Here is a 56,070-nt window from a genome sequence, read left to right as displayed (position 1 = left end):
ACCAGCGAGTCGGATGTCGATATCCAGGTCACCGGCTATCAATGGAAATGGCACTACAAGTACCTGGGCCAGGATGTCGAGTTCTTCAGCAACCTGTCCACCCCCGCCGATCAGATGCATAACCTGGCGCCCAAGGGCGAAAACTACCTGCTGGAAGTCGACCAGCCGCTGGTGTTGCCGGTGGGCGCCAAGGTGCGTTTCCTGGTGACCTCCGCCGACGTGATCCATTCCTGGTGGGTGCCGGCCTTCGCCGTCAAGCGCGATGCCATCCCGGGCTTCTTCAACGAAGCCTGGACCCGGGTCGACAAGCCCGGCATCTACCGTGGGCAATGCTCCGAACTGTGCGGCAAGGACCACGGCTTCATGCCGGTGGTGGTCGACGTCCGCGCCAAGGCCGACTACGACAGCTGGCTGGCCGATCGCAAGGCCGACGCCGCCAAGCTCAAGGAGCTGACCAGCAAGGAGTGGACCCTCGACGAACTCAAGGAGCGCGGCGACAAGATCTACCACACCACCTGCGTGGCCTGTCACCAGGCCGAGGGCCAGGGCCTGCCGCCGATGTTCCCGGCGCTCAAGGGCTCGAAGCTCGTCACCGGTCCCAAGGAGGACCACCTGCACCGGGTGTTCTTCGGCAAGCCGGGTACCGCCATGGCGGCCTTCGGCAAACAGTTGTCGGAAGTCGATATCGCCTCTGTCGTGACCTATGAACGCAATGCCTGGGGCAACGACAAGGGCGACATGGTCACACCCAAGGAAGTCCTGGCTCTGAAGCAGACGGAGGGCAAATGAACAGCTCCGAAATAGACAGCTCCATTGCAGGTTCGCCGAACCGGTCGGGGCCTGTGGCCCTGGACCCAGCTGTTCCCCCTGTCAGCAGGAGAGAGGACATGAGTGGAGTGATCGACGACCACGGCCATGTCGGCCACGATGAGCACGCCACCCATGGTCCCGCCAGGGGCCTGATGCGCTGGGTGCTGACCACCAACCACAAGGACATCGGCACGCTGTACCTGTGGTTCAGCTTCGCCATGTTCCTGCTTGGCGGCTCCTTCGCCATGGTGATCCGCGCCGAGCTGTTCCAGCCGGGGCTGCACATCGTCGAACCGGCGTTCTTCAACCAGATGACCACCATGCACGGCCTGGTGATGGTCTTCGGCGCGGTGATGCCGGCCTTCGTCGGCCTGGCCAACTGGATGATCCCGCTGATGATCGGCGCGCCGGACATGGCCTTGCCGCGGATGAACAACTTCAGTTTCTGGCTGTTGCCGGCGGCGTTCGCGCTGATGGTCTCGACCCTGTTCATGCCCGGCGGCGGGCCGAACTTCGGCTGGACCTTCTATGCGCCGCTGTCGACGACCTACGGTCCCGAGAGCGTGACCTTCTTCATCTTCGCCATCCACATGATGGGCATCAGTTCGATCATGGGCGCGATCAACGTGATCTCGACCATTCTCAACCTGCGTGCGCCGGGCATGACCCTGATGAAGATGCCGCTGTTCGTCTGGACCTGGCTGATCACCGCGTTCCTGCTGATTGCCGTGATGCCGGTGCTGGCGGGCTGCGTGACCATGATGCTGATGGACATCCATTTCGGCACCAGCTTCTTCAACGCCGCCGGTGGCGGTGATCCGGTGCTGTTCCAGCACGTGTTCTGGTTCTTCGGCCATCCCGAGGTGTACATCATGATCCTGCCGGCGTTCGGCGCGGTCAGTGCGATCATCCCGGCGTTTTCCCGCAAGCCGCTGTTCGGCTACACCTCGATGGTCTACGCCACGGCCAGTATCGCCTTCCTCTCGTTCATCGTCTGGGGGCACCACATGTTCGTGGTCGGCATTCCCCTGGTCGGTGAGCTGTTCTACATGTACGCGACCATGCTGATCGCGGTGCCGACCGGGGTGAAGGTGTTCAACTGGGTCAGCACCATGTGGCAGGGCTCGCTGACCTTCGAGACACCCATGCTGTTTGCGGTGGCCTTCGTCATCCTGTTCAGCATCGGCGGTTTCTCCGGGCTGATGCTGGCGATGGCGCCGGCGGACTTCCAGTACCACGGCACCTATTTCGTGGTGGCGCATTTCCACTACGTGCTGGTGCCGGGGGCGATCTTCGGGATCTTCGCGTCCACCTACTACTGGCTGCCGAAGTGGACCGGACACATGTACGACGAAACCCTCGGCAAGCTGCACTTCTGGCTGTCGTTCATCGGCATGAACCTGACCTTCTTCCCGATGCACTTCGTCGGCCTGGCCGGGATGCCGCGGCGGGTGCCGGACTACAACCTGCAGTTCGCCAACTTCAACATGGTCTCGTCGATCGGCGGCTTCATGTTCGGGGTGACGCAGTTGCTGTTCCTGTTCATCGTCATCAAGTGCATCCGCAGCGGCCCGCCGGCCCCGGCCAAGCCGTGGGATGGCGCGGAGGGCCTGGAGTGGAGCATTCCGTCACCGGCGCCGTATCACACCTTCACCACGCCGCCGGAAGTGAAATAGACCATGGCCGACTCGATCTCGCTCAAACGCCTGGTCACGCGCCTGTTGCTGGTGGTGGTAGCGATGTTCGCCTTCGGTTTTGCCCTGGTGCCGCTCTATGACGTGATGTGCAAGGCCTTCGGGATCAACGGCAAGACCGCCGGGCAGTATGAAGGCGAGCAGGTGGTCGACCTGTCGCGGCAGGTCGGCGTGCAGTTCCTGTCGAGCAATGCCGCCGACATGGTCTGGGAGTTCCATCCCAAGGCCGACCGGCTCGATGTTCACCCCGGTGCCGTCAACGAGATGCTCTTCGTGGCCTACAACCCCACCGACCAGGTGATGAAGGCCCAGGCGATCCCGAGCATTTCACCGGCGAACGTGGCGGTGTATTTCCACAAGACCGAATGCTTCTGCTTCACCCAGCAGACCCTGCAGCCCGGGCAGCGGATCGAGATGCCGGTACGTTTCATCGTTGACCGCGACATGCCCAGGGATGTGAAGCACCTGACGCTGGCTTACACGCTGTTCGACATCACCGCCCGCAACCCGCCCGTGGCGCGTACGGGCGGGTAGGACCTTTTGCGGGCCCGATAAGGAGAACAATAAATGGCGACTCATGAGCACTATTACGTACCGGCCCAGAGCAAGTGGCCGATCATTGCCACGACGGGCATGCTGATCACGATGTTCGGCCTGGGCACCTGGTTCAACGACCTGAAGGCGGCGCGCCCGGATTCCCATGGCCCGCTGATTTTCTTCGTCGGTGGGCTGCTGCTGGCCTATATGCTCTTCGGCTGGTTCGGCACGGTGATCAAGGAGAGTCGCTCCGGGCTCTACAGTGCGCAGATGGACCGTTCGTTCCGCTGGGGCATGAGCTGGTTCATCTTTTCCGAGGTGATGTTCTTCATCGCCTTCTTCGGCGCGCTGTTCTACGTGCGCAACCTGTCCGTGCCCTGGCTGGCCGGCGACGGTGGGGCGAAGGGGGTCATCACCCATCTGCTCTGGCCGGACTTCCAGAACGCCTGGCCATTGCTGCACAACCCCGATCCGAAAATCTTTCCGGGGCCGAAGGAAACCATCAGCCCCTGGGGGCTGCCGCTGCTCAATACCGTGCTGCTGGTCAGTTCCAGCGTCACCGTGACCATCGCCCACCATGCCCTGAAGAACGGCCATCGCGGCGCTCTCAAGCTCTGGCTGGCGTTCACCATACTGCTGGGGCTGGGGTTCCTCAGCTTCCAGGCCAAGGAATACATCCACGCCTATCACGAACTGGGGTTGACCCTGGGCTCGGGCATCTATGGGGCGACCTTCTTCATGCTCACCGGTTTCCACGGTGCCCACGTGACCATCGGCACCCTGATCCTGTTCGTGATGCTGATGCGGGTCATGCGCGGGCACTTCAATGCCGAGCATCAATTCGGCTTTGAAGCGGCCAGTTGGTATTGGCACTTCGTCGACGTGGTCTGGATCTGCCTGTTCGTTTTCGTCTACGTGCTCTGAGCCTTGCCGGGCCCTGGGTCCTACCAGGGCGCCGAGGACACCAGTTGGCCGCTGAAGAAGCCCCAACTGATCAAGGCCAGGGTGATCACGGCAAGCGTCACGCGGACGGTGAGGGCATTGACCAGGCGCTTGGAGTGGGCGTCGTCCTTCACCAGGAAGAACAGGCCGCTGAACAGGCTGGCCAGCGTGGCCAACAGCATCAGGACAATCGCCGCTTTCAGCATGGTGAGACTCCGGGGGAGATGCGCATGCAATTGAGTATAGCGAGTCGAATACCCGCCGCCGGGGCGCGGCCATGAGGCGCTTCCGCCCTGGCATCGCACCGACGTTGGTGGTGCTCGTGCTGTTGCCGTTGCTGGTCTGCCTGGGCTTCTGGCAACTGAGTCGCAGCGAGCAGAAACGCGTGCTGCTGGAGAACCATGCACAGCGGCGCACGGCCGAACCGGTGGCCGCCGACCAGCTGCAAGCCCTGCCCGATCCGGCGTTCCGGCGGGTGCTGCTGAGCGGCCGGTTCGACGCCGAACACAGCTACCTGCTGGATAACCGCATGCGTGGCGACCGGGTCGGCGTGGAGCTGTTGCAGCCGTTCCACGACGAGGCCAGCGACCTGTGGCTGCTGGTCAACCGGGGCTGGCTGCCCTGGCCGGATCGGCGCACGCCGCCGGTGTTCAGCACCCCCACGAAACAGCTGGAGATCGGTGCCTGGGTGTATGTCTCGCCCGGCGCGACCTTCCAGTTGGGCGCCGACCCGGCCAATGCGAGCTGGCCGCGGCTGGTGACCGCGATCGAGCCGGACAAGCTCTGGACGGAACTGGGGCACACGGGTTTCCACTACGAACTGCGCCAGGAGTCCGGTCCGGCGGCCTACGAGGCCGGCTGGCCGGTGGTGTCCGAAGGCATGGGGCCGGAAAAGCATGTGGCCTATGCCGTGCAGTGGTTCGCCATGGCACTGGCGCTGTTCGGCCTTTATCTCTACCTCGGATGGCATAACGCAAGGGAGCAACACCATGGGAGCGGCCATGAATCCACTCGACACAGCTGAAGTCCCGAGCCCGCCACGACGCGGGCGGGGCCGCTGGCAACTGATCCTGATCCTGCTGGTGGTGATCGGCCCGATGATCCTCGCCACCGGCATGTACAAGCTGCAGTTCTGGGTGCCGGAGAGCCGCAATTATCACGGTGAGTTGATCGGCAACGGGCAGAGCCGCGCCGACATCGGTGTGCAGGCCGACGAGCAGCGCTGGCAGATGCTGGTGACGGCGCCGCAGGACTGTGGGCCGGACTGCCAGCAACTGGTCTACCTGGCGCGGCAGATCCAGATCGCCCTGGGGCGCGATGCTTCCCGGGCCTGCCATGCCCTGGCGACCGCGCAACCCCTGGATACGGCCTACGACGCCAGGCTCAAGCGTGAGTACCCGCAGTTGCAACGCTACCCGCTGGATCTTGCGACCTATACTCGGGAGACCCAGGGCAATGGCGCGGCACAGCTATGGATCGTCGATCCCCACGGCAACCTGGTGCTGCGCTACGACGCCCGGGTCAAGGGCAAGGACCTGCTCAACGACCTGGTGCAACTGCTGAAACTGTCGAATATCGGATGAGGGCATCGTCATGGCCAAGCCTGGATTTCGCCTTGCGTTGTTCGCCACCTTGCTGGCGCTGATCGTCGTCCTGTTGGGGGCCTACACCCGCCTGACCCACGCCGGCCTGGGCTGTCCCGACTGGCCGGGCTGCTACGGCTTTATCAGCGTGCCCAAGAGCGAAGCCCAGCTGGCCCATGCCGAGCTGCATTTTCCCGATGCCCCGGTGCAAGCCCACAAGGGCTGGAACGAGATGGTCCATCGCTATTTTGCCGGGACCCTGGGACTGCTGGTCGTGCTGCTGGCCGCGCGTTCCTGGCATGAGCGTCGGCGTGACGGGCAACCGCTGAAGTTGCCGTTGTTCCTGCTGGGCGTGGTCTTCGCCCAGGCGGCCTTCGGCATGTGGACGGTGACGCTCAAGCTCTGGCCCCAGGTGGTGACGGCGCACCTGCTCGGCGGCTTGGCCACCTTGAGCCTGCTGTTCCTGTTGACGTTGCGCCTGTCCGGCGTGCTGCCGGCGTTGGCGGTGCCCAGGCGCTTGCAGCGCTGGGCCACGGCCGGGTTGTTGCTGGTGATCCTGCAGATCGCCCTCGGCGGTTGGGTCAGTTCCAATTATGCGGCGGTGGCCTGCATCGACCTGCCGACCTGCCACGGGCAATGGTGGCCGAACGCGGATTTCGCCAACGGTTTTCACCTGACCCAGCAGATCGGCCCCAATTACCTGGGCGGCCAGCTCGACAGCGAGGCACGCACGGCGATTCACCTGACCCACCGCGTCGGTGCCCTGCTGGTGACCCTGGTGCTGCTGGGCCTGGCCTGGCAACTGCGGGCGGTGGGCATGACCCGGCTCGCGGGTTTGCTGCTGCTGGTGCTGGCGGCACAGATCAGCCTGGGCCTGAGCAACGTGTACTTCCATCTGCCGCTGCCGGTGGCCGTGGCGCACACCGGCGGCGGCGCGGCCTTGCTGCTGACGCTGGTACTGATCAACTACCACGCGCGTACCGCGCTGGTCCGGGTGCGGGGGCAAGCGCCGGCCCGCTGGCGCCTGAGCCCGATCAAAGCGGTCCACGCGCCCATCACGATCAAGGGAGAACTGCCGTGGCGGCCATAATCGGTGAGCGTCAGGCCCAGGCCCTCTGGCGCGACTACCTGGAGCTGACCAAGCCCAAGGTGGTGGTGCTGATGCTCATCACCTCGCTGGTGGGCATGTTTCTCGCGACCCGGGCCGGCGTGCCCTGGAGGGTGCTGGTGTTCGGCAACCTGGGCATCGGCCTGTGTGCCGGCGGCGCGGCGGTGGTCAACCATGTGGTGGATCGGCGCATCGATGCGCTGATGGCCCGTACCCACAAGCGACCGCTGGCGCAGGGACGGGTGTCGCCCATGGCGGCGCTGAGCTTCGCGCTGATTCTCGCCGTGTCGGGGCAGGCCTTGCTGCTGGGCTTCACCAACCCGCTGACGGCCTGGTTGACCCTGGCTTCGCTGCTCGGTTACGCGGTGATCTACACCGGCTTTCTCAAGCGCGCCACGCCGCAGAACATCGTGATCGGCGGCCTGGCCGGGGCGGCGCCGCCGTTGCTGGGCTGGGTCGCGGCCACCGGCCATGTCAGCGCCGAACCGCTGTTGCTGGTGCTGATCATCTTCGCCTGGACCCCACCGCACTTCTGGGCGCTGGCCATCCACCGCAAGGAAGAGTACGCCAAGGCGGATATCCCGATGCTGCCGGTGACCCATGGCGAGCATTACACCAAGGTGCATATCCTGCTCTACGCTTTTGTCCTGCTGGCCGTCAGCCTGCTGCCGTTCGTGATCCACATGAGCGGCCTGCTCTACCTGGCCTGCGCCACGGCCCTGGGGGTGCGCTTCCTGCACTGGGCGTGGGTGCTGTACCGTGGCAGTCAGGCGCATGCGGCGATCGGCACCTTCAAGTACTCTATCTACTACTTGTTCCTGCTGTTTATCGCGCTGCTTGTCGATCACTATCTATTGTTGAGCCTATGACTCGAATTCAGAAAACCGTTTTTATGCTCGTCGCCGTGGTGGCCCTGATCGTGGGGTTGACGGTCAACAAGGTGATTCATAACCAGCGCCAGGGCGAGCCCACGGCGATGATCGATGCGGGGATTATCCTGCTGCCCCAGAGCCGTTCGCTGCCGGGGGTGAAGATGACCGACCAGAACGGCCAGGCTGTGCAGGTCGACGAGTTCAAGGGCAAGTGGAGCCTGCTGTTCTTCGGCTATACCTTCTGCCCGGACATCTGCCCGACCACCCTCGCCCAGTTGCGCCAGATCAAGAGCGAATTGCCCAAGGACGCGCTGGGCCAGTTGCAGGTGATCCTGGTGAGCGTGGACCCGAACCGCGATACGCCGCAGCAGCTCAAGCAGTACCTGGGGTATTTCGACCCCGACTTCAGGGGGCTGACGGCGGGTTCGATCGACGACCTGCAGAAGGTCGCCAATGCGCTGAGCATTCCGTTCATTCCGGCGGATACCAGCAAGCCCAACTACACGGTCGACCATAGCGGCAACCTGGCGATAGTCGGGCCGGACGGCACCCAGCGCGGCTTTATCCGCGCGCCGTTGAACAACCAGAAACTGGTGGCGCAGTTGCCGGAATTGCTCAAGCGCCAATAACCCAGGTTTCTCTGACACCGCCGAATCCTTGTAGGAGCTGGCTTGCCGGCGATGAGGCCCGTGAGTCTTGCAGCGTCCTTACGGTCGCCATCGCCAGCAAGCCGGCTCCCACAGGGGCGATATCGGGGTGTTCCGTTATTTGGCAAACATCTGCCCGATATCCTTGAAGGCCTTGAACTCCAGGGCATTGCCGCAGGGGTCGAACAGGAACATGGTCGCCTGTTCGCCCACCTGCCCCTTGAAGCGCACGTAGGGTTCGATCACGAACCCTGTGCCCCTCGCCTTCAGGCGCTCCGCCAGGGCTTCCCAGGCCGCCCACTCCAGCACCACGCCGAAATGCGGCACCGGCACGTCGTGGCCGTCCACCGGGTTGCTCAGTGCCTGCTCCTGGGCCGCCGTCCTGGCCTGATAGTGAATCACCAACTGGTGGCCGAAGAAGTCGAAGTCCACCCAGTGATCGCTGCTGCGTCCCTCCGGGCAGGCAAAAACCTCGCCATAGAAATGTCGGGCCGCGGCCAGGTCATGGACCGGGATTGCCAGGTGAAACGGTGAAAGCGCCATGTCGGGTACCAGGCTTGGGGAAGGAGCCTTCAGTGTAGAGACGATTATTTTGCTGAAAAGCGCATATTCTTGCTTCCGAGCCCGAATATTTTTGCTAGGTGAGTCCCATGCTCCGTGAACTCAAGACCTTTATCCGTGTTGCCCGCGAAGGCACCTTTGTCGCGGCCGGCCAGCAGGTGGGGCTGACCCAGTCGGCGGTCAGTGCGCAAATGCGGGTGCTGGAGCAGAACCTCGGCGTGCGCCTGTTCGACCGCAGTGGACGTGCCGCCGTGCTGAATGCGGCGGGTCGCCATGCGTTGCCCCTGGCCGAGCAGATCCTCGCCTTGTACGGGCAGATGGCCCTGTCGACGACGGCCGCCGAGTGGCAGGGCGAGTTGCGTATCGGCGCCATTGCCACCGTGCAGACCGGCTTGTTGCCGCAGGCCTTGCCGCGCTTTCGCCAGGCGGCGCCACGGGTGGAGTTGAAGCTGGTGCCGGGTGTCTCGCTCAATCTGTTGAGCCAGGTGGATGCCGGTGAGCTGGACCTGGCGCTGCTGATCAAGCCCCCGTTCGAGCTGCCCAAGGAGTTGCTGGAAATTCCCCTGGCCAGCGAGGCCTTTGTGCTGATCGCACCCCTGCACCTGCCGGGCGATGATCCGCTGCAATTACTCGCCGAGCAGCCGTTCGTGCGCTATGACCGGGGATCGTTCGGTGGGCGCCTGGTCAGTCAGTTTCTGCGCGAGCAGCGGATACAGGTGCACGATGCGCTGGAGCTGGATGAGCTCGAAGCCATTGCGCGGATGGTGGAATGCGGGCTTGGGGTGTCGTTGGTGCCCCGGGCGGGGTTGTGGTTGCAGCGGGCGGATCAGTTGCGGGTGATCGAGCTGGGTGAGTTGACCTTCGAGCGGCAGTTGATCGCGGTGTTGCGTCGCGCCCAGCGCCAGCCGGCGCTGGATTGCCTGCTGGAGTGTCTGCGCCAGCCGGTGTAGCGGATGGCCCGACTCCTCGCGAACGATACAAACCTTGTGGGAGCCGGCTTGCCGGCGATGAGGCCAGTGAGCCTTGCATCGGCCTGGCGGACGCCATCGCCGGCAAGCCGGCTCCTACAGGGTCGTCGTGGAGGCTTAGAACGCTGGAACGATCGCGCCCTTGTACTTCTCGACAATGAACGCTTTCACTTCAGGGCTGTGCAGCGCCGCTACCAGCTTCTTCACCGCGTCCGAATCCTTGTTGTCCTCGCGGGTCACCAGGATGTTCACGTACGGCGAGTCTTTACCCTCGATGATCAGCGCATCCTTGGACGGGTCCAGCTTGGCTTCCAGGGCATAGTTGGTGTTGATCAGGGCCAGGTCGACCTGGGTCAGCACGCGCGGCAGGGTGGCGGCTTCCAGTTCGCGGATCTTCAGGTCCTTGGTGTTCTCGACGATGTCCTTCGGTGTCGACAGGATGTTGTTGGCATCCTTGAGCTTGATCAGACCGGCTTTCTGCAGCAGCAACAGGGCGCGGCCGCCGTTGGTGGCGTCGTTCGGGATCACCACGTTGGCGCCGCCTGGCAGGTCTTCGAGTTTCTTGTACTTGCTGGAGTAGGCGCCCAGCGGCTCGACGTGCACACCGGCAACGTTGACCAGATGAGTGCCCTTGGCCTTGTTGAACTCATCCAGGTACGGCTGGTGCTGGAAGAAGTTGGCGTCCAGGTGCTTTTCGGACACTTGCACGTTCGGTTGCACGTAGTCGGTGAAGACCTTGACCTTCAGGTCCACGCCCTCTTTGGCCAGTACCGGTTTGACGAACTCGAGGATTTCCGCGTGGGGAACCGGCGTGGCCGCCACGGTCAGGGTTTCCGCGGCGTGGGCCGAGAAGGCCGCGACGGCGGCAAAGGCAGCGATCAGTTTTTTCATCGAATGACTCCATGTGAGGGCGCCGGTTCCGGCACCTGCCGGCCTGGGGCCGGCTGATTCAGTTGCAAAAGCGAGGTCTACTTGCGGGAGAAATGCACCACCAGCCGGTCGCCGATGGTCTGCAGCACCTGGACCAGGACGATCAGCATGACCACCGTGACCACCATGACGTCGGTCTGGAAGCGTTGGTAACCATAGCGGATGGCCAGGTCGCCGAGACCGCCGGCGCCGACCACGCCGGCCATGGCGGTATAGCTCACCAGGGTAATCGCGGTCACGGTAATCGCCGCGAGAATACCCGGACGGGCTTCCGGCAACAGCGCGTTCAGAATGATCTGGCGGGTGGTCGCGCCCATCGCCTGGGTCGCTTCGATAATGCCCCGGTCGACCTCGCGCAGCGCGGTTTCCACCAACCGCGCGAAGAACGGCGCGGCGCCCACCACCAGCGGCGGAATGGCTCCGGCCACCCCCAGGGAGGTGCCAGTGAGGAGCACGGTGAACGGAATCATCACGATCAGCAGGATGATGAACGGCAGCGAGCGCACCACGTTCACCACGAAGGCCAGGATCGAGTAGGTGGCCTTCTGCTCCAGCAACTGGCGCGGGCTGCACAGGAACAGCAGGATCCCCAGCGGCAGGCCCAGCAGTATGGTGAACACCAGCGAGGTACCGAGCATCAGCATGGTGTCGCCGGTGGCTTCCCAGATATCCGACCAGTCGATGTTGGCGAAGAAATTCAGAAACAGGTCCATCAGCGCAGTACCTCCATATGGACGTCGGCGGCGGTGAAGCGCGCGAAGGCGGCGTCCAGGTCGCCGCCGGTGATGGCGAGCGTCAGTTGCCCATAGGGGGTGTCCTTGATGCGGTCGATGCGCCCGGCCAGGATGCTGTAGTCCACCCCGGTTTCACGGGCGACGGTGCCCAGCAGCGGCGCGTAGGTGGCGTCGCCCTGGAAGGTCAGGCGCACGATGCGCCCCGGCACATGGGCGAAGTCGTCGCGCTGCTCGTTCTCGTCGATCTGCTCGTCCTCCTGGACGAAGCGGCGGGTGGTCGGGTGCTTGGGATGCAGGAACACTTCGGCCACCGGACCCTGCTCGACGATCACGCCGGCGTCCATCACCCCGACCACGTCGCAGACCCGGCGGATCACGTCCATTTCATGGGTGATCAGCACGATGGTCAGCTTCAGCTCGCGATTGATCTCGGCCAGCAGTTGCAGGACCGACGCGGTGGTTTGCGGGTCGAGGGCGCTGGTGGCTTCGTCGCACAGCAGGATCTTCGGCTTGGTCGCCAGGGCGCGGGCAATGCCGACACGCTGCTTCTGGCCGCCGGACAGCTGGGCCGGGTATTTCTTCGCGTGGTCGCTCAGTCCGACCCGTTGCAGGAGCTCGGCGACGCGCTGGTCGATCTCGCGCCGCGACAGCTCGCCGGCCAGGGTCAGCGGCAGCGCGACGTTGTCGGCCACGGTCTTGGAGGCCAGCAGGTTGAAGTGCTGGAAGATCATCCCGACCTGTTGGCGGAAACGGCGCAGGCCGTTGGCGTCCAGCGCCGTGACCTCTTCGTCGTCGACGATGATCTTGCCGCCGCTGGGGGCTTCCAGGCGATTGATCAGACGCAGCAGGGTACTTTTACCCGCGCCGGAATGACCGATCAGGCCGAACACCTGGCCGCTCTCAACCCGCAGGCTGGTGGGGTGCAGGGCGGGAATATCCTTACCGGCGACCCGGTAGGTTTTATGGACGTTATGAAACTCGATCACGTAGCGAACCTTGTGGGGCGCAATGGAAAAAGGTCAGCGGTTAGCCGGGCGCGCATTTTAGCTTGTCCGTATAGGACGTCTTAGCATTTATTTCGCATTCTACCTTCAATTTTGGCATATCTCGATCAGTGGCGGTCGTCGCGCCGAGCGCCGTCGAGTGGTGGTATCCCACTCTGGCGGTACTGGCTGGTAGTCTCCCCATCAACGGATAACGGGTTTACATCGATTGTGCTGTGTTGTGTAGGAGGTTTCTTTAATGTGAGGTTCAGGTTTTTTTGATGTGGGATGGATCCAATTCGGTCTCCGGAAATTAATATTTTGAATAGGCTTTTCCCGAGACTTGTTATTTTCGTTCAAGTAGGCTTTTAACTAATCCGGCTCCCGGGGGGATGTTGTTATTTCGGGTGTTGCAAATTTCCTGATTGAAATTTGTGAATTGAGCGTTTAGCCGGAAAGCAATGGATGGCCTTAGTTGTTTTATTTGTTTGACACGGAATTTCCGTGTTTCCGATAAGTTTGGAAACAATAAATAAGGTGATCGCATTGAAACCACTCAAGACCATGGTTATGGGGTTGCTCGCCCTGTCGATTCATAATATCGCAGCCGCCAGTCATAGTTCGATGGACTCGTCGGGCGCCCGGAATATTATCTCCTCGCAAAAACTGCTGATGTTCGGCCCGCCATCTGCACAAGCGCTTCCGGAGACTTTTGACGCTTGGTCACGCCTGATGGCAGATGCCCTGGAGCCCGAGGAGATAGAGCGGCAACGAACCAGTATTGCCCTGGCTTATCTGGATATTGCAGCCGTTGCGCAGGATGAGCATGCGCAGGCCAAGGTCGGCCAGCTGTTTGCCGAGCAGATACCCGTTTTGCTGAAAATGGACAGTGAGAATGCCGAGTTGAAGAGCCAGGTTGCAGCTTTGTTTGGTATCTCCGGTTCCTCGCGGTATACGCTGTTTTACCGAAAAAATAACGCACAGATAGAGGTCCATGGTTTCGAAGATTTGAGCACGCGGGAACAGGTTGCCGCACTCGAAGAACAGGTGCTGAAGTGGCAGCCCGGGCAAGATGGGCATGCAGCCACTGAGGCGGAAGAAGGCGCCGCAACATTACCGGGGGCGGCTGAACATCAACCTGCCGGCGCTCCGGCGCAAGCAAGTGCTTCGGACTTTACGGCGGTACCGAGCTTGACCTTCAACTTGTCTCGAACGGGGCCGAGAGGTGAAGTATCGACATTAGCCAATATCGAGATCATCCGAAGTGCCCAGCGTGCTCAAGACAAGAAGTTCATTATTGTCAAAGCCAAGCCGACGACGATTAAATCGGCGAGAAATGGCATTGTCACACCGATACCCGGCGTCAGGAATCTCTGGGCCTCCTACCTGCCCCAGACGTATCGGGTGAGTCATGTGGTCGAGGCCGCCGGTGCCGGTCCGGGCCTGGTGAAATTTGCTCCCCCGAGTGATGGCCGAACGGAGTTCAGTTACAGCGAGACACAGACCCGTGGATTCACTATCGGTGGCTCGGTAGGTGCCGAGTTCGGGCCCGGAGCGACGGATAAGGCCACCTACGTTGCCAAATCCCCTTTCAGTCTGAGTGCCAGTTATGAGCACACCAATAGCAAAACCCTGGCGACCAGCTTCAAGGACTACTCGTTGTTGGCATCGTCAAATAACCGGGGCGCGCATTGGGAGGCCCCCATCGCCCCTCGTCTCAGAAGTGCGTTGATTGACAGGGTCACCGCGAACGGGCCGATTCTGACCGAGAGCCGCATGACGCCGATGATGCGCCAGGCCAGTTTGGAAACCTACAGTGTCTGGGAGTTGCCGGGCAGTTACAGCGGCAATGCGAAAGTGATAGTCGGTGCCGGCTATGACCTTCAGCTGGATGAATGGTGGCGGGATCGGACCCAGATCAGGAAGCGCAGCGAGTTGATCAACTATGGGTATAACAGTGAGTTTGTCCTGGATTTATCGAGTCCTTACCTGACGCGAGAGATGTCGGTGCTCATCCGCTCTCAGGACGGTGCTGGAAGATGCCTGGTCGAGTCGGGGAGCACGGTGACGCTGGCCGCGTGCAATGCACAGCAAAAAAGCCATCTATGGGGACTCGATTCAGAAAGTCGTTATGTAAACCGGGAGTCTGGAAAATGCCTCTCGTTGCAGGAGCGCTCCGGTGCACTGTTGACTGAAACCTGTCGTATCGACAATCGCCAACAATGGGAGTGGCGTGCCGACAGGATTCATTCGCTCTATGATCTGGACTGGCGGCTGTTTGTCCAGGGGACGCGCCCCTCGGCAAAGCCGGATGGCTCGATGGCCTTCGACGATGTGCCGGTCAATGCCTTTAACCGGTTCAATATTCCTTGGGCCAGTTATCCCGGGGCGCCTTCGGCGGGCGATGTCATGCCCAACGAAAATGGTGTTTCACCGCAGATCAGCCCGGACTGGGTCACGACCTACAGAAACGCTGTCGATGCACGTCAACGGTGGCGTATCGAGATACTTCGTGATGGGCTGTAATCACGGGTTCGGATGATGTTTCACCCGCCGCTTGAGGTCATGGGGACAGCAAGCGGCGGGCGCAGGCAGTTTTCGTACAGAACCTAGGGCTTGCGCGGACTCAACACCACCTGCGCCTTCACCTGCCGGTCGATCTGCTTGTCGATCTTCAGCTCAAAGTCCGCATCGAGTTTTTTCACGCGCTTTTCCAGCAGGGTCGCCAGCCACGGGTAATCCTCGGTCCGTGGCACCTGGAAGGTCACCGTGCACTGGTAATTCACCACGTCCGCCGCCAGCGCATCCATCTGCTTGCGCAGTTGCGCCATGTCCCGGATGTTCAGGGCAATCGTGGTGCTCTCGGCACTCGGATCGATCAAGCGCGCCTTCGGCTTTTCGGCGGCCTTGAGCGCGGCCTCGGCCTTTTCCAGCTCGGCCTTGCGCGCCTGGGCAATCGCGCCGTTGACCCCACCGGTCAGGGCCGGTGCCTTGGGCATCAGCGCCCGGGCGCGGCTCAGGGCCGTGGCGGCGGCATTGACGTCGCCTTTTTGCAGCACGACCTGGCTGCGTTGCAGATAGGCTTCGGCCAGTTGCCGCTGGTAGGTCACCCACTGGGGATCGTCCGGCGACTGCGCCTGCAAGGCACCCAACTGGTCCTCGGCGGTGTCCAGTTCGTTATGGCTGATGCTCTGCTCCAGCGCGGCGATGGCCGCGACCCGGGTGTCGGGCTCCGCGGTGTCCACCGCCGGGGTGCTCTGGCAGGCGCCCAGCAGCAGGGAAAATGCAACAAGGAGCAGATAACGGGAGGCGAACGGCTTCATTCCTGCGACTCTCTAATTGCGCAAAAAACGAGCAAGTCTACACCCCTCTGCGTGGCAGAACAAAACTCAGCAGAAACAAGGCGGCGGCCGTGACCACGATGGACGGTCCCGCCGGGGTGTCCTTGAACCAGGATAGCGCCAGCCCGCCGCACACCGCGAGCATGCCGAGCAGGCTGGCGCCCAGGGCCATCTGCTCCGGCGAGCGGGCGTGGCGCTGGGCGGCGGCGGCCGGGATGATCAGCAAGGAGGTGATCAGCAGCACGCCGACGATCTTCATCGCCACGGCGATCACCACGGCAATCAGCAGCATCAGGGTCATGCGCAGCGCCGCCACCGGCAGGCCTTCGACGGTGGCCAGTTCTTCATGCACGGTGATGGCCAGCAGCGGGCGCCAGAGGCTGGCCAGCAGCACCAGCACCGCCGCACTGCCGCCAAGGATCCAGTAAAGATCGCGGGTGCCGATCGCCAGCAGGTCGCCGAACAGGTAACCCATCAGGTCGATACGCACTTCATGCATGAAACTCAGCGCCACCAGCCCGAGGGACAAGGTGCTCGGCGCGAGAATCCCCAGCAGGGTGTCGGAGGCCAGGGGCTGGCGCTGTTGCAAGGTGACCAGCAGCACCGCCAGCAGCAGGCAGCCGACGGTCACCGCCAGGGTCGGGCTGATGTCCAGCACAAAGCCCAGGGCCACGCCGAGCAGCGCCGCGTGGGACAGGGTGTCGCCGAAATAGGCCATGCGTCGCCAGACCACGAACGAACCCAGCGGGCCCGCCACCAGGGCCAGGGCCAGGCCTGCCAGCAAGGCGTAGAGCAGAAAATCAGCCATGCTTGCAGCTTTCTCCGTGAACGTGAGTGTGGGCCGCCGGGGCCGTCTCGCTGACCACCGCGCCGTGCAGATCATGGGCGTGGTCATGGTGGTGGTGATAGATCGCCAGGCTCTGGGCGTTCTGCCCGAACAGCTCGACGAAGGCCGGATCGCCGCTGACCTGCTCCGGGTGACCGGAGCAGCAGACATGGCGATTGAGGCAGACCACCTGGTCGGTGGTGCTCATCACCAGGTGCAGGTCGTGGGAGACCATCAGCACGCCGCAGCCGTGACGGTCGCGCAGGCGGGTGATCAGGCTGTAGAGCTCGGCCTGGCCGGCGACATCGACGCCTTGCACCGGCTCGTCGAGCACCAGCAGCTGCGGTTCGCGCAACAGGGCACGGGCCAGCAGCACGCGCTGCATTTCGCCGCCGGAGATGCTTTGCACCGGGCTGTCGATCACCTGTTCGGCGCCGACTTCCCCCAGGGCCGCCAGGGCCCGCTCGCGGTCGACGCCCGGCACCAGGCGCAGGAAGCGCAGTACCGACAGCGGCAGGGTCGGGTCGACGTGGAGTTTCTGCGGCATGTAGCCGACCCGCAGCTTCGGCTTGCGCCAGACGCTGCCGCGATCCGGCTTGAGCAGGCCGAGCACGGCGCGCACCAGGGTGGTCTTGCCTGCACCGTTGGGGCCGATCAGGGTGACGATCTGTCGGGGCTCGACGCTCAGGTGAATGTTGTCGAGCACGTTCTGCCCGGCAAAGGTCACACCCACCTGTTCGAGGCGAATCAGCGCAGTGCTCATCAGGCCCCCTGGCAACCCGAGCAGAGACCGACCACTTCGACGGTCTGGGCCTCGACGGCGAAGCCGACCTCCCGGGCGCTGCCGACGATCGCGTCGCTGATGGACTTCTGTTCCAGCTCGATGGCGGCATGGCACTCGCGGCAGATCAGGAACTGGCCCTGGTGGGCGTGTTCCGGATGGTTGCAACCGACAAAGGCGTTGAGCGAGGCGATGCGATGGACCAGGCCGTTGTCCAGCAGGAAGTCCAGGGCGCGGTAGACGGTCGGCGGCGCGGCGCGGCGGCCGTCCTGCTCGCTCAGTACGGCGAGGATGTCATAGGCGCCCAGCGGCTTGTGGCTCTGCCAGACCAGCTCCAGCACCCGCCGCCGCAGGGCGGTCAGGCGCAGGCCCTGGCGCGCGCACAGGGCGTCGGCGTCGGACAGCGCACTGTGCACGCAATGGGAGTGATCATGGGGGCGGCTGGCGAGAGGGGTTTTGGTCATGAGCGGCGACGGCGTTTGTGAGAGACGTTATTATGTTACCTGTTCCTGCCGCCTTGAGTGTTCATCGTGCCCCGTCTTTTTGCCTTTTTTGTCGCTGTCAGTGCCAGTTTGTTGATGATTTCCCCGGTTCAGGCGCAAGTCAGCGTGCTGACCAGCATCAAGCCCCTCCAGTTGATTGCCGCCGCCGTGCAGGATGGCGTGGACATGCCCGAGGTCCTGCTGCCGCCGGGGGCTTCGCCGCACAACTATGCGTTGCGGCCTTCGGATGTACGCAAGGTGCAGTCGGTGGACCTGCTCTACTGGATCGGTCCGGACATGGAAAGCTTCCTGCCCCGCGTGCTCAAGGGCCGCAGCCTGCCGACCGTGGCGGTGCAGGACCTGGCGGGGATGAAGCTGCGTCGGTTCGCCGAAGACAGCCACTCCCATGCCGAAGAGGCCGACGAACATGACCACGATCACCGTCCGGGAACCCTGGATGCGCACCTGTGGCTGTCGACGGTCAATGCCCGGGTGATTGCCGCGCGCATGGCGGCGGACCTGAGTGCGGCCGATCCGGCCAACGCGGCGCGCTACCAGAGCAACGTCAAGGCCTTCGGTGAGCGGCTCGATGCCCTGGATGTGCGGTTGAAGGCGCGGTTGGCGGGTGTGGCGGGCAAGCCGTACTTTGTCTTCCACGAGGCTTTCGATTACTTCGAGGATGCCTATGGGCTCAAGCACACCGGCGTGTTCAGCGTGGCCGCCGAAGTGCAGCCGGGCGCCCAGCACGTGGCGGCGATGCGTACGCGCCTGCAGGAAGTGGGCAAGACCTGTGTATTCAGCGAGCCGCCGTTGCGGCCGCGGCTGGCGGAAACCCTGGTGAGCGGGTTACCGGTGAAGCTTGCCGAGCTGGATGCGCTGGGTGGTTATACGCCGGCAGGGGCCCATGGGTATGAGCAGGTGCTGGAAAAGCTCGGCAATGACCTGGCGGGGTGCCTGGAGAACCTGTAAGGAGCACGCTCCTCTAATGTAGGAGCGAGCTTGCTCGCGATGGTGGCCCAAGCGCCGCGGGGTATCAGGTACCCCGCGTCATCGTTGACGTCCATCGCGAGCAATCGAGCGTCGACCGGCTGTTCCTACATTGGAGGGGAGATTTCGAGGTTAGAGCGCGAACGGCAACGGCATGCCGACCTGCTGGCGCTGCGCCAGGCGCCGCTGGAACTCCATCGGATCGTGAATCAGCACGTCCTGCCCGGCAAAGGACTCGGCGGCAATCAGCCGCGACAGCCAGAAGCGCACGCAAGCCACCCGCAGCATCGCCGGCCACAACTCCGCCTCGGCGGCGGTGAACGGCCGCAGGCCGGCATAAGCCCCCAACAGCGCCCGGGCCCGTTGCCCGTCGAGCCGCCCGTCCTCATCCGAACACCAGTCGTTCAAGGCAATCGCCACGTCGTACAGCATCGGCCCGGAACAGGCGTTGTAGAAGTCGATCAACCCGGTCAGGTGGGTGCCTTCGAACATCGCGTTGTCGCGGAACAGGTCGGCGTGCAGGTTGGCCCGTGGCAGCGCGAGGATCTGCGCCTTGTATCGGCCGATCTCTTCCAGTGCCGCCTGCAACAGCTCGCGCGCCTCGTCGCCCAGGTGCGACATCAGCTTTTCGCCCTCCTCGAGCATCCAGTCCAGGCCGCGATCGGTCTTGCGTTCGAGGATCTTGTCGCGGGTCGCCAGGTGCAGGTGACCGAGCAGCTCGCCCACTTGCGCGCAGTGCTGGGCATTGGCTTGCTTGATGTGCTTGCCGGCCAGCCGCGGTTGCAGCAGCGCCGGCTTGCCGGCCAGTTCGCGCAGGGCCTGGCCGTCGGTGGTGCGCAAGGCATAGGGCACCGGCAGGTCGGCGTCATGCAGGACGTCGAGCAGTTCGATGAAGAACGGCATTTCCTGCACCGGTCCGCGCTCGACCAGGGTCAGGACGTACTCGCCCCGTTCCAGGCTGATGAAGAAGTTGGTGTTTTCACTGCCGGCGGCAATTCCCTGGAAGTCGAGCAAACGACCGAGCCCATAAGGGGCGAGAAAGGTTTCCAGCTCAGGCCGAGCCAGGGGGGTGAACACAGACATGGTTAAAACTGCCAGTACGGGCGCCGCCACTAAGGCGGCACCGATTAAAGTTAAGGGCTTACTTCCACTCGAAGATCTTCCAAGCGGGGATCAGCATATCCGGCTGGTCCGAGCGGATATAGTTTGCATCAGTTCCGTCGGCACGGACCAGAAAGTAGGGCTTGCCACCTTTGGGGGTGACCTTGATGGCGTACAGAAAGCCATTTACCCGGTATTCCTGGATCGTTTTGTCACCTTCCGTGTGAATCGTCACTTCTGGCTCGGCTGACGGCGCATCCGACGCCGCCATGACGGCCAGCGGCGAGAGTGCAAGCAGGCCGCCCAACAACAGGCGATTGAGTGTGCGCATGATAACCTTGTCCCTTTGTCGTCAACGGTCCGGCTATTCTACCGCCGCACCCGCCGAAAAGGTTGATCGTACTCATGAGCCAAGCCCCTCTCGTCCTGGTGGACGGTTCTTCCTACCTGTATCGCGCCTTCCACGCGATGCCGCCGCTCACCACGTCCAAGGGCATGCCCACGGGGGCGGTCAAGGGCGTGTTGAACATGCTCAGAAGCCTGCGCAAACAGTATCCGGAAAGCCCGTTCGCGGTGGTCTTCGACGCCAAGGGCGGGACCTTTCGCGATGAAATGTACGCCGACTACAAGGCCAACCGCCCGAGCATGCCCGACGACATGCGCGTGCAGATCGAGCCGCTGCATGCCAGCGTGCGCGCCCTGGGTTTCCCCTTGCTGTGCGTGGAAGGCGTGGAAGCCGACGACGTGATCGGCACCCTGGCCCGCAGCAGCGCGGCCGCCGACCGCCCGGTGGTGATCTCCACCGGTGACAAGGACATGGCGCAGTTGGTCGACGGGCACATTACCCTGGTCAACACCATGTCCGAAACCTCGATGGACGTGGAGGGCGTGAAGGCGAAGTTTGGCGTCGCTCCCGAGCAGATCATCGATCTGCTGGCGTTGATGGGCGACTCTTCCGACAACATTCCCGGGGTCAAGGGCGTCGGCGAGAAAACCGCCGTGGCCTTGCTGGTGGGGGTCAACGGTGGCTTGAAAGAGTTGTACGAGCAGCTCGACCAGGTGCCGAACCTGCCGATTCGCGGGGCGAAGACCTTGCCGGCCAAGTTGCTGGAACACAAGGAAATGGCGTTCCTGTCCTATCGCCTGGCGACCATCAAGGTCGATGTGCCGCTGGAGATCGGCCTGGACGACCTGCACCTGGGCGAGCCGGATCGGGAAAAGCTGGCAGAGTTGTATGCCCACCTGGAGTTCAAGAGCTGGATCGACGAGTTGCAGCGCGAAGCCAAGCGCATCGTGCAGGCGCCGGTCACGACGCCCACGGCGGACAGCGCCATGCTCTTCGACACCGAGCCGGCGGCCGTGGAGGCTGCCCCGCCGGTGGCCGAGGTTGCCAGCCAGCCGCAGTACGAAACCATCCTCGATCAGGCCCGCTTCGATGTCTGGCTGAAGAAGCTCAAGGAGGCGAAACTCTTCGCCTTCGACACCGAAACCACCGGGATCGACGCACAACAGGCGCAACTGGTGGGGGTTTCCTTCGCCGTACAGGCCAATGAAGCCGCCTATGTGCCGTTGGCCCATTCCTATATCGGTGCGCCGGAGCAACTGGACCGCGACAGCGTGCTGCGGGCGTTGAAGCCCCTGCTGGAAGACCCGGAAAAACTCAAGGTCGGCCAGCACGCCAAGTTCGACATGAATATCCTCGCCAACTGCGCCATCGGCGGCGACCCGGCCTGCGGCATCAGCGTGCGCGGCATTGCCTTCGACACCATGCTCGAGTCCTACGTGCTCAATGCCACGGCGACCCGGCACGACATGGACAGCCTGGCGAAAAAGTACCTCGACTACGACACCGTCGGTTTCCAGGACATCGCCGGCAAGGGCGCCAAGCAGCTGACCTTCGACCAGATCGCCCTGGAGCAGGCCGGGCCTTATGCCGCCGAAGACGCCGACGTGACCTTGCGCCTGCACCAGGCCCTGCATGGGCAATTGGCGGCCGTACCGAGCCTGCTCAGTGTGCTGACCGATATCGAAATGCCGCTGGTGCCGGTCCTGGCGCGGATCGAGCGCCAGGGCGCGCTGGTGGATGCCGAGTTGCTCGGGGTGCAGAGCCTTGAACTGGGCGAGAAGATGGTGGCGCTGGAGCGCGAAGCGTTCGAGATCGCCGGCGAAGAGTTCAATCTCGGCTCGCCCAAGCAACTCGGGGCGATTCTCTACGAGAAGCTCGGCATGCCGGTGCTGAAGAAGACCGGCAAGGGCCAGGCGTCCACGGCGGAAGAGGTATTGGCCAAGCTGGCCGAGGACGATTACCCGTTGCCCAAGGTGCTGATGCAGTACCGCTCCATGAGCAAGTTGAAAAGTACCTACACCGATCGCCTGCCGGAGCAGATCAACCCGCGTACCGGGCGTATCCACACCTCCTACCATCAGGCGGTGGCGGCCACCGGGCGCCTGTCCTCCAGCGATCCGAACCTGCAGAACATCCCGGTGCGTACCGCCGAAGGGCGGCGGATTCGCCAGGCGTTCATCGCACCTGCCGGCTACAAGCTGCTGGCGGCGGACTATTCGCAGATCGAGCTGCGGATCATGGCCCACCTGTCCAAGGACGAAGGCTTGCTCAATGCCTTCCGCCACAACCTCGACGTGCACACGGCGACGGCGGCGGAAGTGTTCAAGGTGGAGCTGGGCGAGGTCACGTCCGACCAGCGCCGCAGCGCCAAGGCCATCAACTTCGGCCTGATCTATGGCATGGGCGCGCAGAAACTGGGCAAGGACATCGGCGTCGACACCAAGACGGCCAAGGCCTATATCGACCTGTATTTCGCCCGCTATCCGGGGGTTCGCGAATACATGGAGCGTACCCGTGGCCAGGCTTCGGAGCAGGGTTATGTCGAAACCCTGTTCGGGCGTCGGCTGTACCTGCCGGACATCCACTCCAACAAGCCCCAGGAGCGTGCCGCCGCCGAGCGCACGGCGATCAATGCGCCGATGCAGGGGACGGCGGCGGACATCATCAAGAAAGCCATGGTGGCGGTGGATGACTGGCTCTGCGAATCCGGCCTGGATGCCCGGGTCATCCTCCAGGTACACGACGAACTGGTGCTGGAGGTGCGCGAGGACCTGGTGGAGGAAGTCAGCGAGAAGATCCGCCTGTACATGAGCGGTGCGGTGCAGCTGGACGTGCCGTTGCTGGTGGAAGTGGGCGTGGGCAACAACTGGGATGAGGCGCATTAAACACCGATCCTGAACGCACCACGGACCCTTGTAGGAGCCGGCTTGCCGGCGTGAGGCCCTTGAGTCTTGCGCTGCCCACCCGGACGCTATCGTCGGAACGCCGCCCGCAGCAAGCCGGCTCCCACAAAACACCACCGAAAGGCCATTAGTTCGGGAATGCGCGTCACTTATGCCAAATAGTTTTTGAAAGTTTCCGGAACTAAATCGGCGACGCGGCACTCAGAGTTACTGAATGGCTGGTGAAGCCCTTCGATGCTCCTATGTTGTGTTAAGTGTTGGCAGATATTCCGGACCCCGCCCTAGCGGTTCGGAACTTGGACCCCGAACTTCTCCTCCCCATACGAAGTCCGGGGTTTTTTTTAATTAAAATTTGCCCCTATGGCGCGTCATGCCGCGTCAGAGGTGGCTCGCGGACCCTTGTAGGAGCTGGCTTGCCGGCGATGAGGCCCGTAAGCCTTGCAGCGACCATCCGGCCGCCATCGCCAGCAAGCCGGCTCCCACAGGTTTTGCGTTGTCTTCAAGGGCGCAGGCGTCTTACTCCGCTGCTTCCTCGGCACCCTTGTCCGCCAGTTCCATCCAGTCCGCCAGCACCGTGTAGGCCTCTTCCAGGCCCATGCGCTTGGGCGCCGAGAACAACTGGATGCTGATGGTTTCCCCCCAGCCCTTGCGGATTTCCGACTGCACCTTGAGCAGGGTGTTCTTCGCCGCGCCGTAGGTCAGCTTGTCGGCCTTGGTCAGCAGGATGTGCATCGGCATGCCGCTGGCTACCGCCCAATCGAGCATCAGCAGGTCGAAGTCGGTCATCGGATGGCGGATGTCCATCATCAGGATCAGGCCCTTCAGACTCTCGCGGCTGCCCAGGTAGGCTTCCAGGTGACGCTGCCAATGCTGCTTGAGCGGAATCGGAACTTTTGCATAACCGTAGCCCGGCAGGTCGACCAGACGCCGATCATCGTCTAGCTTGAAGAAATTCAATAGCTGCGTGCGCCCCGGGGTTTTCGAGGTGCGCGCCAGGCTCGCATGGGTCAGGGTGTTGAGGGCGCTGGATTTGCCGGCGTTGGAGCGGCCGGCAAAGGCCACTTCAAAGCCTTCGTCGTCCGGGCACTGGTCGACCTTGGCGGCGCTGAGCATGAAGGTAGCCTGTTGGCACAGGCCGAGAATGGGGTTCTTGAGTTGCATGGGATTTCCGATGTGGGCGGTGCCGGGGATAGACGCGGCAGCAGTGTCGTTTCCGTTTCAGTAGCGCCAGTATATAATGCCGCAGATTTTGTGTGTGCTTTGTCCCGACAGGGGATGAAGCCCACGGTAGCGATACGCGCAGTAGAACGCGGTACGCTTCCAACCCTGAGAAGGTCATTCATGACCCAATGGCTGCTGGCCGCCGGACTCTTGATGCCGCTTTACAGCGCGCAGGCTACACAGGAACCGGAAGCCGTGTACAACCGTGTTTGTGGTGCCTGCCATGCCGGACAGTTGCCGATGGCCCCTCGAAAGGGTGATCAGGCGGCCTGGAAGCCAAGATTGGCACAAGGTATGGAGACGCTGGTGCAACACGTGACCCAGGGTTTCAAGGCGATGCCGCCGCGTGGTTTGTGCATGGACTGCAGTACCGAGGATTACCGAAGCATCATCCAGTGGATGAGCGAGTGAGCCCGGTCCATAACTCTTAACCCTTAGCCGTAGTTGGATTAGCTGATGAACAAACTGATCGTGAGTCTGCTGTTGACCCTGGGGATCACAGGCCTGGCGCAGGCCGCTGGCGACGCCAAGGCCGGTCAGGCCAAGGCCGCCGTCTGTGGCGCCTGCCACGGACCTGATGGTAACAGCATGGCGCCCAACTTTCCGAAACTGGCGGGCCAGGGCGAACGCTACCTGACCAAGCAGTTGCAGGACATCAAGGCGGGCAAGCGCACCGTGCTGGAAATGACCGGCCTGCTGACCAACCTGAGCGACCAGGACCTGTCCGATATCGCCGCCTACTTCTCCAGCCAGGCAGGCAGTGTCGGCGCCGCCGATCCCAAGGTGGTGGCCCACGGTGAAGAGTTGTTCCGCGGTGGCAAGCTGGACCAGGGCATGCCGTCCTGTATCGGCTGCCACTCGCCCAATGGCGCGGGCAACGCCGCCGCCGGCTTCCCGCACCTGGGCGGCCAGCATGCGCAGTACGTGGCCAAGCAGTTGACCGACTTCCGTGAAGGCAACCGCACCAACGACGGCGATACCAAGATCATGCAGAGCATCGCTGCCAAGATGAGCAACAAGGATATCGAAGCCGTCGCCAGCTACGTACAGGGCCTGCACTGAGGTTCTGACGGTCAGGCGCGCGGGGGATTGTCATCTTTCGCAACGTTAATGATCGATTAATCCGCTGCTGCAACGATAAAAGGGTGGCCTTGGCCGCCCTTTTTTGTGGCCGCTGCCGCTACACTATTCATCGAACTAGAGCCCATCCCGGTCTGTCTGAAGTTACAGGTCGCGTCTGAGGCGACATAACATGTCCAGGAGCAAAGCATGCGTAATCTGATTCTCAGCGCCGCACTCGTCACCGCCAGCCTGTTTGGCATGACGGCCCAGGCCGCCGATGTGCCCCTTGAGCCCGGCAAGACCTATGTCGAACTGGAAAAGCCAGGGCAGGTGGCCGTCCCGGGCAAGGTCGAAGTGATCGAGTTCTTCTGGTACGGCTGCCCGCATTGCTATGCCTTTGAGCCGACCATCAATCCCTGGGTCGAGAAGCTGCCCAGCGATGTGAACTTCGTGCGTATCCCGGCCATTTTCGGTGGCCCCTGGAACGCTCACGGCCAGATGTTCCTGACCCTGGAAGCCATGGGTGTGGAAAGCCGTGTGCACAAGGCCGTGTTCGAAGAAGTGCAGAAAACCCACAAGCTGGTCCAGCCTGAGGAGATGGCCGATTTCCTCGCCACCCAAGGCGTCGACAAGCAGAAGTTCCTCGAAACCTTCAAATCGTTCGCGATCGTCGGCCAGATGAAGAAGGCCAAGGACCTGGCCGAGCAGTACGGCATCACTGGCGTACCGACCATGATCGTCAACGGCAAGTACCGCTTCGACCTCGGCACCGCCGGTGGTCCTGAAGCCGCGCTGAATGTCGCCGACCAATTGATCGCCAAGGAACGAGCGGCCAAGACGGCGGCGAAGTAAGGCGCTGCCATGATGCGGCGTTGGGGTGAGGAGCGTATCGTTGGCCTGCATGAGCCCAAGGTCAACGAGCATCACCTGGAGAGCAGCGGCCTGCCTGCGGACAATCGCCTGCGCCTGCTCAGCTTCAATATCCAGGTCGGTATCAGCACCCAGCGTTATCGGCATTACCTGACCCGTGGCTGGCAACACCTGTTGCCGCACACCGGGCGGGCGGACAACCTGCAGAAGATCGGCGGCCTGCTCGCCGACTTCGACCTGGTCGCCCTCCAGGAGGCCGATGGCGGCAGCCTGCGCTCGGGCTACGTCAATCAGGTCGAGCACCTGGCCCAGCTCGGGGCCTTTCCCTACTGGTACCAGCAACTCAATCGCAACCTCGGGCACCTGGCCCAGCACAGCAATGGTGTGCTGAGCCGTTTGCGGCCCTGGGCGATCGAGGATCATCCGTTGCCGGGGCCGGCCGGTCGCGGGGCCATCTTCCTGCGCTTTGGCGAGGGGCCGGAGGCGTTGGCGGTGGTGATGATGCACCTGGCCCTGGGGGCGCGTACCCGTACCCGGCAACTGGCCTATATCCGCGAACTGATCGGCGGTTTTCGGCACCAGGTGCTGATGGGCGACATGAACACCCATGCCAGCGACCTGTTGCTACACTCGCCGTTACGCGACCTCGGTTTGCTCGCACCGCAGGTGGAAGCCACCTTCCCCAGTTGGCGTCCGCAACGTTGCCTGGACCACATTCTGCTTAGCCCCAGCCTGACGCTGGAGCGGGTCGAGGTGCTGGCCCAACCTATTTCCGATCATTTGCCGGTAGCCGTCGAAATTCGCCTGCCAGGTTCCATCGGTTCTGATACGTTGCCGGCCTTGAGTAGCTAAATCTCGCGGACGCCGGGCATGAGCAGCGAAGAAGCCGAACGCTGGAAAGAGAAATACCTTAAAAGCATTGAACAACAGGAAAAGCTCGAGCGTCGTTGGGACGCCCGTCTCGACCTGCTTCGTCGTGGGCTGGTGCGCAGCACCCTGGCGGCGGAAGGCACCGACCGCGCGGTCGACCAGTGCATGAAGGAAATGCGCGATATCGTGCGCAGCGATGAGATGGACGGCGCCCTGGCGGCCCTGCTGCCCCGGCTGGAAAAGGCCGTGCTCGACTCCGAGCAGCGTCGCGAGACCCGCATCGAACAGACGAGCACCGCGTTGACCGCGCTGGTGACTCAGCTGCAATCCCTGCCGTTGCCCCGTGAGGTCAGGCGGCCGTTGAAGCACTTCGCCAAGCAGCTTGAGGGGCGCGTCGGTCAGGCTCGGGAAATCCCGTTGCTGCTCAGCGAGCTCAGTGGCCTGCAAAGCAAGGCGCTGATGCAGCTTGAGCCCTCGGTTGAGCCGGCTCGCCCCGGCCTGTTGCAGCGGCTGTTCGGTAGCAAGGAGACCGCGCAGGAAACCCCGCCGGGCAACCCGCCGGCGGCGCCCGCCGGGACCGTAGAGCTTACGGCTCAGGCGGGCGAGTCCGCGGCGCCTGAGCCCGAGGCGCCTGCTCATGCGCCTGAGCCTGCGCCGGTGGCGACATCTGTCGTTGCGCCTGCGGCTGCGCCCGCCCCCGCCCCCGTGGCCCCGGCTGACGCAACGGCATCACCCGAACCCGAATCGCCTCGACCGCCGCAACCCGCTATCGAACCCGAAGTCGTGCCCCCGGCCAAGCCTGTCGATGTGGTGGCCTATGCGCCGCCGGTGCTGCAGCCGCAGGCGCCGACGGCGGTGCCGTCTGCGGCCCCGGCGAGCGAGGAGCAACAATCACCGTTGCCAGTAGCGTCTGCCGAGCCCGGCGTATTGCCCGCGCCTGTCGCCGAGCTGCCAGACCCGCCTGAAGCGCTGGTCCCTGTGGCGCATCCCGCGCCCAAGGTGTTTATCGACAGCCTGCCGTTACCCCCTGTGATGGCTGAAGCGCTGGCGGCCGTCGATCCGGAATACCCGGAGCCGGACGTGCTGTTTGCCCTGCCCGAATCCCCGGAACCGTCCTACAGTTCGGTGGCCGAACACATCGAGTCGACCTTGTTGGGCCTGCTGGATGACCTCACGCTTCCCGAGCGGCACCAGGCCCATGCCGAGGCCATGCGCCACCGCCTCGAACATGGACTGAACTGGTACGAACTGCTGCCGATGCTCGATGATCTGGCGGTGTTGATGCTGGCGATCAACGACAGCGGCCAGCGTGACTTCGAGCTCTACCTCAAGCAACTCAACGAACGCCTGGAGTCGTTCCAGAGCAACCTGCAGGCGGCCAGTGCCGGTCATGCCGAGGGGCGCACGGCGGCCAACGAACTGCACAGCCAACTGCGCGAACACGTCGATGGCCTGCAAAGCAGCGTGCAGGATGCCGCGGACCTGGAAAGCCTCAAGCACGTCCTGGAAAACCGCCTCGAAGGATTGCTCGGCACCATGGACCAGCACCAGCAACAACGGGCCATCCGCGAGCAGGAAGTCGCCGCCCGCCTGCAAAGCCTGGCCGAGCGTGTCGCGCACATGGAGCAGGAAGCCCAGGGCTATCGTGATCACCTCGAGGAACAGCGCCAGAAAGCCCTGGTCGATCCGCTGACCGGGCTGCCCAATCGCGCGGCCTGGAGCGAGCGGCTGGAGCATGAGGTGGCGCAGTGGCAGCAGCACGGCAACACCCTGCTGATCGCCATGCTCGATCTCGACCACTTCAAGCGGATCAACGACAACTATGGGCACCTGGCCGGCGACAAGGTGCTGAAGATCATTGCCGTCGAGTTGCGCAAGCGCCTGCGTCCCGGTGACTTCATTGCCCGTTTCGGTGGCGAGGAGTTCGTCCTGTTGGTGCCCAATACCCCGATCGGCGCCGGGCTCAAGCTGGCCGAGACCTTGCGCGCGGCCATCGAGGCCTGTCCGTTCCACTTCAGGGGCGAGCGCGTGACAATCACCGTGTCGGTCGGTTTGTCGGCATTCAGGACCGGCGAGCGCGGCGATCATGCGCTCAAAAGAGCCGATGAGGCGCTTTACCGGGCCAAGAATGCCGGGCGCAATCGCGTGGAACAGGGCTGAGGCGGTTGCATCAGGTAACAGTGCCGTGGCCGCTGTTGTGCACGCCAGTACGTTATGCTGTCAGGATTCTGTCCTCGCTCGTTGCCGCTGCCATGAAACTGTTCCCTCTCCTGCTTTCGATCCTGCTGCTGGCGGGCTGCGCCAGCGGCCCGCGAATGGACACCCGCCACCCTTCGGTCAATTACGACAACCGCGTGCAGTTCGTGATCCTCCATTACACCTCGGCGAACATGGAAAACTCGCTGAGATTGCTGACCCATGGTCAGGTCAGCAGCCATTACCTGATCGGCGACGACAAGCAGGCCACCCTCTACAAGTTGGTGGACGAGAGCCAGCGCGCCTGGCATGCCGGGGAAAGCGAGTGGCTGGGGCGTACCTGGCTGAACTCCAGCTCCATCGGCATTGAAATCGTCAACCCGGGTTTCCGCGAGACGCCCACCGGGCGCGTCTGGTACCCCTACAGCGAAGCCCAGATCCAGGCGCTGATCGTCCTGCTCAAGGACATCGTCAAGCGCAATCGCATCGAGCCGCATAATGTGATCGGCCACAGCGATATCGCGCCCTTGCGCAAGCAGGACCCGGGACCGCTGATGCCCTGGAAGCGCCTGGCGGCGGAAGGGCTGGGGGTATGGCCTGACGAACAGGCGGTCGCCCGGCAGCAAGCCGCCTACGCCGAGCAACTGCCGAGCATCACCTGGTTCCAGCAGCAGCTCGCTCGCCTGGGCTATACCACGCCGCAGAATGGCGAACTGGATGTTGCCACGCGCCATGTGCTCGCGGCCTTCCAGATGCATTTCCGCCCTGCCCGCTTCGACGGACAGCCGGACGCGCAAAGTGCCGCGATCCTCCAGGTACTCAACCAGTCAAGATAACGTCACCGCCGGACGGTTACGGCCAACTCGTCAATCCGTTGCTATAACTCATTGGTAAGCCTTCGGATATTGCCTGATGCCGGCTCGTGAGACGTTGCGCTCCTGGTTCCATCGTCCCTGGTCGCTGGCATTGCTGGCGGCCCTGCTCAGTGCCGCTCTTTTGTTGAGCGGCAGCCTGGGGGTAGCGATGCACCAGGCCCGGCAAAACGAAAGCGAACAGATGAATGCCCAGGGAGAGCGTTTCCTGGAACGTTTGGAACAGCTCTTCGGGCAACTGCGTGAAGGGCTCGACCAATTGGAAGCCCAACCCTTGCGTGACTGCAGCCCGGCCATGACCGAGACCTTGCAGCAACTGAGCTTCAACTACCGCTTTATCTACCAGGCCTTCTATATCGACGCCGTCCAGTCCTGTTCCAACCGGCCCAGCCAGGATGCCCAGGTGACCTCCCGGGTGCCGGATATCCGTGGACCGACCTACAGCTATTGGCTCAATACCTCGACCGAGCCCAATGACAACCTGGCAGCCCTGATGCTGGGACGCGGTCAGTTCCGGGTCTCCACCTCCCGCGGGCATTTGAGCGATGTGGTGGAACTGCCGCCGGGGGGCAGCCTGCTGGTCGTGGTCGACCGTGGTCAGCGTGCGATTCCGGTGCTGGGGCCGGCGCAGAGCTGGCCTCCCCTCGGTTGGTCGGAAAAAAAGCACGACCCCTTGGTGATCACGCCGAGTGAACTGATTTATCGCATGCCCAGCCAGACACCGGAATACCAACTGGTGATGGTGGCCCCCCGCGAGTCGGTGCCACTGCCGCTGGATCCGCTGTGGTGGTGGTTGCTGGCGGTGAGCCTGCTGATTGCCTGTTGCATCGGCGGCCTGACCTTGCAACTGGCCCGACAGCGGCAGTCGCTCAACGGGGAGCTGCAAGGGGCGCTGCGGCGGGGTGAGTTCCAGGTGTTGTATCAACCGATCTTCGAGCTGGCCAGCCGTCATTGCGTGGGGGCCGAAGCCTTGATCCGTTGGCGCCGGCCAGACGGCACCTTGACCAGCCCCGACCTGTTCATTCCCCTGGCGGAAGACACCGGGCAGATCCGCCAGATCACCGATTTCGTCCTGCAACGGTTGCTGGACCAGCTTGGTCAACTGCTGCGGGCCAATCCGCAGTTGTACATCTCGGTGAACCTGGCGGCCTGCGATGTCATGGTGCCGCGTATCGGCGTGGTCATTGCCGACTTGTTACGGGCGCACCGGGTCAGTGCCCGGCAGATCGCCTTCGAAGTCACCGAGCGCGGGCTGATCGACGTGCTGGTGGCGCGGGACAATTTGCAGGCCCTGCGCGACGCCGGTCATCAAGTGTTGATCGACGACTTCGGTACCGGCTATTGCAGCCTGGCCTATCTGCAAACGCTGCCGGTGGACTGCCTGAAGATCGACAAGGCGTTTATCGATGCCCTGGGTCATGACGCGGCCAGCAGCGGCGTGGCACCGCATATCATCCGCATGGCCCATGCGCTGCACTTGCGGGTGATCGCCGAAGGCATCGAGTCCGAGCAGCAGGCCGTGCTGCTCAGCAGCGAAGGCGTCAATTACGGCCAGGGGTGGCTGTTCGCCCAGGCGCTGACGGCGGTGCAGTTCGTCGAATTGATCACCCGCGGTCGACGCCTGGCCACGCGGCGACTGGATGACGAAGCCTAGGAGTGTTTGCTGGTTCAATCCTATGTCGTTCTGACATTAAGTGGCATTTTCAGCGGATCCAATTTCCGGACGTGACCGTACGTCTAGAAATCACATTTTAATCTTCCTCTTGTTTCCGATTGAATTTGTAGGACTTTTCTATTTATTTGGCCTCGATTCCTGGCCAGGCCGCAGAAGAAAAAATGCTTTGAAATGGCCGGTTTACGGCACTTTTTTCGGCTGAAATGTCCTATTGAACAAGGGTGAAACGGTCGTATTGTTAAACAAAGGCCATGCCGATTCGGCATAGGGTAGGCGTTTACGGCATTAGACGTCCCCCCCCTGCATGGGAATAGTTGCGCCTTTTTTCGCCTACCAAAAAGCCATCAGGCTGGTGGGCGATGACCTCCCATGGGGGCAGTGGCCGCCACCTGGCCTGCGTCAACGCAGCGGTGAGGGGCTTCTACCCGACTCCACTTCAAGCAAGGGGAAATAACAATGAAGAAGGCAAAGCTCAGCCTCGCCTGGCAGATCCTCATCGGTCTGGTTCTAGGGATTGCAGTCGGCGCGCTGCTCAACCATTTCAGTGCCGAGAAGGCCTGGTGGATCAGCAACGTCCTGCAACCGGCAGGCGATATCTTTATCCGCCTGATCAAGATGATCGTGATCCCGATCGTCATTTCCTCGCTGGTGGTCGGCATTGCCGGGGTCGGCGACGCCAAGAAACTGGGGCGCATCGGCCTCAAGACCATCATCTACTTCGAGATCGTCACCACCATCGCCATCGTGGTCGGCCTGTTGCTGGCCAACGTGTTTCACCCGGGCTCGGGCATCGACATGAGCACCCTGGGCACCGTGGATATCTCCAAGTACAAGGCCACCGCCGCCGAAGTGCAGCATGAGCATGCGTTGATCGAGACCATCCTCAACCTGATTCCTTCCAACCTGTTTGCCGCCCTGGCCCGCGGTGAAATGCTGCCGATCATCTTCTTCTCGGTGCTCTTCGGCCTTGGCCTGTCGAGCCTGCAGGCCGAGTTGCGTGACCCGCTGGTGAAAGTGTTCCAGGGTGTGTCGGAAAGCATGTTCAAGGTCACCCACATGATCATGAACTACGCCCCGATCGGCGTTTTCGCACTGATCTCCGTGACCGTCGCCAGCTTCGGCTTCGCTTCCCTGCTGCCGCTGGCCAAGCTGGTGCTGCTGGTCTACGTCGCCATCCTGTTCTTCGCCTTTGCCATCCTTGGCCTGGTTGCCCGTCTGTTCGGCTTCTCGGTGATCAAGCTGATGCGCATCTTCAAGGAAGAGCTGGTGCTGGCCTACTCCACCGCCAGTTCCGAAACCGTGCTGCCGCGGGTGATCGAGAAGATGGAAGCCTACGGCGCGCCGAAAGCCATTTGCAGCTTTGTGGTACCGACCGGTTACTCCTTCAACCTCGACGGTTCGACGCTGTACCAGAGCATCGCGGCGATCTTCATTGCCCAGCTCTACGGCATCGACCTGTCCATCAGCCAGCAATTGCTGCTGGTGCTGACCCTGATGGTGACCTCCAAGGGGATTGCCGGGGTGCCGGGCGTGTCCTTCGTGGTCTTGCTGGCGACCCTCGGCAGCGTGGGTATCCCGCTGGAAGGCCTGGCCTTCATCGCCGGTGTCGACCGGGTGATGGACATGGCGCGCACCGCCCTGAACGTGGTCGGCAACGCCCTGGCGGTGCTGGTGATTTCCCGTTGGGAAGGCCTGTATGACGATGCCAAGGGCCAGCGCTACTGGAACTCCCTGCCGCACTGGCGCAGCAAAGAGGCGCTGCCGGCGGGTGAGTCCTCCAAGGGCTGACAGTTGCCAATAGACAAACCCCGGATCTTCCGGGGTTTGTTGTTTCTGGCCCGACCGCTATCATTCGCCGCATCCTCAAGGAGTTCTCCCGATGCTCAATGGCCTGTGGCTTGGCTTTTTCGTGGTGGCGACCGTCTCGGCGCTGGCGCAATGGCTGGTAGGTGGCAACCACGCGATCTTCGCCTCCATGGTGGAAAGCATCTTCGCCATGGCCAAGTTGTCGGTCGACGTCATGATCCTGCTGTTCGGCACCCTGACCCTCTGGCTCGGCTTTCTGCGGATTGCCGAAAAGGCCGGGATCGTCGACTGGCTGGCCAAGGCCCTGGGGCCGCTGTTCAGCCGCCTGATGCCGGAGGTGCCGCGGGATCACCCGGCCATCGGCCTGATCACCCTCAACCTGGCCGCCAACGCCCTGGGCCTGGACAACGCGGCCACGCCCATCGGCCTCAAGGCCATGCGTTCCCTGCAGGAGCTCAACCCCAGCCAGACCGTGGCGAGCAATGCGCAGATCCTGTTCCTGGTGCTCAACGCCTCGGCCGTGACCCTGCTGCCGGTGACCATCTTCATGTACCGCGCCCAGCAAGGCGCGGCGGACCCGACCCTGGTGTTCCTGCCGATCCTGCTGGCCACCTGCGCCTCGACCCTGGTCGGCCTGCTGTCGGTGTCGGTGATGCAGCGCCTGCGGCTGTGGGACCCGGTGGTGCTGGCCTACCTGGTGCCCGGCGCGTTGATCCTCGGTGGTTTCATGGCGGTGTTGGCCGGGCTGTCGGCCACGGCGCTGGCCAGCCTGTCGTCGATCCTCGGCAACCTGACGCTGTTCGGCCTGATCATGCTGTTCCTGGTCATCGGCGCGTTGCGCAAGGTGAAGGTCTACGAGGCGTTTGTCGAAGGGGCGAAAGAGGGCTTCGATGTCGCGAAGAACCTGTTGCCGTACCTGGTGGCGATGCTCTGTGCGATCGGTGTGTTGCGGGCGTCCGGGGCGCTGGATTTCGGCCTCGACGGCATCCGCCACCTGGTGCAGTGGCTCGGTTGGGACAGCCGTTTCGTCGATGCGCTGCCCACGGCGATGGTCAAGCCGTTTTCCGGCAGCGCTGCCCGGGCCGTGTTGATCGAAACCATGAAGACCCAGGGCGTGGACAGCTTCCCGGCGCTGGCGGCGGCGACGATCCAGGGCAGCACCGAAACCACGTTCTACGTGCTGGCGGTGTATTTCGGCGCGGTGAATATCCAGCGGGCGCGGCACGCGGTGGGCTGCGCCTTGCTGGCGGAACTGGCCGGGGTACTGGCGGCGATCGGGGTCTGCTACTGGTTCTTCGGCTGATCAGCGCTGGGGCGAATTCTCGCCCTGCTGCACCGCCCAGCCGATCAGCTGCGTCATCAACTGGTCGCCGGCCTGGCCGAAGCCCGCGACCACCCCGGGCACCTGCTTGTTACTCACTGGCTGGCGCACTTCAAAGCGCCGGCTGGCGAGAATCCGCTGGTCACTGCCACGTACCAGTCGCCCGTCGAAACGGATCACCACCTCGGCCGCCTGCCCCCGGTACTCGGTCTGGAACGCCTGCAACTCGCCACCCAGCTCGAAATCAGACTGCAGGTTGCTGTCGTCGGTGCTCAGCAGCCGGACCCGGCCATCGCGCTGGAAGGCGTCGAGGATCCGGTTGCGCAGCAGCACCGGCGCCGGATCGCTCCAGCGCGAGGCCTTGTAGTGGCTGATCAGGTCGCCCTGGGGCACCACGGCGATATTCGGGCTGTTCAAGGCATCGCTGGATATCGGCTTGGCAATGCGCAACGACCAGCGGACCGGCAGGCTGTTGGGGGCCGGGATACTGTTCTGCGCCGTGGGCAGCCGATAGACATCCGCCGGGTCCGCCTGGGGCAGGATCGAGCAGGCGCCGCTCAAGGCCAGGCCGACAACCAAGCTAAGCTGGCGCAATACACGAGGGGCACGCCTCATGGGGTGAATTCCTTGTTCGTGTCACGGCCCAGCAAGTAGCCGCTGGGGTTGGCTTCCAGGCGCTTGGAGATCGTGCGCATGGAATTGAGGGTGTCACGCAGTTCGCGGATCGCCGGGGCCAGTTCATTCAGGCCCTGCAAGCCGCTGTTGACCGACTCCTGGTTGTTGCTCAGCAGTGTGTTGATCGTCGCGCTGCTTTGCTCCAGTGATTGCATGGCCCGCTCGGCGCTACCGAGGGCCTGCTTGCCCTGGTTGTCGAGCAGGCCGTTGGCATTGCGCATCAGCGCAGTGCTCTGCTCCAGGGTCGCGCTCACCTGCTTGCTGACCTGGGTCAGCTGTTTCAGGGTCTGGCGGATATCGTCGCGCTGGCCGGCAATGGCCCCGGTGGCCTGCTGGAGGTTGTCCAGGGTCTGGCTGACCTGGTCGACGTTTTTCTGCGAGAGCATTTCGTTGGCGTTGTGCAGCAGCAGGTTGATCCCGCTCATCAGGTCGCTGCTGTCGTTGAGCAGGCGTGAGATGGGCGACGGGGTGGCGATGATCTGCGGCAGGTTGCCGTCCTTGCCCTTGAGCTCGGGACTCTGTGGCGTGCCTTCGCTGAGCTGGATCAGCGAGGTGCCGGTGATGCCGGTCAGGGCCAGCTTGGCCTGGGTGTCTTCCTTGACCGGCGTGTCGCCGGCCAGGCGGATGCGGGCCAGCACCCGACGCGGGTCTTTCGGGTCGAGGCTCAGTTGCAGCACATCGCCGACCTTGATCCCGCTGTATTGCACCGGGCTGCCCTTGGACAGGCCGCTGACGGCCTCGTTGAAGACCACCTCATAGTCCTTGAACGCCGTATCGACGCTGGACTTGGCCAGCCACAGGCCGAACAGCAGCGCCCCCAGTACCACCAGGACGCTGAACAGGCCGATCATCACATGATGGGCACGGGTTTCCATTTTATCCCTCCTTGTGCGGGGTTACCGCGTCTAATGCGGCGCGGCCACGCGGGCCATGGAAGTATTCGTGAATCCACGGATCCTCGGTTTCGGCGACCCGGTCGATGGCGTCGGCCACCAGCACGCGCTTGTGCGCCAGCACCGCCACCCGGTCGGTGATGGTGTAGAGCGTGTCCAGGTCGTGGGTGACCAGGAACACGCTCAGGCCCAGGGCGTCGCGCAGGGTCAGGATCAACTGGTCGAAGGCCGCCGCGCCGATGGGGTCGAGGCCGGCGGTGGGCTCGTCGAGAAACAGGATGTCCGGGTCCAGCGCCAGGGCGCGGGCCAGGGCCGCGCGCTTGATCATGCCGCCGGACAGCGAGGCCGGGTACTTGTTCGCCGCCGACAGCGGCAGGCCGGCCAGGGCCAGCTTGACCGCCGCCAGGTGCTCGGCATCGCGCCGACTGAGGCCGGCGTGTTCGATCAATGGCAGGGCGACGTTCTCGCTGACCGTGAGCGAGGAAAACAGCGCGCCCATCTGGAACAGCACGCCGAAGCGTCGTTCGACCTGGGAGCGCGCCTGTTCCGGGAGACTGCGCAGGTCCTGGCCGAACACCCGCACGCTGCCCTCGTTGGGTTTGCGCAGGCCGACGATGCTGCGCAGCAACACCGACTTGCCACTGCCGGAACCGCCGACCACGGCGAGGATTTCGCCCCGGTACAGGTCCAGGTCGAGGTTCTCGTGGATGCTCTGGCTGCCGAAACGATTGCCCAGACCGCGCACTTCGATCACCGCCTCGCTCGGCGCCCGTGGCGGCCGGCTCACCAGCCCATCTCCATGAAGAACAATGCGGCGACGGCATCCAGCATGATCACGATAAAGATCGACTGCACCACGCTGGAGGTGGTGTGGGCCCCGACCGACTCGGCGCTGCCGCTGACCTTGAAGCCTTCCAGGCAGCCGACGGCGGCGATCAGGAAGGCGAAGAGCGGCGCTTTGACCAGGCCCACGAAAAAATGCTGGATGCCGATATCGGCCTGCAACAAGGACAGGAACATTGCCGGCGAGATCCCCAGCGCCAAGGCGCAGACCACGCCGCCGCCGACAATGCCGCAGAGCATCGCCAGGAAAGTCAGCATCGGCAGGGCGATCAGCAGGGCCAGGACTCGTGGCAGCACCAGCAGCTCCATGGGGTCCAGGCCCAGGGTACGAATGGCGTCGATCTCCTCGTTGGCCTTCATCGAGCCGATCTGCGCGGTGAAAGCGCTGGCGGTACGACCGGCCATGAGGATGGCGGTGAGCAGCACACCGAACTCGCGCAGGAAGGAGAACGCCACCAGGTCCACGGTGAAGACACTGGCGCCGAAGCTTTTCAGCACAGTGGCCCCGAGAAACGCCACCACGGCGCCCACCAGGAAGGTCAACAGCGCGACGATGGGCGCGGCGTCCAGGCCGGTCTGTTCGATATGGGCGACGGTCGGGGTGATCCGCCAGCGCCGCGGGTGAAAGAGGCCGCGCACCAGGGTTTCCAGGATCAGGCCGATAAAGCCCAGCAGTTGCAGGGTGTCTTGCCAGACGAGATCGACGGCCCGGCCGATGCGCGTCAGCAATTGGATGCCTGCCGCCACTTCGGGCTCCCGGACCGGTTCGCAGAAATCCGCCAGCGAGCAATACACGGTTTGCAGCAGGGCCCGCTCGGCGGCACCGAGGCGACAGTTCGGGTGCTCGGCCGAGCGGCCGAGACGTTCGGCACCCAGCAGCTCCACCAGCAGCGAAGCGCCGGCAGTGTCGAGGGCACCGAGGTCATTGAGGTCGATGTCGGTGCTGGCGTCGTACTGCCCGAGCAGATGGGCGGCGCGCCGTTTCAGGTCGGCGTAATGGGCCAGCGTCCAGTCACCGCTGATCCGCAGGCGCGCAGGACTGCTCGAGGTATCCAGTTGGGCGGTGCCGGCTGTTGCGCTAATGATCGACGACTCCGTGCTTAACAGGCATAGGTACTGGAGTCTGTAATAGCACGATCCGACTCCTGATCTCTAGTGAGAGTGTGCTGTGTCCGTTACCTTGATGCGCAGCACGCCGAGCATCTGGCCGTCCTCGGTAAGCACCCGCACCTGCCAGTTGCCGGTGGGGGCGGCCGGGAAGTTCTGTTTGTGCGACCAGGCGCGATAGCCCTCCTTGCGTCCGCCATGGATATCCAGGGCGATTCGGTCGACCTCCTGGCCGTTGAACTGCCAGACATGGTAGATCCGCTCGTCCAGTCCGCGCGGCGCGTTGATCGCGGTGTAGGCGTAGAGCCCGTCCTTGCGCACCTGACTGGTGCTGACTTCGTCCAGGCCTTCGCCCGGGGTGCGGTCCTGCAACTCGGTGGTCACCGCGACCTGGGTCATCCACAGGGTCGCCGGCGGCACCCACGAGCGCAGGAACCAGCCCGCGCTGCCAATCGCCAGGGTCACGCCGACCAGCATCAAGCCGCCGCGCCAACTGCGCAGCGGCAGGCTCACCGCCAGGCTGGGGATCGACAGCAGCAGCGCGGTGCCCAGGGCCAGCTGGTAACTCTGGGCGGTGGTCAGGTGCAGGATGATCGGCAGCGCGGTGAGCAGCGCGGCGAACAGGGTCAGGGTGTGCAGTCCGAGCAGCAGCCAGCGTTTGGGCGAGAGCCAGTCGTAGTACAGCGGGTCGATGATCGAGACCAGCGCCGCCGCGCCGAGCAGGCCGGTGAACACCAGTTGGCCGCTGTTCCAGGTGGTGGTGATGAAGAAGAACGGCAGGACGAAGGACAGGCTTTCCTGGTGGATCATCTGCGTGGCATAGCGCAGCAGCGGCTCGGGGATGTCGCGCTTGAACACCCGGCTGAAAAACTGCGTGAAGACGTTCTCCAGCATCAGCCAGAGCCAGCTCACCAGCAGGATCACCGCGATCCAGCTGGCCATGCTCTGCTGGCGATCGACCAGGATGAAGCTGCCGATACCGGAGCAGAAACCGTAGGCGGCGATGACCCCGGGATAGCGCTTCATCAATGCAAGAAGGCGCTGGATAGGCAGGGTCCAGTTCGGCATTCGGTGGTTCACAGTCCGGGCGGTTGAAAGATCGCGACACAATACCGTTTCAGGCGCGATTAGTCGTGCCGCTGATGGCCTTTTCATGGCCTAGCGGCGTCGATACGCTCGCCAGCGCAGCAGCCCGATCAGCATCAAGCCCGCCAGGACGGCACCCAGGCCGACGAGTTGCTCATCGCTGAGCAACGGCTTTTCAATCCGCAGGTAGCCCGGCTGCTTGAACAACTGGCGCAGCGCCTGGTTGGCCTGCTCGAGCGTCACCGCCCGCAGGGCCTGGGCCGGGTCGGCAAAATGGCCGTCCTCATAGTCCCCCAGGGCGCCCCAGTAATAGTCGGCCAGGGCGCTGTTGCCCTGTACGGCCCAGGCCTGGCGGGCGATGGCGGCCTGTTGCAAGCGTTCGAAGGTCTCCGGGTCGAGGCCGTCCTTCAGCAGCTGCGCCTTGAGTTGCTCCAGCACCTGTCGGGCCTCGTCCAGGTTGTCGCGTTCGACATCGGCATTGACGCTGAAGAAGCCGACGCCGCCGAGCACTTCGCGTTCGCTCCAGGGGCCGTAGGACAGGCTGTGATCCAGGCGCAAGCGCCGGTACAGCGCCCAGTCCAGATAGTCCTTGAGCAGGTCCAGGGTTTCGTCGGGCTGGCCTTCCAGTACCGGCTCCGGGAACAGCCAATGCAGTTTCGCCCCATTGCCGACCCAGCCGCGCGGCAGATCGCGTTGCGCGGCGGCGGCCCGGCCATGGATTTCCGGCAGCGACGGGTGGTCGTTGGGTTCGATCGGCTCCAGCGCGCCGAAGGCCCGGTCCAGGTAAGCCGGGAGCAGGCGGTCCAGTTCGCCGACCATGATCAGGGTCATGTTGTTCGGGGCGTACCAGTTCTTGCGCACGGCCTCCAGCTGTTCGCGGGTCAGGTGCCGGACATCGGCGCGCTCGGCACATTTGAGGCCCAGCTCCACCGCCAGCTGGTTGCTGGCGGTATGACCGAGGTCCTGGTTGTCGAGCCAGCGCTGCAGATGCGAGTAATGGCCGCCCTCCTCGCGCTCCACCACCTGTTTGGCAGCCGCGATGGCGCTATCGCTGAGCTCGGTACGCGTCAGTATCTCCAGCAGCAGGTCGAGAATCTTGCGCTGGTTTTGCGCCGGGGCCTCGATCACGAAGGTGGTGTCGGCGTTGCTGGTGTAGGCGTTCCATTCACCGCCCAGGGCCTGCATGCGTTCTTCCAGCCCGCCTTCGCCGCTGGCGTCGACGCCACTGAACAGCAAGTGTTCGAGCAGGTGCGGCAGCTCCTTGTCGGCGCAGGAGAAATCGTCGAAACCGACGCCCACCACCAGGCGGATCGCCACATGACCGCGTTCACTGCCGGGTTTGAGCAGCAGTTGCAGGCCATTGGGCAATTGATAGCCCTCGATCTGGAAGCGATCGAGGGCGCCGGCATGAAGGGTATTGAGCAGCAGGCAAACGAACAGCAGGCAACGCATGAGCATTTTCCGAAGACAGGTTCCCAGGCACAGACAAGGATCGAACCCCGGACGTTCAAGACGATGGGTTGGTATCGTCGAGGTCTTCCAAGGCCAGTGCGCCGGTCTCGGCGGCTTCCAGCACCGCATAGGCGCTGCCGCAGAATAGCGAATTCAGGCGTTTCATGTCGGCAATCAGCTCCAGGTGCAGCGAGCTGGTTTCCAGACTCTGCACGATTCCGCGCTGCAGGCGACTGACGTGGGCGTGGGCCAGGCGCCGTTCCTGGGCGCGGAAGCGGCGTTTTTCCCGCAGCAGTTGCCTGGCGCTGTGGGGATCGGCGCCGAGGAACACCGTGAGGCCCAGGCGCAGGTTTTCGATCAGTTGCCGGTGCAGCCCGGCCAGCTCCTCCAGGCCATCCTCGGAAAACGAGCGACGTTGCGAGGTCTTCTGCCGTTGCACCTTGCGCAGCATCTGCTCGATCAGGTCCGCCGCCAGCTTCAGGTTGACCGCCAGTTCGATGATTTCCGCCCAGCGCCGGCTGTCCTGGTCGCCGAGGTCCTCGCGGGGCATCTGCGCCAGATAGAGTTTGACCGCGCTGCAGAGCACCTCGACGTCGTCGCTCAGGCGGCGCATCTCGATGGCGATGGCGGTCTGCTTGCCGTTGAGCACATTGAGCATGGCTTCGAGCATGCTGTCGATCAGATCGCCGATGCGCAGGGTTTCCCGCACCGCGTTGGACAGCGCCAGGCTGGGGGTGTCGAGGGCGGTGGGGTCGAGATGACGGGGCTTGGCCTTGCCGTTGACCTCGGGTCGTTCCGGCAACAACCAGGTACAGAGCCGGGCCATCGGACCGATACTGGGCAGCAGCACCAGGCAACGCACCGTGTTGTAGAGCAGGTGGAAACCGATGACGAGTTCCTGGCGGCTGAAGTCGAGGCTGTCGAGCCAGTGCGCCAGCGGCTTGAGCGCCGGGATGATCAACAGCAGGCCGATCAGCTTGTACAGCAGGCTGCCGAGGGCCACCTGGCGACCGGCGGCGTTCTGCATGCTGGTGCCGAGAAAGGCCAGCACCCCGCTGCCGATGTTCGCGCCGATCACCAGGCCGATGGCCACCGGCAGGCCGATCACCTTGGCGCCGGCCAGGGTGGCGGTCAGCAGCACGGCGGCCAGGCTGGAGTAGGAGATCATCGCGAACAGCGCGCCCACCAGCGCATCGAGGAGGATATCGCCGGTCAGGGAGGCGAACAGCACTTTCACCCCTTGGGCATGGGTGATGGGCGCGGCGGCTTCGACGATCAGTTGCAGGGCGAGGATGATCAGCCCCAGGCCGATGCCGACGCGACCGAGCTGGCCGGCACGGGTCTGCTTGCGCGAGAGGAAAAAGATCACCCCGAGGAAGATCAGCAGCGGCGACAGCCAGGACAGGTCAAAGGTCAGCACCCGGGCCATCAATGCGGTCCCAACGTCGGCGCCGAGCATGATTGCCAGGGCCGGCGTCAGCGTCATCAGACCCTGGCCGACGAAGGAGGTCACCAGCATGGCGGTGGCGTTGCTGCTCTGCACCATGGCGGTGACCAGGATCCCGGCGAGGAAGGCCAGCGGGCGCCTGGACATGTTGCGGCCGATGAGGTGGCGCAGGTTCGAACCGTACACCCGCAGGATGCCGGTGCGGACGATGTGCGTGCCCCAGACCAGCAGGGTCACGGCGGAAAGCAGATCGAGCAGGGTCAGCATGGTGGGCCCCCTGGGATGATCGGTGCCCCATGGGGGCAAGTTTGGATGGGTCGTACGCCTTTTCTACGTCTTGTCCTTAAGCTGTAGTTGGTGATTTGGCCGAGCGCCAGCATCGCATGGCGGGCGTCGGCCCGAAACAAAAATGTCACAATGTGGTCAGGGTTATTGACCCGCCACATCCTCGTGCCGTTGCTTCTTTTTCTGCATGGCCGTGCGCATCTTGATGTTGATCGCTTCCACCGCCAGGGAGAACGCCATGGCGAAGTAGACGTAGCCTTTGGGCACGTGCACGTCGAAGGCTTCGGCGATCAGCACGGTCCCGACCACGATCAGGAACGACAGCGCGAGCATCTTCAGCGACGGGTGCTTGTCGATGAAGTCGCCGATGGTCTTCGAGGCCAGCATCATCACCAGCACCGCCACCACGATCGCGGCGATCATCACCGGCACATGGGAAACCATACCCACGGCGGTAATCACCGAGTCGAGGGAGAACACGATGTCGATAATGGCGATCTGGATAATGGTGTAGAGGAAATTGCCGCCCTTGCCTTTCGGCCCCTCGCCCGCTTCTTCCTCGCCTTCCATGCCGTGGTAGATCTCCTGGGAGCTTTTCCACAGCAGGAACAGGCCACCGAAGAACAGGATCAGGTCACGTCCGGAAATGCCCTGGCCGAAGACCACGAACAGATCGTCGGTCAGGCGCATGACCCAGGTGATGGACAGCAGCAGCAGGATCCGGGTGAGCATCGCCAGGGCGAGGCCGAAGATCCGCGTGCGCTGCTGCATGTGCTTGGGCATGCGGCCGACCAGGATCGAGATCATGATGATGTTGTCGATACCCAGGACGATCTCCAGGGCGGTCAGGGTGAAAAAGGCAACCCAGAGTTCCGGGTTGGTCAGCCATTCCATGTGTATTCCTTTGTACGAGTGTTGGGGCCGTCTCGGCGCCAGGCTTCAGGCTCTGAAGTCCGACCGCCGCTACGGCGGTGCTGTCAAGGCAGCTCCAGCCCGCCCGCCGCCTTGTGCAGCGCCCGCAGGTGTTCGCCGACGAGCTTCAGGTTGGCTTCGCTGGCCTCGATCTGCGCTTCCCGGGCCGGCTCGAGCAGCTTGCGGATTTCCTTGTCCAGATCGCCGCTCAGGCGCTGCAATTGCTGCTGGCGCTGCTTGCTTTCGGCTTCCAGGCGCTGCCACTCGGACGGTTGCGGCAAGCCGTAGCCACTGCTGCCGAGCAATTCCGCCGGGCGACTGAGGTAGCCGCTGTTGGCGAGGATCTCCTGCAACGTGCGGTTGGCCTTGTCCATGGCGTTGTCCTTGAGGTCGCGGGCACCGAGGTACTTCTGCTTCACCTCGTCCTGGGCCAGCAGCAACTGCCGGCGAAAGCTCGCCTGCTCCAGCAGCAGCATGGCGGCGCTGGCGCGCAGGTTGGCCTGGGCAAACCACGGGCGACGGGCTTCGGCGGGTTGCGACAACCAGTCCTCGACGGTCTCCTGCTTGATCGGCAACTGTTTGCGCAGGACATCGAACATGGCCTGGTAGCGATCACGGTAGGAGTCGAAGCGGTAGCCCAGGCGCAAGGCCTCGCGGGGATCGTCGAGCACGCTGGTGTCGGCCAGGCCACGGCCCTTGAGCACCTGCAGCAAACCATTGGGGACAATGCTGTCCAGGCCCTGGAGCTGGGCGTTGTCGCTGCCGCTGCGCAACAGCTTCAAGGTCTCCACGGCGCAGTTGTTGCTGATGAAGTAGTAGTTGCCGTCATAGCTCCAGTGCATTTCGGCGGCGTGCTCGACCACTTCCTCGATTTCCTGGCGCGACAGCTTCAACGGTACCGAGGCCAGGCTGCGCAGTTCGGTCTTGGTGTATTCGTCGATGACCTGGGACAGTGGCAACACGAACAGCCGCGACGGGTAGGCGCCGGTCAGGCCGCCCCAGGTCGAGAGCTGGACGTCGTTGACGAAGGCGCGATAGGACAGCACCAGATGCTGGTCCAGGTCCAGCCGGCAATCCGGCCCGCGTGGTCGATCGGGGGCGCAGATCACCAGGCGCAGCATGCTGTGACCCCAGCGACTGACCCAGTTCTGGTTGGCTTCGGCCAGCAGGTAGTCGACTTCGTAGACACGTTCGGGGTCGATCCTGCCCAGGGGCGTCTTGCCGAAGTCATTGCCGGCGTTGAGGAACGGGAAGGCCTTGTCGCAGGCATCCTTGGCCGGCGGCGCCCAGCCGAAGCGTTCCTGGTAGTAGCGATACAGCGCCGGGCGGCGACAGGCGTAGGCCGGGTCGAGGAGGAAGTACTCCATGTTGACCGCGACGAACTCCTTGGGATTGGTGGTCTCGTAGATATCCGGGCTGCGGACGACCTGGCCGTTGTGCTGTTCCCGCTGGCCACGGCTGCCGACCGCTTGTTGCCAGCCGGCGAGGTCCAGCAGGCGCGGGTCGTCGCTGAGGGTGAAACGCCGGCCGGTCTGGCCCCGGCAACGATCAGGCAGGCCGACCAGTCCGGTATTGCTGTCCTGCTGGGTGCAGCGCCGGATCAGCGTCCGTTCGGCGTCGGGCCACAAGCGGGCGCGGTCATAGATGTGGGTCAGCTCGTGGAGGACGGTGGCGAGCATTTCCTCGCGTACCGTGCCGTGGGGGCGGTGGGTCTTTTTCGTCGCGGCCGAACCGTCCACCAGGCCGGGCAGCAGGGCGCGATTGAGGTCCACTTCCGAGACCAGCGAAGCCTCGCCGTAAGCGTTGTCCGCCATCTGGGTCGACCAGGCGACATCGATACGGCGGTCCAGTTGCTCGATAAAGCGTGGCGGCAGATGGGCCATGGCCTCATCGATCAGTGTCTGGCTGGCCTGTTGTTCGGCAGGGCTCAGACCTTCTGTCTTGAGGTGCAATTGCAGGCTGGCCTGGGCCGCGCTGCCGAACAGCAACAGGGCGCAGGTCAGCAACCCGCCGGCGAGTCGTCTCACAGGGCGAGAATGGCTTCGGCGAGGTCCTGGTCGCTGGCGTCGCGGGCTTCCGGCACCTGGGTGCGCAGGGCGGCAAAGGCGGCTTCCAGGTGGGCGCCACGGATATCGCCGCGGCTGGCGACGAAACTGGCGGCGTCGTCGTGGGCTTCGCGGACCACTTTCGCGTCGCGGATCGAGGTGGTGGTGTCCGAGGTGAAGTCGAGGGTGCGGCCCGTAGCCCGTACGAGCATATTGCTGGTAGCCACCAGGGTGTGCGCCGAAGCCACGTCGGTCAGCAACAGCAGGCCGAGGGCGGTGGCGATCAGGGGGGTACGCATGGAAGGTCTCCGGAAATGCAAAGTGACTATTGGACGGGAGCTGCCTGGTCCAGTTCAAGGTCGCGGGCATGAAATTTTGGCTGGGTTTGGCGTACGCCAGGGCTGATTCCAGGCTGGCGTACTGTACGGCCTGTGCGCCGGGGTGTCAGATCGCCAGGATCGCCTGGGCCAACTCGGCATCGCTGGCCTGCAACTGCGGTGCCTGGCGGCGGATGGTGTCGAAGGCGCTTTCCAGCTTCACGCTGCGGATCTGGCCATTGCTGGCGACGAAGCTGGCGGCATCATCCTGGGCCGCGCGCACGATCTTGTTGTCACGCAACGACGCGGTGGCATCGGACGTGGCATCGGAGGTGGCCTTGAGGGCGCCGACCACTGCATCGGTGGTGGCGATGAAGCTGCTGGCGTTGGCGGCGCTGGCCAGGGTCAACAGGGCGGCGGCGCTGAGCAGGCGAAGGCGGGACATGGTGAATCTCCTGAGGATGAAGAGGAACAGTGGCACCGAACAAAAACAGCCACTCAAACCCTAATGGATGATGAACCTCAGACGCTTATTCCGCGCTGCGGGCTACTTATGACCACGATATTAGGCCGAGTTCCCGTCAAGCTGAAAGCGGGTTTCGTCGGCTGATGCGCGGTTTAGAGGCTTTCGTTCGGGGTTTATAAAATTGTACTGGTTGATTTTAGTTAATTAAAAACTGTACCTGTCAGGTGTTTTCGCAGGCTCATCCCGAAATCAAACCGCCGAAAACGACAAAGCCCGTCGCGGTTTCCCGCGACGGGCTCTGTTTTTTCAATTCGGGTGCTGGCGGTGGACCCGGTGGGTCAGGGCCAGCGAGCGCTGCTTAGCGCCAGAACGGCTTGCTCAACTCTTCGTAGCGCTGTGCTTCGCTGATACCGGCATCGGCCAGCAGACGCGAATCCAGGCGAGCCAGTTGATGGCGGCTGGCAATACGGCGCTGCCACAGCATCAGGTTGGCGAGAACGCGCAGAGGCAGGGAAGCTTGAGCGTTGGTAGCGGTGTTGTCGTAGAACAGGTCGGAACTGAGTGTACGTTCCATGGTTAGCATCCTTCCGCTTGTGGCGGGATTAGGTAGTGGTTTAACTGGAGCCAATGATCCTCCTCTTTGCCTAGTCTCTCTAGATACAGTTCACCTGTATTGTGAGGGCTCAGTTAACTGTTTATAGGTGCTGTACTGCTCGAAAGTGAGGCAACTGTACCTGTCTGCCTCAAGTTGGTGCATTTTTGTGCGGCGGAGTGGGATTCGAGGTGATTCAAGGTGGGAAATGACCGGTACAGCAGTACAGTTTTTTTCAGATTGTCGAAAAGCTCAGGACCGCTGACGAAACTGTGTTTGCGTCAGCGGCCAACTGTATCAATCAGCTCGGCAGCATTTTCCCGGTTTCTTCCAGGTTGATGTGCCAGCTCAGTGCTTCACGGAGGATGTGCGGGGTGTGGCCGCCCAGGGCACAGGCCCGGTCGAAGTAACTGTTCAGGGCTTCGCGGTAGTCCGGGTGCACACAGTTGTCGATCACCGCCCTCGCCCGTTCCCGTGGCGCCAGGCCCCGCAGGTCGGCCAGGCCGATTTCGGTGACGAGGATATCCACGTCATGCTCGGTGTGGTCGACGTGGCTGACCATGGGCACCACGCTGGAAATCGCCCCGCCCTTGGCGATGGACTTGGTGACGAAGATCGCCAGGTGCGCGTTGCGGGCGAAGTCGCCGGAACCGCCGATGCCGTTCATCATCCGCGTGCCGCAGACGTGGGTGGAGTTGACGTTGCCGTACAGGTCGAACTCCAGGGCGGTGTTGATGCCGATGATGCCCAGGCGCCGCACCACTTCCGGGTGGTTGGAGATTTCCTGCGGGCGCAGCACCAGCTTCTCTTTATAGCGCTCCAGATTGCCGAACACATCGCTGTTGCGCCGGCTCGACAAGGTGATCGAGCTGCCGGAGGCGAAGGACAGCTTGCCGGCGTCGATCAGGTCGAAGGTCGAGTCCTGCAGGACCTCGGAGTACATGGTCAGGTCTTCGAACGGCGAGTCGATCAGGCCGCACATCACCGCATTGGCAATGTTGCCGATACCGGCCTGCAGCGGGCCGAGCTTGTTGGTCATGCGGCCGTCGGCCACTTCTTCTTTAAGGAAGGCGATCAGGTGGTCGGCGATGGCCTGGGTGTCGCTGTCCGGCGGGGTCACGGTGGAAGGCGAGTCAGGCTGGTTGGTCACCACGATGGCGACGATCTTGGCCGGGTCGATCGGGATCGCGGTGCTGCCGATGCGATCGTCTGCCTTCACCAGCGGGATGGGCGTGCGGGTCGGGCGATAGCTGGGGATATAGATGTCGTGCAGGCCTTCCAGGTTCGGATTGTGCGCCAGGTTGATCTCGACGATCACCTGCTTGGCAAAGATCGCGAAACTGGCCGAGTTGCCCACCGAGGTGGTCGGCACGATATGCCCCGCTTCGGTGATCGCCACGGCTTCGATCACCGCCAGGTCCGGCAGCTTGAGCTGCTTGTTGCGCAGTTGCTCGACGGTTTCCGACAGGTGCTGGTCGATGAACATCACTTCGCCGGCGTTGATCGCCTTGCGCAGGGTGTTGTCCACCTGGAACGGCATGCGTCGCGACAGCACGCCGGCTTCGGTGAGCTGTTTATCGAGGTCGTTGCCCAGGCTGGCACCGGTCATCAGGGTGATTTTCAGGGGCGACGTCTTGGCGCGTTCGGCCAGTGCATGGGGCACGGCCTTGGCTTCACCGGCGCGGGTGAAGCCGCTCATGCCGACGGTCATGCCGTCCTGAATCAGGGCGGCAGCATCGGCTGCGCCCATGACCTTGTCCAACAACGAAGGCAAGCGAATACGATCACGGTACATGGCGTGTTATCTCAGGCAACGGAAGCAAGATGCGCAGTCTAGAGGTTTCAAAAAGTTTCGCCGCGCGACCAAGGTCGAATGCCGGCCGGCGATTCAGCGCCTTTGGTCGGTTTTTTGCGGGCAAAGAAAAACCCCAGCCTAATAAAGGCTGGGGTTTTCGGTATTGCGCTGAAGCAGGGTTTTATTCGACGGCCTTGACCATGTCCTCGATGACCTTCTTCGCATCGCCGAAGACCATCATGGTCTTGTCGAGGTAGAACAGCTCGTTGTCCAGGCCGGCGTAGCCGCTGGCCATGGAGCGCTTGTTGACGATGACGGTCTTGGCCTTGAACGCCTCGAGAATCGGCATGCCGGCAATCGGCGATTTCGGATCGTTCTTGGCCGCCGGGTTGACCACGTCGTTGGCGCCGAGCACCAGCACCACGTCGGCCTGGCCGAACTCGGAGTTGATGTCTTCCATCTCGAACACCTGGTCGTAAGGCACTTCGGCCTCGGCCAGCAGCACGTTCATGTGCCCGGGCATGCGCCCGGCCACCGGGTGGATCGCGTACTTCACGGTCACGCCAAGGTGGGTCAGCTTCTCGGTCAGCTCCTTGAGCGCGTGCTGAGCGCGGGCCACCGCCAGGCCGTAGCCGGGGACGATGATCACGCTGTCGGCGTTGGTCAGCAGGAAGGTGGCGTCATCCGCCGAGCCGGATTTCACCGGCCGGGCTTCCTTCGCACCGGCCGGGCCCGCCGCGTCGGCGCTGTTGCCGAAGCCACCGAGCAGCACGTTGAAGAACGAGCGGTTCATGGCCTTGCACATGATGTACGAGAGGATCGCACCGGACGAGCCCACCAGGGAGCCGGCAATGATCAGCATCGAGTTGTTCAGCGAGAAGCCGATCCCCGCCGCGGCCCAGCCGGAGTAGCTGTTGAGCATCGACACCACCACCGGCATGTCGGCGCCGCCGATGGGGATGATGATCAGCACACCCATGACGAAGGCCAGGGCCAGCATCAGGGCGAAGGCGCTGAGGTTGCCGGTCAGCATGAAGGTCACGCCCAGGCCCAGGGTGGCCAGGCCCAGCAACAGGTTCAGCTTGTGCTGGCCGCCGAACTGTACCGGTGCGCCCTGGAACAGGCGGAACTTGTACTTGCCCGAGAGCTTGCCGAACGCGATCACCGAGCCGGAGAAGGTAATGGCACCGATGGCGGCGCCAAGGAACAGCTCCAGGCGGTTGCCGGCCGGGATCGAATCGCCCAGCTGTTTGACGATACCCAGCGACTGTGGCTCGACCACGGCGGCAATGGCGATGAAGACCGCGGCCAAGCCGATCATGCTGTGCATGAAGGCGACCAGTTCCGGCATCTTGGTCATTTCGACGCGCTTGGCCATGATCGAACCGGCGGTGCCGCCGATCAGCAGGCCGACGATCACGTAACCGATGCCGGTGGTGGCCAGCTCCGAGCCGAGTTTGAAGACCAGGCCCACGGTGGTGACGATGGCCAGGGCCATGCCGAGCATGCCGAACAGATTGCCGCGACGGGACGAAGTCGGGTGCGACAGGCCTTTCAGGGCCTGGATGAAGCAGATCGACGCGATCAGGTAGAGCGTCGTGACGAGGTTCATGCTCATGACTTGGGCGCCTCTTCTTTTACGGCTTTCGGGGCTTTTTTCTTGAACATCTCAAGCATCCGGCGGGTCACCAGGAAGCCACCGAACACGTTCACGGCCGCCAGCGCCACGGCCAGGGTGCCCATGGTCTTGCCCAGCGGCGTCACGGTCAAAGTCGCCGCTAGCATGGCGCCGACGATCACGATCGCCGAGATGGCATTGGTCACCGCCATCAGCGGCGTGTGCAGTGCGGGTGTAACGTTCCAGACCACGTGATAACCGACATAAATCGCCAGCACGAAGATGATCAGGTTGTAGATGCCGTGGGAGATCAGCATGTCTTCCATTATTGTTATCCTCAGCCGTTCTTGCGCACGATCTGACCGTCGCGGCACATCAGGCACGCGGCGACGATGTCGTCTTCCAGGTTGATCTCGAACTGGCCTTCCTTGGTGAAGACAAGCTTCAGGAAGTCCAGCAGGTTACGGGCGTACAGCGCCGAGGCGTCGGCGCCGACCTGGGCGGCCAGGTTGGTCGGACCGACAATGGTCACGCCATGCTCGACCACGACCTGATCGGCGACGGTCAGCGGGCAGTTACCGCCCTGGGCGGCGGCCAGGTCGATGACCACCGAGCCCGGCTTCATCTGCGCGACGGTCTCGGCGCTCAGCAGCACCGGTGCCTTGCGCCCGGGAATCAGCGCGGTGGTAATGACGATATCGGCCTGCTTGGCGCGCTCGTGCACCGCCAGGGCCTGGCGCTGCATCCAGCTGGCGGGCATCGGCCGGGCGTAACCGCCCACCCCGACCGCGCACTCGCGCTCTTCATCGGTCTCGTAGGGGACGTCGACGAACTTGGCGCCCAGCGACTCGATCTGCTCCTTCACCGCCGGCCGCACGTCCGAGGCTTCGATCACCGCCCCCAGGCGCTTGGCGGTGGCGATGGCCTGCAAGCCGGCCACGCCGGCGCCGAGGATCAGCACGCGGGCGGCCTTCACGGTGCCCGCAGCGGTCATCAGCATCGGCATGAAGCGCGGATAATAATGGGCTGCCAGCAGCACGGACTTATAGCCGGCGATGTTCGCCTGGGAAGACAGTACATCCAGGCTCTGGGCCCTGGAGGTGCGCGGCGCGGCCTCCAGCGAAAAAGCGGTAATGCCGCACTCGGCCAGTTTGGCAATGGTTTCATTGCTGAACGGATTGAGCATGCCCACCAGGACGGTGCCGTGTTTGATCAGCGCCAGTTCGCTGTCGCTGGGCGCCACGACCTTGAGAATCAGCTCGGCGCCAAAGGCATCGTTGGCGCCGCCGATGGTCGCACCTGCTGCTTCATAGGCACTGTCGACAACGCTGGCGTTAAGGCCGGCGCCGCTCTGCACAGTGACTTTATGACCCTGGCCGATCAGCTTCTTGATGGTTTCCGGGGTTGCAGCAACCCGCGTTTCACCCGTCTGGGTTTCGAGAGGAACACCAATGTGCACGTCAAATCTCCTGCGTGATCTTTTTTATAAGAAGGCCAGCGCACTGCGGATGGTGCGTCTGGAGCGGCCGATCAGCACGATCCCGCCTGATTTGTTGGCGGGGCGCGGCATTTTGCAGGCGAAAACCACACCCTTCAAGAGATTCTGAAAGGTGACGCAATATTAACTACAAGTCACACAGTGACCAAATGTCGCAGTGGGACGCCGCGAGCCCATAATACAAGGGGCTCACAGGGATTTTGGCTGGAATTGAAGAAAATTCGAATCGGTGACGTGAATGAGCCGGTATGGGGCGCAAATAGGCGGTACAGGCCTTGCTATCAGGCACTTTCGTGCAAAATTTGCCAGCATCGGTACAGTCCGTTTAAAAGCGACATATTGTTATATCTGTAGGCTTTAAAAATAATTGACTACAAAGTCAATTAACGGCTTGAGACCTTGAAGCAAGCAGGCTGTAGCTTTGTGCCTGGTTCACCAGCCAGTCACGAAAAGCGCGCAAGGACGCCGATTCGACCTTTCGCTCGGGAATCATCAGGTAATACGCCTTGATGCTGGAGAGCGCATTGGGGTTGGCGATCACCAGACGCCGCTCTTCCAGTTCCCGCTGAATCAGGAAGGGTGGAATCAGCGCGACGCCCATCTCGTGCATGGCGGCCTGGGCCAACATGGAGAATAGCTCGTAGCGCGGGCCTGTCATGTCGCGGGGCACATTCAGCTCCTGGGCGTCGAACCATTGGCGCCAGGCATAGGGGCGCGTGGTCTGTTGCAGGAGTGGCAGCTCGGCGATCCGGGCCGCGCTCAGGCTCTGTTGGTCGCCCAGCAGGCTCGGGCTGCACACCGGCATGGGGTTCTCGCCCATCAGGCGATGGGACTCGGTACCCGGCCAGTCGGCATCGCCGAAATAGATCGCGGCGTCGAAGTCGGTGTCGGCGAAGAGAAACGGACGGGTCCGGTTGGTCAGGTTGACGGTGACTTCCGGATGCCGCTGCTGGAAGTCCTTGAGCCTGGGCAGCAGCCATTGGGTACCAAAGGTCGGGACCACGGCCAGCTCGATGACGTTGGCGCCCTGCTGCCCCATGACCGACAGGGTGTCGCGCTCCACCGCGTCCAGTTGCGTGGCGACCCGTCGGCTGTAGGAAAGTCCTGCTTCGGTCAGCTTTACGCCCCGTCGGGAGCGTCGGAACAGTTCGACGCCGAGAAACTCCTCCAGGCTGGCGATCTGTCGGCAAATGGCGCCTTGAGTGAGGGAAAGCTCCTGGGCGGCCTTGGTGAAGCTTTCGTGGCGGGCCGCGGCTTCGAAGCTGATCAGCGCGGTGGTGCTGGGGATTTTGCGGCGCATGTACGGCAACCTCACTAAAGGCAGTGCTAAATAGCGGCTAAAAGCTTTTCGGAGTGAGAAATTAGCACAAGAGTATGCGAAATCCTCGTTTGCCGGATAACCGGGCGAGGCCTAGGATCAGTCCAGGCCATTTCATTGACTTCACGAGGACTCACTCATGGGCGCCAAAGCAAGCTTCAACTGGATCGATCCCCTGCTGCTGGATCAACAGCTCACCGAAGAAGAGCGCATGATCCGCGACACGGCGCAGCTGTTCGCCCAGGACAAGCTGGCGCCACGGGTTCTCGAAGCCTTCCGTCATGAACAGACCGACCCGGCGATCTTTCGCGAAATGGGCGAAGTCGGCCTGTTGGGCGCGACCATTCCCGTGGAGTACGGTGGCAGCGGGCTGAACTATGTCAGCTACGGCCTGATTGCCCGGGAAGTCGAGCGCGTCGACTCGGGCTATCGCTCGATGATGAGCGTGCAATCTTCCCTGGTGATGGTGCCGATCAACGAGTTCGGTACCGAGGCGCAAAAGCAGAAGTACCTGCCGAAGCTGGCCTCCGGCGAATGGATCGGCTGCTTCGGCCTGACCGAGCCGAACCATGGTTCCGACCCGGGTGCGATGATCTCCCGTGCACGCAAGGTCGACGGCGGCTACAGCCTGACCGGTAGCAAGATGTGGATCACCAACAGTCCGATCGCCGATGTATTCGTGGTCTGGGCCAAGGACGATGCCGGCGACATCCGCGGCTTCGTCCTCGAGAAAGGCTGGAAGGGCCTCAGCGCTCCGGCGATTCACGGCAAGGTCGGCCTGCGGGCATCGATCACCGGTGAGATCGTCATGGACAACGTCTTTGTCCCTGAAGAGAACATTTTCCCTGAGGTGCGTGGCTTGAAAGGCCCGTTCACCTGCCTCAACTCCGCGCGCTACGGCATTTCCTGGGGCGCATTGGGCGCTGCCGAGTTCTGCTGGCACACCGCTCGCCAGTACACCCTGGATCGCCAGCAGTTTGGTCGGCCATTGGCCGCGACGCAGTTGATCCAGAAGAAGCTGGCCGACATGCAGACTGAAATCACCCTCGCCCTGCAAGGCTGCCTGCGTCTGGGCCGTATGAAGGATGAAGGGACGGCGGCGGTGGAAATCACCTCGATCATGAAGCGCAACTCCTGTGGCAAGTCCCTGGATATCGCGCGCATGGCCCGCGACATGCTGGGCGGTAACGGTATCTCCGACGAGTTCGGGGTCGCTCGTCACCTGGTGAACCTGGAGGTGGTGAATACCTATGAAGGGACCCACGACGTCCATGCGCTGATCCTCGGGCGTGCCCAGACCGGCCTCCAGGCGTTCTATTAAGAGAAGGAGCTTGGCCCATGGGCGCGCTATCGCATCTGCGAGTGCTGGATTTGTCGCGAGTGTTGGCCGGGCCCTGGTCCGGTCAGATCCTGGCGGACCTCGGTGCGGAGGTCATCAAGGTCGAGCGACCGGGTAATGGCGACGATACCCGCGCCTGGGGGCCGCCCTTCCTGAAGGACGCCTACGGCGAGAACACGACGGAAGCGGCTTATTACCTGTCGGCCAACCGCAACAAGCAGTCGGTGACCATCGATTTCACCCAGCCCGAGGGGCAGCGTCTGGTCCGTGAGCTGGCGGCCAAGTCCGACATCCTGATCGAGAACTTCAAGGTCGGCGGTTTGGCGGCCTATGGATTGGACTATGCGTCGCTCAAGGCGCTCAACCCGAATCTGATCTATTGCTCGATCACCGGCTTCGGTCAGACCGGGCCCTACGCCAAGCGTGCCGGCTATGACTTCATGATCCAGGGCTTGGGTGGGCTGATGAGCCTGACCGGTCGGCCCGAGAGCGATGAGGGTGCCGGGCCGGTGAAGGTCGGTGTGGCGTTGACCGATATCCTTACGGGGCTGTATTCGACGGTGGCCGTTCTGGCGGCCTTGGCCCATCGCGATCAGGGCGGTGGCGGCCAGCATATCGACATGGCGCTGCTGGATGTGCAGGTGGCGTGCCTGGCGAACCAGGCCATGAACTACCTGACCACCGGGGTGGCGCCCAAGCGTTTGGGTAATGCCCATCCGAACATCGTGCCATACCAGGACTTTCCTACGGCTGATGGTGATTTCATTCTGACGGTGGGCAATGACGGGCAATTCCGCAAGTTCGCCGAGGTGGCGGGTCAGCCGCAGTGGGCGGACGACCCGCGGTTTGCTAGCAACACGTTGCGGGTGGCCAACCGGGCGGTGCTGATTCCATTGATTCGCCAGGCGACGGTGTTCAAGACCACGGCCGAATGGGTGACGCAGTTGGAGCTGGCCGGTGTGCCGTGTGGGCCGATCAATGATCTGTCGCAGGTGTTCGCCGATCCCCAGGTGAAGGCGCGTGGCCTGGCGGTGGAGTTACCGCATCCACTGGCGGGGCTGGTGCCCCAGGTGGCGAGTCCGATCCGGTTGTCCGCGACACCGGTGGAGTATCGTCACGCCCCTCCTCTATTGGGCGAGCACACGCTGGAGGTATTGCAGCGGGTGCTGGGCTTGGCGCCGGAGACGGTCGAGGCATTGCGCGAAACGGGCGTCCTCTAGCCGCCCTGCTCTCTCTATATAGAAACGCCGGCCCCCTGTAGGAGCTGGCTTGCCAGCGATGAGGTCCTTGAGCCATGCGTCGTTTGTGCGGACGCCATCGCCAGCAAGCCGGCTCCCACAGTTTTAGATTTGC

Annotated in this window: 54 protein-coding genes (1 of these 54 only partly in view); 25 read left to right on the top strand and 29 right to left on the bottom strand. The window is 63.1% G+C overall.

Features of this window, described 5'->3' with window-relative positions; genetic code table 11:
- The 4 genes from coxB to UCMB321_RS00250 all read left to right on the top strand — a co-directional run.
- Positions 1-789 carry the 3' portion of a cytochrome c oxidase subunit II gene (coxB, locus tag UCMB321_RS00265; protein WP_040062917.1) on the top strand. It extends 339 nt beyond the left edge of the window, so 789 of the gene's 1,128 nt are visible here — the last part of the coding sequence; its start codon lies beyond the left edge, outside the window; its stop codon occupies positions 787-789.
- Between the two features lie 98 nt (positions 790-887).
- The gene (ctaD, locus tag UCMB321_RS00260; RefSeq protein ID WP_040062914.1) at positions 888-2,486 is read left to right on the top strand and encodes a cytochrome c oxidase subunit I; all 1,599 of its coding nucleotides are present in this window, start codon (positions 888-890) and stop codon (positions 2,484-2,486) included.
- A 3-nt stretch (positions 2,487-2,489) separates the two neighbouring features.
- Positions 2,490-3,038 carry a cytochrome c oxidase assembly protein gene (locus UCMB321_RS00255; RefSeq protein ID WP_040062913.1) on the top strand — a complete coding sequence of 183 codons (549 nt, stop codon included), beginning with the start codon at positions 2,490-2,492 and terminating at the stop codon, positions 3,036-3,038.
- Positions 3,039-3,071: 33 nt separating this feature from the next.
- Entirely contained in the window at positions 3,072-3,965 is an 894-nt protein-coding gene (locus UCMB321_RS00250; RefSeq protein WP_040062911.1) for a cytochrome c oxidase subunit 3, read from the top strand.
- Between the two features lie 20 nt (positions 3,966-3,985).
- On the opposite strand, the gene UCMB321_RS00245 is transcribed toward UCMB321_RS00250, so the two are convergent.
- Positions 3,986-4,189: a twin transmembrane helix small protein gene (locus UCMB321_RS00245; RefSeq protein ID WP_040062909.1), complete on the bottom strand. Its 204-nt coding sequence runs from the start codon at positions 4,187-4,189 to the stop codon at positions 3,986-3,988.
- A gap of 71 nt (positions 4,190-4,260) precedes the next feature.
- Here UCMB321_RS00245 and UCMB321_RS00240 point away from each other — a divergent pair, with 71 nt between their 5' ends.
- Genes UCMB321_RS00240 through UCMB321_RS00220 form a run of 5 tightly spaced genes read left to right on the top strand, consistent with a single transcriptional unit; the run spans position 4,261 to position 8,175 of the window.
- A complete protein-coding gene (locus UCMB321_RS00240; RefSeq protein ID WP_040062907.1) occupies positions 4,261-5,007 on the top strand; it encodes an SURF1 family protein in 747 nt (248 codons plus the stop codon).
- Positions 4,973-5,566 (top strand): hypothetical protein, encoded by a 594-nt coding sequence (locus UCMB321_RS00235; RefSeq protein WP_040062906.1) that lies wholly within the window; start codon positions 4,973-4,975, stop codon positions 5,564-5,566. The genes UCMB321_RS00240 and UCMB321_RS00235 overlap by 35 nt, the downstream gene beginning before the upstream one ends.
- A 10-nt stretch (positions 5,567-5,576) precedes the next feature.
- Positions 5,577-6,656 (top strand): COX15/CtaA family protein, encoded by a 1,080-nt coding sequence (locus UCMB321_RS00230; RefSeq protein WP_040062904.1) that lies wholly within the window; start codon positions 5,577-5,579, stop codon positions 6,654-6,656.
- A complete protein-coding gene (gene cyoE / locus UCMB321_RS00225) occupies positions 6,644-7,543 on the top strand; it encodes a heme o synthase (RefSeq protein WP_040062903.1) in 900 nt (299 codons plus the stop codon). The genes UCMB321_RS00230 and cyoE overlap by 13 nt, the downstream gene beginning before the upstream one ends.
- Positions 7,540-8,175 (top strand): SCO family protein, encoded by a 636-nt coding sequence (locus UCMB321_RS00220; RefSeq protein WP_040062901.1) that lies wholly within the window; start codon positions 7,540-7,542, stop codon positions 8,173-8,175. Before cyoE ends, UCMB321_RS00220 begins: the two co-directional genes overlap by 4 nt.
- A 135-nt stretch (positions 8,176-8,310) precedes the next feature.
- On the opposite strand, the gene UCMB321_RS00215 is transcribed toward UCMB321_RS00220, so the two are convergent.
- Positions 8,311-8,736 carry a VOC family protein gene (locus UCMB321_RS00215; RefSeq protein ID WP_040062898.1) on the bottom strand — a complete coding sequence of 142 codons (426 nt, stop codon included), beginning with the start codon at positions 8,734-8,736 and terminating at the stop codon, positions 8,311-8,313.
- A gap of 107 nt (positions 8,737-8,843) precedes the next feature.
- On the opposite strand from UCMB321_RS00215, the gene UCMB321_RS00210 reads away from it, so the two are divergent.
- Positions 8,844-9,704: a LysR family transcriptional regulator gene (locus UCMB321_RS00210; RefSeq protein ID WP_040062896.1), complete on the top strand. Its 861-nt coding sequence runs from the start codon at positions 8,844-8,846 to the stop codon at positions 9,702-9,704.
- A 135-nt stretch (positions 9,705-9,839) separates the two neighbouring features.
- Here the strand turns inward: UCMB321_RS00210 and UCMB321_RS00205 are convergent, their stop codons facing one another.
- The 3 genes from UCMB321_RS00205 to UCMB321_RS00195 form a co-directional block, all read right to left on the bottom strand.
- Entirely contained in the window at positions 9,840-10,613 is a 774-nt protein-coding gene (locus UCMB321_RS00205) for a MetQ/NlpA family ABC transporter substrate-binding protein (protein ID WP_040062894.1), read from the bottom strand.
- Positions 10,614-10,690: 77 nt separating this feature from the next.
- Complete coding sequence (locus UCMB321_RS00200) at positions 10,691-11,365, bottom strand: methionine ABC transporter permease (RefSeq protein ID WP_040062892.1); 675 nt, start codon at positions 11,363-11,365, stop codon at positions 10,691-10,693.
- Positions 11,365-12,372 (bottom strand): methionine ABC transporter ATP-binding protein, encoded by a 1,008-nt coding sequence (locus UCMB321_RS00195; RefSeq protein ID WP_040062890.1) that lies wholly within the window; start codon positions 12,370-12,372, stop codon positions 11,365-11,367. Before UCMB321_RS00195 ends, UCMB321_RS00200 begins: the two co-directional genes overlap by 1 nt.
- Positions 12,373-12,915: 543 nt before the next feature.
- Here UCMB321_RS00195 and UCMB321_RS00190 point away from each other — a divergent pair.
- A complete protein-coding gene (locus UCMB321_RS00190) occupies positions 12,916-14,895 on the top strand; it encodes a ricin-type beta-trefoil lectin domain protein (protein ID WP_157015830.1) in 1,980 nt (659 codons plus the stop codon).
- A gap of 83 nt (positions 14,896-14,978) precedes the next feature.
- Here the strand turns inward: UCMB321_RS00190 and UCMB321_RS00185 are convergent, their stop codons facing one another.
- From UCMB321_RS00185 to zur, 4 genes are read right to left on the bottom strand one after another with little or no spacing between them, the layout of a single operon-like run.
- Entirely contained in the window at positions 14,979-15,692 is a 714-nt protein-coding gene (locus tag UCMB321_RS00185; protein WP_040062887.1) for a PA5502 family lipoprotein, read from the bottom strand.
- A gap of 37 nt (positions 15,693-15,729) precedes the next feature.
- Positions 15,730-16,518 (bottom strand): zinc ABC transporter permease subunit ZnuB, encoded by a 789-nt coding sequence (gene znuB / locus UCMB321_RS00180; protein ID WP_040062884.1) that lies wholly within the window; start codon positions 16,516-16,518, stop codon positions 15,730-15,732.
- Complete coding sequence (gene znuC / locus UCMB321_RS00175) at positions 16,511-17,299, bottom strand: zinc ABC transporter ATP-binding protein ZnuC (RefSeq protein ID WP_040062882.1); 789 nt, start codon at positions 17,297-17,299, stop codon at positions 16,511-16,513. The genes znuB and znuC overlap by 8 nt, the downstream gene beginning before the upstream one ends.
- A complete protein-coding gene (gene zur, locus UCMB321_RS00170) occupies positions 17,299-17,781 on the bottom strand; it encodes a zinc uptake transcriptional repressor Zur (protein WP_040062881.1) in 483 nt (160 codons plus the stop codon). Before zur ends, znuC begins: the two co-directional genes overlap by 1 nt.
- A gap of 66 nt (positions 17,782-17,847) precedes the next feature.
- On the opposite strand from zur, the gene UCMB321_RS00165 reads away from it, so the two are divergent.
- Positions 17,848-18,768 (top strand): zinc ABC transporter substrate-binding protein ZnuA, encoded by a 921-nt coding sequence (locus UCMB321_RS00165; protein ID WP_040062879.1) that lies wholly within the window; start codon positions 17,848-17,850, stop codon positions 18,766-18,768.
- 150 nt (positions 18,769-18,918) lie between these two features.
- Here UCMB321_RS00165 and UCMB321_RS00160 read toward each other — a convergent pair whose 3' ends face one another.
- Both UCMB321_RS00160 and UCMB321_RS00155 read right to left on the bottom strand, forming a co-directional pair.
- Positions 18,919-19,869 (bottom strand): homoserine kinase, encoded by a 951-nt coding sequence (locus UCMB321_RS00160; protein ID WP_040062877.1) that lies wholly within the window; start codon positions 19,867-19,869, stop codon positions 18,919-18,921.
- 58 nt (positions 19,870-19,927) lie between these two features.
- Positions 19,928-20,218 carry a DUF2782 domain-containing protein gene (locus UCMB321_RS00155; RefSeq protein WP_040062875.1) on the bottom strand — a complete coding sequence of 97 codons (291 nt, stop codon included), beginning with the start codon at positions 20,216-20,218 and terminating at the stop codon, positions 19,928-19,930.
- 74 nt (positions 20,219-20,292) lie between these two features.
- Between UCMB321_RS00155 and polA the strand changes: the two genes are divergently transcribed.
- Complete coding sequence (gene polA / locus UCMB321_RS00150) at positions 20,293-23,118, top strand: DNA polymerase I (protein ID WP_040062873.1); 2,826 nt, start codon at positions 20,293-20,295, stop codon at positions 23,116-23,118.
- A gap of 534 nt (positions 23,119-23,652) precedes the next feature.
- On the opposite strand, the gene yihA is transcribed toward polA, so the two are convergent.
- Positions 23,653-24,297, bottom strand: coding sequence for a ribosome biogenesis GTP-binding protein YihA/YsxC (gene yihA / locus UCMB321_RS00145; protein ID WP_040062872.1), 645 nt, complete (start codon positions 24,295-24,297; stop codon positions 23,653-23,655).
- A gap of 180 nt (positions 24,298-24,477) precedes the next feature.
- Here yihA and UCMB321_RS00140 point away from each other — a divergent pair, with 180 nt between their 5' ends.
- The 9 genes from UCMB321_RS00140 (at position 24,478) to UCMB321_RS00100 (ending at position 35,011) form a co-directional block, all read left to right on the top strand.
- The gene (locus tag UCMB321_RS00140; RefSeq protein WP_040062869.1) at positions 24,478-24,768 is read left to right on the top strand and encodes a c-type cytochrome; all 291 of its coding nucleotides are present in this window, start codon (positions 24,478-24,480) and stop codon (positions 24,766-24,768) included.
- A 45-nt stretch (positions 24,769-24,813) separates the two neighbouring features.
- A complete protein-coding gene (locus UCMB321_RS00135) occupies positions 24,814-25,419 on the top strand; it encodes a c-type cytochrome (protein WP_040062867.1) in 606 nt (201 codons plus the stop codon).
- Positions 25,420-25,626: 207 nt separating this feature from the next.
- Positions 25,627-26,271, top strand: coding sequence for a thiol:disulfide interchange protein DsbA/DsbL (locus UCMB321_RS00130; protein ID WP_040062866.1), 645 nt, complete (start codon positions 25,627-25,629; stop codon positions 26,269-26,271).
- Positions 26,272-26,280: 9 nt separating this feature from the next.
- Positions 26,281-27,141 (top strand): endonuclease/exonuclease/phosphatase family protein, encoded by an 861-nt coding sequence (locus tag UCMB321_RS00125; RefSeq protein ID WP_167337405.1) that lies wholly within the window; start codon positions 26,281-26,283, stop codon positions 27,139-27,141.
- An 18-nt stretch (positions 27,142-27,159) separates the two neighbouring features.
- Positions 27,160-29,319, top strand: coding sequence for a GGDEF domain-containing protein (locus UCMB321_RS00120; RefSeq protein ID WP_040062863.1), 2,160 nt, complete (start codon positions 27,160-27,162; stop codon positions 29,317-29,319).
- 92 nt (positions 29,320-29,411) lie between these two features.
- On the top strand, positions 29,412-30,191 hold the full coding sequence (locus UCMB321_RS00115; RefSeq protein ID WP_040062861.1) for an N-acetylmuramoyl-L-alanine amidase: 780 nt from the start codon (positions 29,412-29,414) through the stop codon (positions 30,189-30,191).
- Positions 30,192-30,267: 76 nt separating this feature from the next.
- Positions 30,268-31,881, top strand: coding sequence for an EAL domain-containing protein (locus tag UCMB321_RS00110; RefSeq protein ID WP_040062857.1), 1,614 nt, complete (start codon positions 30,268-30,270; stop codon positions 31,879-31,881).
- Positions 31,882-32,358: 477 nt separating this feature from the next.
- The gene (gene gltP, locus UCMB321_RS00105) at positions 32,359-33,690 is read left to right on the top strand and encodes a glutamate/aspartate:proton symporter GltP (RefSeq protein WP_040062855.1); all 1,332 of its coding nucleotides are present in this window, start codon (positions 32,359-32,361) and stop codon (positions 33,688-33,690) included.
- Positions 33,691-33,781: 91 nt separating this feature from the next.
- Positions 33,782-35,011, top strand: a complete 1,230-nt coding sequence (locus UCMB321_RS00100) for a nucleoside recognition domain-containing protein (protein ID WP_040062854.1) — start codon at positions 33,782-33,784, stop codon at positions 35,009-35,011.
- Here the strand turns inward: UCMB321_RS00100 and UCMB321_RS00095 are convergent, their stop codons facing one another.
- The 16 genes from UCMB321_RS00095 to UCMB321_RS00020 all read right to left on the bottom strand — a co-directional run bounded on the left by UCMB321_RS00095 (position 35,012) and on the right by UCMB321_RS00020 (position 52,021).
- Positions 35,012-35,644, bottom strand: a complete 633-nt coding sequence (locus tag UCMB321_RS00095) for an ABC-type transport auxiliary lipoprotein family protein (protein WP_040062853.1) — start codon at positions 35,642-35,644, stop codon at positions 35,012-35,014.
- Entirely contained in the window at positions 35,641-36,579 is a 939-nt protein-coding gene (locus tag UCMB321_RS00090; protein WP_040062851.1) for an MlaD family protein, read from the bottom strand. Before UCMB321_RS00090 ends, UCMB321_RS00095 begins: the two co-directional genes overlap by 4 nt.
- A 1-nt stretch (position 36,580) precedes the next feature.
- On the bottom strand, positions 36,581-37,384 hold the full coding sequence (locus tag UCMB321_RS00085; protein WP_040062850.1) for an ABC transporter ATP-binding protein: 804 nt from the start codon (positions 37,382-37,384) through the stop codon (positions 36,581-36,583).
- Positions 37,381-38,526: an ABC transporter permease gene (locus tag UCMB321_RS00080; protein WP_040062849.1), complete on the bottom strand. Its 1,146-nt coding sequence runs from the start codon at positions 38,524-38,526 to the stop codon at positions 37,381-37,383. Before UCMB321_RS00080 ends, UCMB321_RS00085 begins: the two co-directional genes overlap by 4 nt.
- A 66-nt stretch (positions 38,527-38,592) precedes the next feature.
- The gene (locus UCMB321_RS00075) at positions 38,593-39,615 is read right to left on the bottom strand and encodes a DUF5924 family protein (RefSeq protein ID WP_040062846.1); all 1,023 of its coding nucleotides are present in this window, start codon (positions 39,613-39,615) and stop codon (positions 38,593-38,595) included.
- A 90-nt stretch (positions 39,616-39,705) separates the two neighbouring features.
- Positions 39,706-41,085, bottom strand: coding sequence for a M16 family metallopeptidase (locus UCMB321_RS00070; RefSeq protein WP_040062844.1), 1,380 nt, complete (start codon positions 41,083-41,085; stop codon positions 39,706-39,708).
- A 55-nt stretch (positions 41,086-41,140) separates the two neighbouring features.
- Positions 41,141-42,799 (bottom strand): Na/Pi cotransporter family protein, encoded by a 1,659-nt coding sequence (locus UCMB321_RS00065; RefSeq protein ID WP_040062842.1) that lies wholly within the window; start codon positions 42,797-42,799, stop codon positions 41,141-41,143.
- 162 nt (positions 42,800-42,961) lie between these two features.
- Entirely contained in the window at positions 42,962-43,711 is a 750-nt protein-coding gene (locus UCMB321_RS00060; protein ID WP_040062841.1) for a TerC family protein, read from the bottom strand.
- A gap of 83 nt (positions 43,712-43,794) precedes the next feature.
- The gene (locus tag UCMB321_RS00055) at positions 43,795-45,756 is read right to left on the bottom strand and encodes a DUF7844 domain-containing protein (protein WP_040062840.1); all 1,962 of its coding nucleotides are present in this window, start codon (positions 45,754-45,756) and stop codon (positions 43,795-43,797) included.
- Positions 45,753-46,073 (bottom strand): DUF2388 domain-containing protein, encoded by a 321-nt coding sequence (locus UCMB321_RS00050; RefSeq protein ID WP_040062839.1) that lies wholly within the window; start codon positions 46,071-46,073, stop codon positions 45,753-45,755. Before UCMB321_RS00050 ends, UCMB321_RS00055 begins: the two co-directional genes overlap by 4 nt.
- Positions 46,074-46,218: 145 nt before the next feature.
- Positions 46,219-46,536 (bottom strand): DUF2388 domain-containing protein, encoded by a 318-nt coding sequence (locus tag UCMB321_RS00045; protein WP_040062838.1) that lies wholly within the window; start codon positions 46,534-46,536, stop codon positions 46,219-46,221.
- Positions 46,537-46,915: 379 nt separating this feature from the next.
- Complete coding sequence (locus UCMB321_RS00040; protein WP_040062837.1) at positions 46,916-47,131, bottom strand: DUF1127 domain-containing protein; 216 nt, start codon at positions 47,129-47,131, stop codon at positions 46,916-46,918.
- A 319-nt stretch (positions 47,132-47,450) separates the two neighbouring features.
- Entirely contained in the window at positions 47,451-48,944 is a 1,494-nt protein-coding gene (scpC, locus tag UCMB321_RS00035) for a succinyl-CoA:acetate CoA-transferase ScpC (protein ID WP_040062836.1), read from the bottom strand.
- A 181-nt stretch (positions 48,945-49,125) separates the two neighbouring features.
- Positions 49,126-50,562, bottom strand: a complete 1,437-nt coding sequence (locus UCMB321_RS00030) for an NAD(P)(+) transhydrogenase (Re/Si-specific) subunit beta (RefSeq protein ID WP_040062835.1) — start codon at positions 50,560-50,562, stop codon at positions 49,126-49,128.
- Positions 50,559-50,879 (bottom strand): NAD(P) transhydrogenase subunit alpha part 2, encoded by a 321-nt coding sequence (locus tag UCMB321_RS00025; RefSeq protein ID WP_422393948.1) that lies wholly within the window; start codon positions 50,877-50,879, stop codon positions 50,559-50,561. The genes UCMB321_RS00030 and UCMB321_RS00025 overlap by 4 nt, the downstream gene beginning before the upstream one ends.
- A gap of 20 nt (positions 50,880-50,899) precedes the next feature.
- Complete coding sequence (locus UCMB321_RS00020) at positions 50,900-52,021, bottom strand: Re/Si-specific NAD(P)(+) transhydrogenase subunit alpha (RefSeq protein WP_040062833.1); 1,122 nt, start codon at positions 52,019-52,021, stop codon at positions 50,900-50,902.
- On the opposite strand from UCMB321_RS00020, the gene UCMB321_RS30510 reads away from it, so the two are divergent.
- Positions 52,014-52,169 (top strand): hypothetical protein, encoded by a 156-nt coding sequence (locus tag UCMB321_RS30510; protein ID WP_157015829.1) that lies wholly within the window; start codon positions 52,014-52,016, stop codon positions 52,167-52,169. The two genes, UCMB321_RS00020 and UCMB321_RS30510, sit on opposite strands and share 8 nt — an antisense overlap.
- Before the next feature lie 270 nt (positions 52,170-52,439).
- Here the strand turns inward: UCMB321_RS30510 and UCMB321_RS00015 are convergent, their stop codons facing one another.
- A complete protein-coding gene (locus UCMB321_RS00015; RefSeq protein ID WP_040062832.1) occupies positions 52,440-53,360 on the bottom strand; it encodes a LysR family transcriptional regulator in 921 nt (306 codons plus the stop codon).
- 157 nt (positions 53,361-53,517) lie between these two features.
- Between UCMB321_RS00015 and UCMB321_RS00010 the strand changes: the two genes are divergently transcribed.
- Together UCMB321_RS00010 and UCMB321_RS00005 are read left to right on the top strand one after the other, a co-directional pair.
- On the top strand, positions 53,518-54,699 hold the full coding sequence (locus tag UCMB321_RS00010) for an acyl-CoA dehydrogenase (protein ID WP_040062829.1): 1,182 nt from the start codon (positions 53,518-53,520) through the stop codon (positions 54,697-54,699).
- A 17-nt stretch (positions 54,700-54,716) separates the two neighbouring features.
- Positions 54,717-55,937 carry a CaiB/BaiF CoA transferase family protein gene (locus tag UCMB321_RS00005; RefSeq protein ID WP_040062827.1) on the top strand — a complete coding sequence of 407 codons (1,221 nt, stop codon included), beginning with the start codon at positions 54,717-54,719 and terminating at the stop codon, positions 55,935-55,937.
- The last annotated feature ends 133 nt before the right edge of the window (positions 55,938-56,070 follow it).

The organism is Pseudomonas batumici, assembly GCF_000820515.1.
GTDB lineage: Bacteria > Pseudomonadota > Gammaproteobacteria > Pseudomonadales > Pseudomonadaceae > Aquipseudomonas > Aquipseudomonas batumici.
Note: the sequence above shows the minus strand (reverse complement) of the source record. Positions and strands in the feature narration are given on the sequence as shown.

Excerpts from the sequence above, each read along its gene's own strand:
- yihA (WP_040062872.1), bottom strand. The coding sequence starts at position 24,297 with ATGCAACTCAAGAACCCCATTCTCGGCCTGTGCCAACAGGCTACCTTC.
- zur (WP_040062881.1), bottom strand. The coding sequence starts at position 17,781 with ATGACCAAAACCCCTCTCGCCAGCCGCCCCCATGATCACTCCCATTGC.
- UCMB321_RS00010 (WP_040062829.1), top strand. The coding sequence starts at position 53,518 with ATGGGCGCCAAAGCAAGCTTCAACTGGATCGATCCCCTGCTGCTGGAT.
- UCMB321_RS00135 (WP_040062867.1), top strand. The coding sequence starts at position 24,814 with ATGAACAAACTGATCGTGAGTCTGCTGTTGACCCTGGGGATCACAGGC.
- UCMB321_RS00045 (WP_040062838.1), bottom strand. The coding sequence starts at position 46,536 with ATGTCCCGCCTTCGCCTGCTCAGCGCCGCCGCCCTGTTGACCCTGGCC.
- UCMB321_RS00185 (WP_040062887.1), bottom strand. The coding sequence starts at position 15,692 with ATGAAGCCGTTCGCCTCCCGTTATCTGCTCCTTGTTGCATTTTCCCTG.
- UCMB321_RS00115 (WP_040062861.1), top strand. The coding sequence starts at position 29,412 with ATGAAACTGTTCCCTCTCCTGCTTTCGATCCTGCTGCTGGCGGGCTGC.
- UCMB321_RS00060 (WP_040062841.1), bottom strand. The coding sequence starts at position 43,711 with ATGGAATGGCTGACCAACCCGGAACTCTGGGTTGCCTTTTTCACCCTG.
- UCMB321_RS00100 (WP_040062854.1), top strand. The coding sequence starts at position 33,782 with ATGCTCAATGGCCTGTGGCTTGGCTTTTTCGTGGTGGCGACCGTCTCG.
- UCMB321_RS00200 (WP_040062892.1), bottom strand. The coding sequence starts at position 11,365 with ATGGACCTGTTTCTGAATTTCTTCGCCAACATCGACTGGTCGGATATC.
- UCMB321_RS00140 (WP_040062869.1), top strand. The coding sequence starts at position 24,478 with ATGACCCAATGGCTGCTGGCCGCCGGACTCTTGATGCCGCTTTACAGC.
- UCMB321_RS00065 (WP_040062842.1), bottom strand. The coding sequence starts at position 42,799 with ATGCTGACCCTGCTCGATCTGCTTTCCGCCGTGACCCTGCTGGTCTGG.
- ctaD (WP_040062914.1), top strand. The coding sequence starts at position 888 with ATGAGTGGAGTGATCGACGACCACGGCCATGTCGGCCACGATGAGCAC.
- UCMB321_RS00110 (WP_040062857.1), top strand. The coding sequence starts at position 30,268 with ATGCCGGCTCGTGAGACGTTGCGCTCCTGGTTCCATCGTCCCTGGTCG.
- UCMB321_RS00230 (WP_040062904.1), top strand. The coding sequence starts at position 5,577 with ATGGCCAAGCCTGGATTTCGCCTTGCGTTGTTCGCCACCTTGCTGGCG.
- UCMB321_RS00095 (WP_040062853.1), bottom strand. The coding sequence starts at position 35,644 with ATGAGGCGTGCCCCTCGTGTATTGCGCCAGCTTAGCTTGGTTGTCGGC.
- UCMB321_RS00070 (WP_040062844.1), bottom strand. The coding sequence starts at position 41,085 with ATGCGTTGCCTGCTGTTCGTTTGCCTGCTGCTCAATACCCTTCATGCC.
- UCMB321_RS00245 (WP_040062909.1), bottom strand. The coding sequence starts at position 4,189 with ATGCTGAAAGCGGCGATTGTCCTGATGCTGTTGGCCACGCTGGCCAGC.
- UCMB321_RS00240 (WP_040062907.1), top strand. The coding sequence starts at position 4,261 with ATGAGGCGCTTCCGCCCTGGCATCGCACCGACGTTGGTGGTGCTCGTG.
- UCMB321_RS00025 (WP_422393948.1), bottom strand. The coding sequence starts at position 50,879 with ATGCTGATCTCCCACGGCATCTACAACCTGATCATCTTCGTGCTGGCG.
- UCMB321_RS00040 (WP_040062837.1), bottom strand. The coding sequence starts at position 47,131 with ATGGAACGTACACTCAGTTCCGACCTGTTCTACGACAACACCGCTACC.
- znuB (WP_040062884.1), bottom strand. The coding sequence starts at position 16,518 with ATGGCTGATTTTCTGCTCTACGCCTTGCTGGCAGGCCTGGCCCTGGCC.
- UCMB321_RS00015 (WP_040062832.1), bottom strand. The coding sequence starts at position 53,360 with ATGCGCCGCAAAATCCCCAGCACCACCGCGCTGATCAGCTTCGAAGCC.
- UCMB321_RS00050 (WP_040062839.1), bottom strand. The coding sequence starts at position 46,073 with ATGCGTACCCCCCTGATCGCCACCGCCCTCGGCCTGCTGTTGCTGACC.
- UCMB321_RS00210 (WP_040062896.1), top strand. The coding sequence starts at position 8,844 with ATGCTCCGTGAACTCAAGACCTTTATCCGTGTTGCCCGCGAAGGCACC.
- UCMB321_RS00220 (WP_040062901.1), top strand. The coding sequence starts at position 7,540 with ATGACTCGAATTCAGAAAACCGTTTTTATGCTCGTCGCCGTGGTGGCC.
- UCMB321_RS00030 (WP_040062835.1), bottom strand. The coding sequence starts at position 50,562 with ATGAGCATGAACCTCGTCACGACGCTCTACCTGATCGCGTCGATCTGC.
- polA (WP_040062873.1), top strand. The coding sequence starts at position 20,293 with ATGAGCCAAGCCCCTCTCGTCCTGGTGGACGGTTCTTCCTACCTGTAT.
- scpC (WP_040062836.1), bottom strand. The coding sequence starts at position 48,944 with ATGTACCGTGATCGTATTCGCTTGCCTTCGTTGTTGGACAAGGTCATG.
- UCMB321_RS00090 (WP_040062851.1), bottom strand. The coding sequence starts at position 36,579 with ATGGAAACCCGTGCCCATCATGTGATGATCGGCCTGTTCAGCGTCCTG.
- UCMB321_RS00075 (WP_040062846.1), bottom strand. The coding sequence starts at position 39,615 with ATGCCGAACTGGACCCTGCCTATCCAGCGCCTTCTTGCATTGATGAAG.
- UCMB321_RS00250 (WP_040062911.1), top strand. The coding sequence starts at position 3,072 with ATGGCGACTCATGAGCACTATTACGTACCGGCCCAGAGCAAGTGGCCG.
- UCMB321_RS00215 (WP_040062898.1), bottom strand. The coding sequence starts at position 8,736 with ATGGCGCTTTCACCGTTTCACCTGGCAATCCCGGTCCATGACCTGGCC.
- UCMB321_RS00125 (WP_167337405.1), top strand. The coding sequence starts at position 26,281 with ATGATGCGGCGTTGGGGTGAGGAGCGTATCGTTGGCCTGCATGAGCCC.
- UCMB321_RS00155 (WP_040062875.1), bottom strand. The coding sequence starts at position 20,218 with ATGCGCACACTCAATCGCCTGTTGTTGGGCGGCCTGCTTGCACTCTCG.
- UCMB321_RS30510 (WP_157015829.1), top strand. The coding sequence starts at position 52,014 with ATGTGCACGTCAAATCTCCTGCGTGATCTTTTTTATAAGAAGGCCAGC.
- UCMB321_RS00130 (WP_040062866.1), top strand. The coding sequence starts at position 25,627 with ATGCGTAATCTGATTCTCAGCGCCGCACTCGTCACCGCCAGCCTGTTT.
- UCMB321_RS00120 (WP_040062863.1), top strand. The coding sequence starts at position 27,160 with ATGAGCAGCGAAGAAGCCGAACGCTGGAAAGAGAAATACCTTAAAAGC.
- UCMB321_RS00005 (WP_040062827.1), top strand. The coding sequence starts at position 54,717 with ATGGGCGCGCTATCGCATCTGCGAGTGCTGGATTTGTCGCGAGTGTTG.
- gltP (WP_040062855.1), top strand. The coding sequence starts at position 32,359 with ATGAAGAAGGCAAAGCTCAGCCTCGCCTGGCAGATCCTCATCGGTCTG.
- UCMB321_RS00160 (WP_040062877.1), bottom strand. The coding sequence starts at position 19,869 with ATGTCTGTGTTCACCCCCCTGGCTCGGCCTGAGCTGGAAACCTTTCTC.
- UCMB321_RS00205 (WP_040062894.1), bottom strand. The coding sequence starts at position 10,613 with ATGAAAAAACTGATCGCTGCCTTTGCCGCCGTCGCGGCCTTCTCGGCC.
- UCMB321_RS00235 (WP_040062906.1), top strand. The coding sequence starts at position 4,973 with ATGGGAGCGGCCATGAATCCACTCGACACAGCTGAAGTCCCGAGCCCG.
- znuC (WP_040062882.1), bottom strand. The coding sequence starts at position 17,299 with ATGAGCACTGCGCTGATTCGCCTCGAACAGGTGGGTGTGACCTTTGCC.
- UCMB321_RS00255 (WP_040062913.1), top strand. The coding sequence starts at position 2,490 with ATGGCCGACTCGATCTCGCTCAAACGCCTGGTCACGCGCCTGTTGCTG.